A 55,413-nucleotide genomic window follows, 5' to 3' on the forward strand; every position below is an offset into this window, starting at 1 on the left:
CATCGCTTGCATCATCCGGCACCGCGCTCGCGCAGGCCAAGCAGCAACCGGCGCCGGCACAGCAGGCGGCGCCCGCACAGGCCCAGGCACAGGAATCTGCGCTGAAGCAGATCGCGCTGACCGACAAGCAACTCGACGGCGTGCTCGCCGCGCAGAAGGACATGGATGCGATCACGGAAAAATTGCCCGAGAATACCGCGCCCGACCAGAAGGTGATCGGCCAGCTCGACGCCGTCGCCAAGAAGAACGGCTTTGCCAGCTACGATGATTACAACAACGTCGTCGACAACATCAGCCTGGTGCTCGGCGGCTTCGATCCCGCGACCAAGAAATATGTCGGCACCGAAGCCGTGATCAAGGCGCAGATCGCGCAGGTCCAGGCCGACAAGAAGATGCCGGCCAAGGACAAGAAGGAAGCGCTCGACGAGCTCAACGAAGCGCTGAAGACGCCGGCGCCGCAGATCGAGAACAAGGCCAACATCGACCTCGTCGGCAAGTACTATGACAAGCTGGTCGCCGCGCTGGGTGACGATCAGAACTGAACCTCTACTCTCACCGCTGTCATGCCTCGACTTGACCGGGGCATCCAGTACGCCGCGGCGGATGCGATGAGAGCGAGCTCTATAACGAGGGCCTCTGGATACTGGATCGCCGGGTCAAGCCGGGCGACGACACCTTTGGTGACGCGAGCTTTCGCTTAGCCCCGCAAACATCGCCGCAACAAAAAGCCCCGGAGACATCTCCGGGGCTTTCGCCGACGTCACGCCTCGCTCAGGCGTCTTACGTCCGTGTCCGCATCCGCATCATGAAACTGTCGAAGCTCAGCTCGGCAATCTGCATCCAGGCCAGCGATTCTCTACTAAACCTCTACTCTCACCGCTGTCATGCCCCGGCTTGACCGGGGCATCCAATACGCCGCGGCGGATGCGATGAGAGCGAACTCTATAACGCGGGTCTCTGGATACTGGATCGCCCGGTCAAGCCGGGCGATGACACCTTTGGTGACGCGATCTTTCGCTTAACCCCGCCATCCGCGCCCCAACAAAAAGCCCCGGAGCCATCTCCGGCGCTTTCGTCGTTTCTGACCCCACGCGTCGCTCAGCGCCTCACGTCCGTGTCCGCATCCGCATCATGAAGCTGTCGAAGCTCAGCTCGGCCACCTGCATCCAGGCCAGCGATTCGCTGCGGAAAGCCGTCAGGCTCGCATACATCTTGCCGAAATGCGGATTGGTTTTGGCGAGATCGGCGTAGATCTCGTTGGCCGCGCCATAACAGCTCTCCAGCACTTCCTGCGGGAACGGCTTCAGGATCGCGCCGGCCACCAGCAGACGCTTCAGCGCCGGCGGATTGACGTAGTCGTATTTGCCGGTCACCCAGGTGAAGGTATCGCGCGACGCGGCATCGACCGCGGCCTGGTAGTGCTTCGGCAGCGTGTTCCATTTGTCCAGATTGATGATGTTGTGACCCTGGCCGGTGCCTTCCCACCAACCCGGATAGTAATAGTACTTCGCGACCTTCACGAAGCCGAGCTTCTCGTCGTCATAGGGCCCGACCCATTCGGCGGCATCGAGCGTGCCCTTCTCCAGCGCCGGATAGATGTCGCCCGCCGCGATCTGCTGCGGTACGCCGCCGACCTTGGCGATGATCGTGCCGGCAAAGCCGCCGACCCGGAATTTCAGCCCTTTGAGATCGTCGATCGACTTGATCTCCTTCCGGAACCAGCCACCCATCTGCGCGCCGGTGGATCCGGTCGGAATGCCGATGGCGTTGTATTCCTTCAGCAGGTTGTTGATCAGGTCCTGGCCGCCGCCCCACTGCAGCCATGAAATATGCTGGCGCGTGTTCAAGCCGAACGGCAGCGACGTGCCGAACGTGAAGGCGGGGTTCTTGCCCCAGTAATAATACAGCGCGGTGTTGCCCATCTCCACCGTTCCGTTGGCGACGGCGTCGAGCACCTGCAGGCCCGGCACGATCTCGCCGGCGGCGAATGGCTGGATCTGGAAACGATTGTCGGTGATCTCGGCAACGCGCTTGGCGAAATACTCGCAGCCGCCGTAGAGCGTATCCAGCGCCTTCGGCCAGCTCGCGGCGTATCGCCATTTGATCTCGGGCATCGACTGCGCGATCGCCGGCGCAGCGACGGCACTGGCGGCGAGGCCCAATCCGCCTGCCGTCAGGAATTTACGACGTTCCATGCGCTTCCCTCCGTTAAGTCGATGCTTCGACCAGGGACCGATCTTGGTGTCGTCTTGTCTTCGTCGACGCTCGACGTTGTCTGTTGAGACGTTGTGGCGTTTCCGAACGGCCCTTGCGGGCACTCGAAGATGGAATTCCGATCGTTGCGGTTCCGCGGCGAGGATGACCGGGCGCTTCGCCGGAATCAAGTCTCATGGGCGCCTCGCAGGTGCGAACGCCGGCCTGACGCAAGTCGGGCCTGCAAGCGATCTGCTATTCGGTCATTCAAAAACTAGGGAGGCTCGCGCATGACGGGCAAGAAAATCGTGGTCGCCGGAGCGAGCGGTCTCGTCGGCAATGCCGCGTTGCGACACTTCGGCGTCTCGGGCGGGTGCGATGTCATTGCCCTGTCCCGGCGGAAGCCGCGCGACCTCTACGGTGCCCGTCATGTACCGATCGACCTGACCAGCGCAGCGGATTGCGGGCGTGCCGCCTCGGAACTGAGCGGCGCAACGCATCTGATCTACGCCGCGCTCTACGAGGCGCCGCAGCTCGTCGACGGCTGGCGCGACCCGCAGCAAATCAAGACCAACGATTTGATGCTGCGCAATTTGATGGGTGCGCTCGAGCCTGTGGCGCCCGGCCTCAGGCACGTCGCCCTGCTGCAGGGCACCAAGGCCTATGGTGTCCACGTTCGCCCCTTGACCGTGCCGGCCCGCGAAGGCCGCTCCGAAATGTACGAGCAGCCCAACTTCTACTGGGCGCAGGAAAACTTCTTGCGCGACCTCCAAACCGGCAAGGCTTGGCATTGGAGCATCCTGCGGCCGGTGCTGATCGTCGGTCTCGCCATGGGCGGCGCCATGGACCTGATCCCGCCGCTCGGCGTCTATGCCGCGATGCTGCGCGAGCAGGGCAGGCCGCTCGACTACCCCGGCGGCGCTCCGCGGGTGGGGCAGGCCGTCGACGTCGATCTTCTCGCCCGCGCCATCGCCTGGTCGGGCGAGGCCGAGGCCGCGCGCAACGAGGCCTTCAATGTGACCAATGGCGACGTCTTTACCTGGGAGAACATCTGGCCTGCGGTCGCCGATGCACTGGAGATGAAGCCGGGCAGGCCGGTCCCGCTGTCGCTCGCGAGGGAATTCCCGAGCTGGGTCGCTCCCTGGGATGCGCTGCGGCGCAAGCACGACCTAGCATCGCCTGCGCTGGCCGAATTCGTCGGCCTCTCGTTCCAATACGCCGATTACAGCCTGCGCTATGGCCACACCGAATCCGGTCCGCCCTCGATCGTCTCGACCGTGAAGATCAACCGCGCCGGCTTCACCGAGATGATGGATACGGAAGACATGTTCCGGAAGTGGTTCAGGCAGGCAAAGCAAGAGCGACTGCTTCCCTGACCGAGAGCCAAAGCGGATACGTCCGGGATCGTTGCCCAGGTCAGACTGTGACCCGGAGCGGTCCGCTGGCCGAGCCGGTTCGAACGGCTTCAGATCTGGCTTATCTGAGCGTGTGTCGCAACCACCGTGAGGGACGGACATCACCTAGGACGGCGATCCTCTGTAGCGGCGAAAAGTCGACTTTCCACAGATCAAGTTCAAACAACTCGTCGCGCTGGCCGAGGTTCAGCGCGACCGACACCAGCACTCCATCGGCATCGTCGAATTCGCATTCGCCAATACATCGGCCGAAACGCCGATCTGCCGCGCCGACAAAGAGAAGGCTACCCATCCCACCGTCGTTCATTTCCTCGACGAGCCCAAAATGGTCCTGCAAGGGCGAATGCTGACCTAGAATAAAGGCAACCAGATCACGCTCTGCGGGGGTGAGTGGGCGTGGCATCTTCTTTCTCGTAGCGGCTGGCGTGCATTGGCTCTATCACGCTGCGAATCCTTATTGATCCAAGCTAGGTTGGCTCGTTCAACAATGTCAGCAGAGAACGAGCTTTGACTAAATCTGCAGTGGCAAGTCCCTCGGAGAAACGAACGTAAAGGGGCGCTAGCAGCTCCCGTGCCTCACCGATACGCGACTGCTTCTGCATCAGGGATGCCAGAGTTGTCGCCGTCCTGAGCTCCCAGGATATTGCGCCTTGGCGGCGTGACCACTCGAGAGAGTGATTGAGGTGCGCTTCGGCCGACACGAGCGCCTCCGCGCCACCTTGATTGAGCGCCAGGATACCCTTGATGCGCAGCAGTTCAGCGACGAACCAGCGGTCCTCGTTCCTTTCCGATTGAGCCAGCGCCCTTTCGATCGTTGTATTGGCTCCGCGGTGATCGCCGATATCAGACTCACCGAGTGCGAGATTGCCCAGAAGGAATAAATAGCGGCTTTGAAAGCCGGTCGGGGGGAAGCCATTCAAGCCTTCGCGAAGCAGGGCAAGGCCCGCAGCGGTGTGGCCACCCTTCATCTCCAGAATACCCGCATAACAGCGGCCCCATACTCCCATTGCTCTGAACGTCGCTTCTCGATGAAGCATAGTTGAGATGAGCGCTTCCGCAGCATCAAAATTGCCGATCTCAAGCGCTAGAGGGCAAGCGCCGAAGGCAATCGCATAGAGAAGAGAAAAATCGTGTCCAAGTGCCGTCGCATGATCGAAGGCGTGTTTGCCGACCGCGGCTGCCTGGTCCGGAAAACCCAACAACCAAAGCGTTTGGCTGTAGTACGTTCGGGCAGCCACATGTTGATCAAACTGATATCGCAGGGCGTGCATTTGCCCTGGCGGCGCGACGTAGCCTGCCAGCATTTTTTCCAGATGTCGCCGGGCGCCGGCTTGGTCCCCTAGAATGTGCCGCGTCACTCCCAAAATCCGCTCTCCGACGAAACGATCAGCGACATCGATAGCGCCATCAGGCAGGTTGACGAATTTTTCGGCGATCTGCAGTGCACCGGGGAAATCGCCTCTTAGGTATCGCCCTATCCAGAGACCCCATAAGCTCCTCAGCTGATATTCGTTGTCGTCCAGTTCTTCAGCCAATCGGGATACACGCAACCACGCATCGTCGATGATCGCAGCGTCCCCGGTCGATTCCATATGCGCAACCGCCAAAGTGAAGAAGAGGCGGAGCTCCCGGCGCGCGTCACGACCCAGCTTTTCGTCGATTTGGAAAACCGCTTGCTCTGTCCGCTCCCGACATTCGTCTATGAGCATATGATGAATCCAGACCGGTGCGGCAGCGGCCGTGAGGTCGAGCGCTAGCAGCGAATCACCAGACTTGCCATGCGCCCAGTCGAGGGCAACGCGGATCTCATCGATCGGCCGACCATTAGTGGCAACCGATGCTTCGGTCAGATTGTTGCTTCCTGCCCCTTTCAGGGACCGAACGAGCTTGGAGGCAGACGCATTTTCGCTCTTCCGGAAACCGGACAGCTCGACCCCAATCCGCTCGAATAAAGTTAAATGATAGACAGCATGACGGCGAGCAACGAGGTTTGCATCATCGCTTCTGGCCAACTTTTCCTGCACATACCCGCGGGTGGTATCCAGCAATCGGTATAGCGGGATGGCGAGACGAGCGTTCGCTGTCAGAAGTGACTTGGCGGCAAGACTGGCAACGGACTCGATCACCTGCGAATCGTCCAAATCATCTCCGGCCGCGATCGCGAAGGCAGCCTCGATCGTAAACGGCCCAACGAAAACAGATAGTCGGCGCAGGATAATCTGCTCAAGCTCCGGCAAAAGATCGTAGCTCCAGTCGAGCGTTGCAGCCAGAGTCTGGTGTCGCGGCAACGCCGTTCGCCGGCCTCGCCAGAGCTCGAACTTGTGGTCGAGGAGCCGCAAAACGTCATGGACTCCGTAAGCGCCCACACGACCAGCTGCGAGTTCGATTGCGAGGGGGATTCCGTCGAGCTTTCGGCAGATCTCGGCCACGACCGGTGCATCGACGTCGTTGAGTATGAACTGAGGCTGACTTGCTGTAACGCGTTCGACAAAAAGCTGTACTGCAGCGTATGCCATCGCCTCTCGTGCATTGGGACCCTCAGGCGGAAACTCGAGGGGAGCTATCCAATGAACGTGCTCGCCTCTGACCCGCAAGGTTTCACGGCTTGTTGCCAAGATGTAAACTTGCGGCGTTTCCTCGAAGATGGTTTCTGCCAGCGCAGAAGCCGCCTCAATCACACGCTCGCAGCTATCGAGCACCAGCAAAACTCGGATGTCTCGCAGTGCGGCCAGAAGGCCGGGGATAGGATCGCGATCGTCAACGGCAAGTCCGAGCGCCGAGCCGATCGTACCCGCCACGAGATGCGGATCAGAAAGTGAGCCCAGGTCAATAAGGTGAACCAGATCGGCAAACTCTGTAGTGAGTTGGTGGCCGACAGATATTGCCAGAGTTGTTTTTCCGATCCCGCCCGGACCGACAATGGACACGAATCGTTCGGCCATAAGATGCGAGGAGATCGCTTGCACGGCGTCGTCCCTGCCAATCATCCTGCCAAGGCGATTCGGAAATGTTGAGCGTCGACCCGATTTTGCGATTTCAGCAACAGGCTTGAGCGTTCGTGAGACAGGCGCCACGAAGCTATACCCTTGTCCTGGCACGGTCGTGACATACGTCGCTCCGGCCTCTCCATCGCCGAGCACCTTGCGCAAGCCCGCCATATGAAATCTAAGGCTACCCTCGTCGACGGTGACGCCGGCCCAAACCCGAGCTAGCAGAGTCTTCTTGCTGACAACTTCGCCAGCATGCTCGACAAGAACTGTAAGGATGTCCAAGCTACGGGCGCCCAACTGAAGTGGTACACCCGATTTTTCTAGACGTCTCCGCTCCGGGATTAATTCAAAGGGCCCAAAAGAAAAACTTTCTTTCGCGAGCCGATCTTCATTGACGACCGAGCCCACCATCATCATGCGTCCAACTGGTTGTGCCGCGCGAGCTACCTTGCCATGGTTGCCACTGAAATCAATGGACTGGTGAAGGCGGCGGAACTCAGCAGAGCATGTTCGCCCCTCTGTCGCGCACATGTGGCGGCCAGCGGACATCGCTCAGTCCGCACCAATAAATCTCGATTTTATGAGTACAGGGCCTACTCTGCGCTAATGAACGCCGCTTCCATGGCCTTCCGCGTCCTGATCGTCTCGTTGCCCGCGTCGAACTCGACATCGCTCCAGCGCACGATCTCGCCATGGGCGACGTCGTGCTTCAGCCTCACGCGATGCGCCAGCCCGATAGGCAGCGCGCCGGCCTTGAGGCTCGCGGCCGCCGGCAACAGCTTGCCCCACACCGTGTAGCCGCCTTCGCCGTCCAACATCTCGCCGGCGCGCAGATTGCGTTTTGCCACGGCGGCGACGTCGCCGCGGAAACCATGGGGCTGCCCGGTCGGCTCGCCCCGCAGCGCGGCCGACAGCACCGAGATGTTCAGCTCGAGGCCGATCAAATGGTAGGGCTTGTACATCGCCGCGTACCGTCCGCTGCCGTCGGTCTTGAGGCCGTATTGCCTGAAGCAGTCGGCGGCGTAGTCGTTCGGCGCCTCCAGCACGACGTAGACGCCCCAGCGCAGATCGCGAAACACCGGCCTTCCATCGCGCTCGAGCGAGGAGACCACCTCCACGACGCCCGATCGCTCCAGCACGCCGCCCTTGCTGCCCGGCCGCATGATATGCGGCAGGTCGTCGACGCCGCAGGGTGGAAACAGCAGGCCCTCCGCAGGCACGTCCAGTCCGCAGGCGTTCGCAATCGCGGCCATCTCGATCGCCGATTTGGTACCGTCGAGGAACGAGTTGAACATCTGCGGATTCATCCCGGCCGATTGCGCCTCGCCCGCGGTCAACCCGTAATGCTGCCAGACGCTGTCGGGCGTCACGTCGTGATAGGCCGGCAGATATTTTGTGCCTTTGCCGGCGGCAACCACATGAAAACCGGTGGCGCGCGCCCAATCCACCATTTCCGCGGTCAGCGCCGGCTGGTCGCCATAGGCGAGCGAGTAGACCACGCCGGCCTTGCGGGCTTCCTGGGCGAGCAGCGGACCGGCAAGCACGTCGGCCTCGACATTGACCATCACGATATGCTTGCCGGCCGCGATCGCCGCGCGGGCGTGTTTGATGCCGACGGCGGGATTGCCGGTCGCCTCCACCACCACGTCCATCGCGCCGCCGGCGATGGCGCGCGCGCCATCATCGGTGAAGACGGTGGCGGCGATCCGCTCGGCGCTCCAGCCCACCGTGCGGCAGGCCTCGCGCGCGCGGTCGCGATCGATGTCGACGATGATGGGTACCTCCAGCCCCGTCGTGTGCGGCACCTGCGCCAGGAACATCGAGCCGAATTTGCCGGCGCCGATCAGCGCCACACGGACGGGCTTGCCGGCGGCAGCGCGGGCCTGGAGGAGGCGGAAGAGGTTCATGTTGTTACCCGATCAAGTATGGTGGTCCGGACGCGGTGCAGCGCCATAAGCGCGTTCACGCGCGTCTTCGACGCACTATGGCGCTACTCCGCAGAGCCGGCACCCAGAAAGAAAACTATCCGTGTGGTATGGGCCCGGCTCTGCAGCGCACCGCTTCGCGCTGCGCTGCGTCCGGGGCACGAGAGTGTCCTACTCCGCCGCCTGCCGCGGCGCACGGGCGAGCCGCACCAGTGCGTCGTCCTCCACCGTCTTGATCGGCGCAAAATCGCGATGCGCGATGTACTCCGGCCGCGTCGGGGTACGGATGTAATTCGAAACCGCGTTCAGCGTCAGGTACACGATCTTGCGCGGATAGGGCGTGATGTTGCCGGCCGAGCCGTGCACGAGATTGCCGTGGAACATCAGCATGCCGCCGGGCTTTCCCGTCGGCGCAACGATGCCGCCCTGCTTGACCAGCCGCGTCACGGTCTCCTCGTCCAGCGTCCACAGCGGATAGGAGGTCGTCGCGAGGTCATGCGAGGCCTTGAGGTCGCCGGCGTTCTGGCTCTGCGGTACCAGCATCAGCGGGCCGTTGATCGGCATCACCTCGTCCAGGAAGATCGCGATGTTCATCGCGCGCGGCTCGGGCATGCCGTCGTCGCGCTTCCAGGTGCCGTAATCCTGGTGCCATTGCCAGACATCGCCGGTGAAGGCGGATTTCGCGTTGATCTTGAACTGGTGCATGTAGACCTGCTCGCCGAACAGCTGCTCGACCGGGCCGATCATGCGCGGATGAGCACCCAGAATGCCGAACGCCTCGTTGTAGAGATGCGCGGCAAAGGCGGTGCGTGGCGCGCCGCTCTTCTCGCGCCAGACTTCCGGCCGGTTCGTGTCATAGATGCCGACCGCCTCGCGCGCGAGGAGATCGACCTCCTCCGGACTGAACAGTTCGGGCAGGAACAGCCAGCCCTCGTGGTGGAAGAACTCCAATTGCTCCTGGGACAGTTTCACGGCGCGTCCTCCTGTTTTGATTTGTTGTCGCTCGTCTTGGCCGGCCATCCACGTCTTGGCAGTGGCGGTCGCTACGCCGCCGCCTCTTCCGTCGCCCTCAATCTCTCCTCAGTCATCCGTCCCGCCGTCTGCGCGTGCGCAAGCGCCGCACGTTCGGCCGCCTTCGCATCTCCTGCGAGAATATGTCCGGCAATGTCGGCATGCTCGGCCCAGGCGCTGCCGCGATAATCGAGCTCCGACAGCACCGTCGCCATCGAGCGGCGCATATGGGGCCATTGCGGCGTAATCGTCTCCTCGATCACGGGATTGCCGGCGAGCCGATAGATCGCGCGATGAAACGCGACGTCGAGCGCGATCAGCTCGGCGAGCGTGGTCTTGCCATCGATCCCGCGTCCGGCGGCGAGCGCCGCCTCCAGCCGCGCGCGTCCCGCCGCATCGCCTGCGCGCTCCGCTGCCAGCCGCGCCGCCAAGGCATCGATTGCGCCGCGCACCTCGTAGAGCTGGCGGATGCGTGCGGGATCGAGCTGGGTGACTTCAAAGCCGCGCCGGCCGCTCTCGGCGACAAGTCCCTGCCGGTGCAACAGGTGCAGCGCATGCGACACCGGCTGGCGCGATACGCCGAGCCTGTCGGCGAGCTCGTTCTGCCGGATGCGCTGGCCGGGCTGCAGCGTGCGGTCGGAGATCGCCTCCAGGATCCGCGCATAGACCTGGTCGATCAAGTTCGGAAGCGGGTCGAGAGGGATCACGCCGGCAGCTCCGAGACCATGAGAGGGAATACGGAATTCCGTATTCAAGAATACGGCGAGGGGATAAGGGCGTCAAGCGCGGCCAAGGGGGCGTCCAGCCTCATTTCGCGCCACCTAAGTCATTGATATTGCTGGGCTCAGCTACTGTGCATGGGGTTGTTTTTGAGGAAAAAAGAGTGTGAGGCCACTTACTCCGCCAAAAACGCGTCCACCGCCTCGCCGAACTCCAGGGGCGCCTGCTCGAACATCCAGTGGCCGGCATTGGGGATCACGGCTGTCTTCGCCCCGGTGATGTGCTCGGCCAGCACACGCCACATCACCGACAGGCTCCCTGTCGTCGCCCCGCCGCCGATCAGGAGTGTCGGGGTCGTGATCGCCTGCGCGTCCGCGAGCGTGTAGGGCCTGCGCTGCTCGTTGATCTGGCCGAGGAAGGTGATCGCGTTGTCGCGCAATTGCTGCTTCGCCGCCGCCGGCACGCGCCGCCACGAGCCGTCGCCTTCGATGCCTTCGTAGAAGTTCTGCAGCGCGCCCTCGATGTCGCCGGCGCGGATCATCTCGACCGAGCGCGCCGTGCGCGCCGCCAGCGGCGGGTGCGCGGGCGTGCCTGCGGGCACCGGCAGGCTCGCATCGAGATCGCCGCCGGGTTCTGCAAGCACCAGCTTTCGCAACAGATCGGGCCGCGCCTGCGCCACGCGAAAGGCGATGTGACCGCCGCGCGAATGGCCCATCAGATCGACCGGCGCGGGTTCGACCTGCTCGATGAAAGCGATCACGTCAGCGACGTGCTGGGCCATCTTGTAATCGTCGCCGACGGCATCCCAATGTTCGGGAAAGAAATGCCGCAGGCTGACCGAGATCACGCGATGCGATTTCGACAGCGGACCGAGCACGGAGTACCAGGTGCGGAAATCGCCGAGCGTGCCGTGCACGCAGACCAGCGGCGGCCCCTCGCCCACTTCGAGATAGGCCATGTCGTAACCATTGACGCGAAGTGTCTGCATGATCAGCCCGCCAGAAAATCCAGCACCAGTTCGGAGAATTTCTGCGGCGCCTGCTCGAACATCGGGTGCGTTGCGTTTGGGATGACCGCCGTCCTGGAATACGGCACATGCGCCGCGAGCGCATGCAGCACTTTCGGCAGCAGGCCCTTGGTCCGCGCGCCCAGGATGAACAGCGTCGGCATCCTGATGGACTCCGCGTCGGCCCTCGAGAACGGCGGGCGGTTGTCGCGGACCTGGCCGATCAGCGTGAAGGCGTTGTCACGCAGATTCTGCTTCACCAGGGCCGGCAGCCGCGGCCAGGTGCCGGGCCCTTCCAGCGTGTCGACGAAGACTGCAAGGCCGCCGTCGATGTCGCCGGCCGCGATCTTCTCGGCCGAGGCCGTGAACCGCGCCAGCAACGGCGAGGGGCCGCCGGCATAGTCTGGATCGAGGCTCGCGTCGAGCTCCCCGCCGGGCTCGGCCAGCACCAGCCGCCGGAGCAGGTCCGGCCGCCGCTGCGCCACGCGGAAGCAGATGTGCCCGCCGCGGGAATGGCCCATCAAATCAACCGGGCCGAGGTCGAGCTCCTCGATGAAGGCGATGACGTCGTCGACATGCTGGGCGATCGAATAGGTGTCGCCAACGCCATCCCAGCGATCGGGGAAGAAGTGCCGCAGGCTGACGGCCATCAGCCGGTGCCGCTGGGACAGCGGACCGAGCACGCAGCCCCAGACACGAAAGTCGTTGAGCGAACCATGCACGCAGACCAGCGGCGGCCGCCCTCGGTCTTCGCCCACGTCGAGATAGGGCATGTCGTATCCGTTGACGTGGAGGCTTTGCATTCTGGGCTCGCAAACAGGGAAGGCGGAACTCCTGTGCAAGATTCCCGGAAACCGGGTGGATCGCAACTATTTCCAAGTCTAGATTTGAGCTCAGTTCACATTGGGGCATGCGAGGGGAACGCAAGCCAAGGACGAAGTTATGACCGACCAGCATTTTGCCCTCTTCGACAGCAAGATCGGCCTTTGCGCCATTGCCTGGGGTCCGCGCGGCATCAACGGCACGCAACTGCCGATGGGCGGTGAGCAGAAGATCCGCACCCGCATCAGCCAGCGCCATGCCGATGCCAGCGAAGCCGCGCCGACCGCCGAAGTACAGCAGGCGATCGACCGCATCACAAAACTGCTCGCGGGCGAGCCGGATGACCTCACCGACATCCCGCTCGATCTCGATGGCGTGCCCGACTTCAACCGCGGGGTCTACGCGATCGCCCGCACCATTCCGCCGGGCAAGACCGTCACCTATGGCGACATCGCCAAGCAACTCGGCGGTGTCGAGCTGTCGCGCGACGTGGGCCAGGCGCTCGGCCGCAACCCGTGCCCGATCGTCGTGCCCTGCCATCGCGTGCTGGCGGCCGGCAACAAGCCCGGCGGCTTCTCCGCGAATGGCGGCGTGGTGACGAAGCTGAAGATGCTGGAGATCGAAGGCGCGCTGGTGAACCACACGCCGAGCTTGTTTGATTGAGGCGATGACGCCGCTGGCTAGATCTTCGCCGCCGCCATCGGCCAATATTTGTCGCGCAAATGCCGCTTCACCAGCTTCCCAGTGGGCGTGCGCGGCAGCTCGGCTTCGAAATCGATCGAGCGCGGGCATTTGATCGTCGAGAGGCGGCTCCTGCAATAGGCGATCAGGTCGGCCTCGAGCTCCTTGCCGGCGCGCTTGGGATCGTGCGGCTGCACCACCGCCTTGACCTCTTCGCCCATCTCCTCGTTCGGCACACCGAACACGGCGACGTCGGCGACCTCGGGGTGGGTGATGAGCACGTCCTCGGTCTCCTGCGGGTAAATGTTCACGCCGCCCGAGATGATCATGTAGGACTTGCGGTCGGTGAGAAAGAGAAAGCCATCCCTGTCGAGATAGCCGACGTCGCCGAGCGTCGACCAGCCTTTTGCGTTATAGGCCTTCTTCGTCTTCTCGGGATCGTTGTGATAGGCGAAAACCGGCGCATCGGCGAAATAGACCGTGCCGATCTCGCCCGTCGGCAGCTCCTCATCGTTCTCGTCCAGAATCTTGATCTTGCCGACCACGGCGCGGCCGACGCTGCCGCGGTGCTCCAGCCATTCTTTCGAGTTGCAGACGGTGACGCCGTTGCCTTCGGAGCCCGCGTAATATTCGATCAGGATCGGCCCCCACCATTCGATCATCTTGGCCTTGACCTCGACCGGGCAGGGGGCGGCGGCGTGGATCGCGCCCTTCAGTGTCGAGACTTCGTAGCGGTTACGGACCTCGTTCGGCAGCTTCAGCATGCGCACGAACATGGTCGGCACCAGCTGCGCCTGGGTCACCTTGTACTTTTCGACCAGTTTCAGGAAATCTTCGGCGTCAAAGTGCTCCATGATGATGGAGGTGCCGCCGAGCAGGACAGCCATCATGTTGAAGCGCAAGGGAGCGGCGTGATAGAGCGGTGCCGGTGAGAGATAAATAGTCTCGGCGTTCATGCCGCACATGCTGGCGCAGAGCACGCGCAGAAACGCGTTCGGCTCGTCGATCGGCTTGCCCTCGAAAGCCTTCTTGATACCCTTGGGCCGGCCCGTGGTGCCCGACGAATACAGCATGTCATAGCCGGCAACCTCGTCGGCAATCGGGGTTGTCGGCTGTGCGGCGGCTTCCTTGTCGTAGGAGCGGAAGCCGGCTTGCGGCTCGTCCATCATGTAGAAGACCGGCTCGCCGGGCGCACCCTTGATCAGCGTCTTGATCTGGTCGGCACATTTCGGTGTCGTGATCACGACCTTGGCGCCGCAATCGGCGATGATGTAGTCGATCTCGTCCTGCTTTAAATAGCGGCTGATCGCGGTGTAATAGAGCCCGCTGCGTTGCGCAGCCCAGCAGATCTCCATAAAGGCGAGGCGGTTCTCCATCAGCAGCGCGATGTGGTCGCCGGCCTTCAGCCCGAGCGAGCGGAACAGGTGCGCGCCCTGGTTCGAGAGCTCGTCGAGCTCGCGATAGGTAATCGCCTTGCCGGTCCCGGCCATTTGATAGGCGATCTTGTCGGGTGTGGCGCGGGCGTGGATGGAGGGGTGTGTCATGTCTCTGTTTACGCGGCTGGGAGTAACGTTCCCCGGATATCCGGGGTCCATTGTGAGGCATGGGTCCCGGCTCTGCGCCGCAGCGTTTCACGCTGCAGCGCGTCCGGGACACGAGAGGGCTTACAGCCGCTCCACGATCGTCACATTCGCCATGCCGCCGCCTTCGCACATGGTCTGCAGGCCATAGCGTTTGCCGCGCTGATGCAAGGCATGCACCAGCGTCGTCATCAGCTTGGTGCCGGAGCCGCCGAGCGGATGGCCGAGCGCGATGGCGCCGCCATTGACATTGAGACGTTCCGAATCGGCGCCGGTGGTCTTCAGCCACGCGGTCGGCACCGAGGCAAAGGCCTCGTTGACCTCGAACAGGTCGATGTCGTCGATCGCCATGCCGGCCTTCTCCAGCGCGCGCTTGGTGGCGTGCAGCGGTGCGTCGAGCATGATCACGGGATCGCCACCCATCATGGTCATGTGGTGGACGCGCGCCAGCGGCTTCACGCCGAGCTGCTTCAGGCCACGCTCGTTCACCACCATCACGCCGGAAGCGCCGTCGCAGATCTGGCTGGCGCTGGCCGCGGAGAGCTTGCCATTCTCGGCGATCAGCTTGACGCCCTTGATGCCGTCGAGTGTGGCGTCGAAGCGGATGCCCTCGTCGATGTGGTGGGTGTCCTTGGAGCCGTCGGCGCGGGTGATCTCAAGCGGCACGATCTCCGTCTTGAAACGGCCGGCCTGCGTCGCCGCGATCGCGCGCTGATGACTGTTGTAGGAGTACTCGTCGAGCTCATCCTTGGAGAGGCCGTACTTCTCGGCCATCATCTCGGCGCCGGTGAACTGGCTGAACACGATGTTGGGATAACGCTGCTCGATACCCGGGCTCTTGTAATTGCCAAAGCCGTTCTTGGCGGGAAGCTGCGACGACAGGCCCATCGGCACGCGCGTCATCGATTCCACGCCGGCGGCGATCACCACGTCCATCGCGCCCGACATAACGGCCTGCGCAGCAAAATGCAGCGCCTGCTGCGACGAGCCGCATTGGCGGTCGATCGAGGTGCCCGGCACGCTCTCCGGCAGTTTCGAGGCCATGATGGCGTTGCGCGCCACGTTGTTGGACTGCTCGCCGACCTGCATGACGCAGCCCATGATCACATCCTCGACCAGCGCGGGATCGACCTTGGTGCGGTCGACCAACTCGTCCAGCACCTTCGCGGCGAGATCGGCCGGATGCCATCCGGCGAGGCGGCCCCCCTTGCGCCCACCGGCGGTACGCGCAGCGGCGACGATATAAGCCTCGGCCATGTCGGTTTCTCCCTGGATTATTTTGAACGGTTGGTTGTCGGGGCGGGATTTAAGGGGCGACCGGTTGTTTAGTCAATCGATCAATTAACTCTTGTGGGGAGGCGCTGCTTGGGCTTATCTGCGGCCGCTCTTCCGCCAAAATCAGGGATCTCCGTGACTACCAGCGTACCGAACAGGCTCCCCAGCGGAAAGAATTCCACGGCAGAGAAATTGCTCGTGGCCGCGAGCGAGCTGATGATCGAACGCTCCTCGATCGAGATTTCCCTGAGCGACATCGCCCAGAAGTCCGGCGCCAACGCCGCGCTGGTCAAATATCACTTCGGCAACAAGGACGGCCTGCTGCTGGCGCTGCTCGAGCGCGACGCAGGAACGGAACTGTCCAACCTGGAATATCTGCTGGCGCAGCCGATCACGCCGACCGCGAAGCTGAAGCTGCACATCGGCGGCATCATCCGCGCCTATCACCGGTTTCCCTACATGAACCGGTTGATTCACTATCTGCTGCACGAGAGCGTCGCGGGCTCCGCGGACGAAGTCTCGAAATTCTTCGTCGCACCGCTGCTGGATTTCCATCGCCGCCTGCTCGCCGAAGGTGTCAGTCAGGGCGAATTCCGCGCCACCGATCCCGTGCTGTTCTACACCAGCCTGATCGGCGCCTGCGATCATTTGTTCTTCGGCCGGCACGCGATGTCACGCGCGACCGGCGTCGGCCCGGTCACCGACGACGTCTGCCGGCAATATATCAAGCACATGGAAACGCTGATCTGCGGCGGCATTCTCACGAATATCGAGGAAGCCGCCGCGGCCGGATGATCCGGCCAGAACGCAGAAGTCTAGAGAAGAAACGCCCAAGGAAAAGGTTCGAGGAAAGGTACAAGCGATGCAGTTGAAAGACGTAGCCGTTCTCATCACCGGCGGCGGGTCGGGCCTTGGTGCCGCGACCGCCCGCGCCATGGCCGCCAAGGGCGCCAAGATCGGCGTGATCGACCAGAGCAAGGAAAACGCCGAGAAGGTCGCCGCCGAAGTGAAGGGCATCGCGCTTCATGCCGACGTCACCAGCGAGGAGCAGATCAAGGCGGCGATCGCCAATGCGGAAGCCGCGCACGGCGTCGCGCGCGTGCTGATGAACTGCGCCGGCATCGGCGGCTCGCAGCGCATCGTCGGCCGCGATGGAGTCTACCCGCTGGAAAAGTTCGCGCGCATCATCAACGTCAATTTGATCGGCACGTTCAACTGCCTGCGTCTGTTCGCCGAGCGCTTGGTCACGATCGAGCCGGTCGGTGAAGAGCGCGGCGTCATCGTCAACACTGCTTCGGTCGCGGCTTACGAAGGCCAGATCGGCCAGATCGCCTATGCAGCGTCGAAGGGCGGCGTCGTCGGTCTCACGCTGCCGGCCGCGCGCGACCTCGCGAGCCAGAAGATCCGCGTCAACACCATCGCCCCCGGGCTATTCCTGACGCCGCTGCTGATGGGCTTGAACGAAGAGGCCCGCAAGAGCCTCGGTGCCCAGGTGCCGCATCCCGCGCGTCTCGGCGACGCCAATGAATACGGGTCGCTGGCCGTGCACATCGTCGAGAACCCAATGCTCAATGGCGAAACCATTCGCCTCGACGGCGCGATCCGCATGGCGCCGCGGTAGAGCTCTTTTTCCTTCTCCCCTTGTGGGAGAAGGTGGCGCGCTCCTGAGCGCGCCGGATGAGGGGTTCTCTCCACGATCTCACCTGTGGAGGCAGACCCCTCACCCGAGCGAATGCGCGGCGCGTGACGTACATGCCCTCTCCCACAAGGGAGAGGGCGCAGTAATCGGCACCATCGTTGCGGATGAAGGAAGTCGCGCGCATGTCCCAACCGCTGCTGATCGAGCACAATGACGGCGTCGACACCGTGACGCTCAATCGTCCTGAACACCTCAACGCGCTCGATCCTGCGTTGATCGACGCGCTCAACGTCTACTTCCAAGGCCTTCAGCGCAACCGCGACACGCGCGTCGTGGTGTTGAAGGGCGCCGGCAAGAATTTCTGTGCGGGCCTCGACCTCAAGGCGGCGATGGCGCGCCGTGCCGGCCAGCAGGAGCCGCCTGATGTCACCGAGTCGCTGGATTCGCAGCGGCGCATCGCCGACATCGTGATGCTGATGCGGCGCTGTCCGCAGCCGATCCTCGCGCTGGTACAGGGCGCGGCGGCCGGCGGCGGCTTTGCGCTGGCGCTCGCCTCCGACATCCGCATTGCGACGAGATCGGCGCGGATGAACTGCGCCTTCATCAAGCTCGGCCTTGGCGGCTGCGACATTGGCACCAGTTATTTTCTTCCACGCCTTGTCGGTGTCACCGTGGCATCGGAGCTGATCCTCACGGGACGCTTCATCGGCGCCGAGCGGGCGCTCGCGGTCGGGCTGGTCTCCGAGGTCGTCGACGAGGACAAGCTCGATGAGGCCGCCGAACCCTATGTCGACGCGATGATCACGGCCTCGCCCGTGGGCCTACGCCTGTCCAAAGAATGTCTCAACATGAGCGTCGATGCCGGATCGCTGGAAGCCGTAATCGCGATGGAGGATCGCAACCAGGTCCTGTGCAGCCGCTCCGAGGAATTTTCGGAAGGCATCAGGGCCTTCCTTGAGAAGCGAAAGCCTGTCTATATCAGGCGCTGACAATGAAGATCCGTAAAGGACGAGAAATTCCGGGAGACGCACTATGAGTGGAAGCGCGGCGGCGGTGATGACGAAACCCGCCTTTCGCAAGGTCAAGTGGCTTGGGCGCGACATCGACGTCGAGCGCCGCGACGACGGCACGGTGGTGCTGAAGTCGCGCATCCCGCTGCAGACCTACGAGAAGCATATTCCGGCTTCGCTGGCAAAATGGGCGAAGGAAGCGCCAGAGCGGATCTGGCTTGCCCAGCGCGGTGGCCCGAACCGCGAATGGCGCAAATTGTCCTATGGCGAAGCCAAGCGCATCGTGGATGCGCTGACGCAAGGCCTGCTTAACCTTGCGCTCGACGGCCGCCCGGTCACAATCCTCTCCGGCAATTCGATCGAGCACGCGCTGATGACGCAGGCCGCGATGCAGGCGCGCGTGCCGGCCGCGCCGGTCTCGCCGGCCTACTCCTTGATGAGCCATGATCACGTCAAGCTGAAATACCTGTTCGACCTGATCAAGCCCGGCGTGGTGATGGTGCAGGACGGCCCGACCTTCGAGAAGGCGCTGAAAGCGCTCGATCTCACCGGCGTCACCATCGTTCACGTCTTGCGGCCCTGCGATGGCATCGAGAGCGTCAGTTTTGCCGAGCTCGCGGCGACAGCTGTGACTGCCGATGTCGAAGCGTCGATCGCGAAGATCACGCCTGAGACCGTCGGCAAACTGCTGTTCACGTCAGGCTCGACCGGCATGCCCAAGGCCGTCATCAACACGCAAGCGATGATGTGCGCCAATGCGGCCATGATGATGCAGGTGCGGCCACGCGATCCCGGCGGTCCGATCTCGACCATGCTGGACTGGATGCCCTGGAACCACACCATGGGCGGCAATGCGGCGTTCCACCCGATCCTGGTCGATGGCGGCACGCTCTATATCGATGACGGCCGTCCGATGCCGGGGCAGTTCGAGGAGACTCTCCGGAATCTGCGCGAGATCTCGCCGACCTATTACGCCAACGTCCCCGCCGGCTATGCCGCGCTCGCCGCCGCCATGGAGAAGGACGAGGCGCTGTGCCGCTCCTTCTTCAAGAATCTCTCGATCATGGCCTATGGCGGCGCGCGGCTGCCTGATGACCTCTACGACCGCATGCAGGCTCTCGCCGTGAAGACCACCGGCGAGCGCATCGTGTTCTACACCGGCTGGGGCTCGACCGAGACCGCGCCGACATCGACCGGTACCTATTGGGACACCGAGCGCGTCGGCCTGATCGGCCTGCCGTTCCCCGGCGTCGAGTTGAAGATGGTGCCGTTCGGCTCGAAATACGAGCTGCGTCTGCGCGGCGTCAACGTCACGCCGGGCTATTTCGGCCAGCCTGACCTGACGAAGAAGATGTTCGACGAGGAAGGTTTTTATTGCATCGGCGACGCCGGAATCTTCGTCGACGACACCGATCCGGTGAAGGGCATCATCTTTGCCGGCCGGGTGGTCGAAGATTTCAAGCTGACCACCGGCACCTTCGTCCATGTCGGCTCGCTGCGCACCGATGCGATCGCCGCCGCGACGCCCGTCGTGCATGATGCCCTGGTCGCGGGGCAGGATCGCGCCTTCATCGGCTTGCTGGCCTGGCCGAACCTGCATGCCTGCCGTCAACTCGTCGGCAAGCCTGATCTCAGCTTCGAGGATGCAGTGACGCATCCCGAGGTGATCGCTTGCTTCAGGCGCGGGCTGGAAGCTCACAACCGGGAGTGCGAAGGCGCCAGCAGCCGCATCATCGCGCGCGCCATGCTGATGGCGGAACCGCCTTCGATCGACGGCAACGAGCTCACCGACAAGGGCTACATCAACCAGCGCGCCGGCCTGGAACGTCGTGCCGCGCTGGTGGGGCGGCTCTATGCTGACAAGCCTGACCAGGACGTCATCATTCTCAAGTAATCGACATCAGCAACACGGATACGCGCCATGAATTTCGATTTCTCCGACGACCAGAAGCAGCTCCGCGATCAGGCGCGCAAATTCCTCACCGAGAAGTGCCCACCCAAGGCAGTGCGCGCAGTCCTCGACGGCAAGGTGCCGTACGACAAGGAGCTGTGGAAAGGCCTCGCCGAGATGGGTTTTCTCGGCGTCGCCATTCCCGAGGATTTTGGTGGCGCCGGCGCCGGTCATCTCGAACTTTGCGTGATCGCCGAAGAGATGGGCCGGGCGAACGCACCGGTGCCGTTCTCCTCGACTGTTTACCTGGCTGCCGAAGCGCTGCTGATCGCGGGCAGTGACGCGCAGAAGAAAAAATGGTTGCCGGCCATTGCCTCGGGCGAGGCGATCGGCACGCTGGCGCTGTTCGAGGGCAAGGGCAATCCGTCACCGAAGAACGTCAAGCTCACGGCTGCGAATGGCGTGCTCAACGGGGTCAAGAAGCCGGTCGCCGATGGTACGATCGCCGACTTCGCGGTGGTGGCGGCACGCACGGGATCGAGCGGACGCGACGGCGACATCTCCTTGTTCATTGTCGATCTCAGGGCCGGCGGAGTCGAGGTGAAAAGCCTGACCAATCTCGATCCGACCCGCGGGCAGGCGGAGATCACTTTCAGGGATTGCAAGGCCGAGCCCCTGGGCGCGGCCGGCGAAGGCTGGAGCATCTTGACTCAAGTGCTCGATCGCGCTGCGGTGCTCTGCGCATTCGAGCAGGTGGGCGGCTCCGACCGCGCGCTGGAGATGGGCCGCGACTACGCGCTCGACCGCATCGCCTTCGGGCGACAGATCGGCTCGTTCCAGGCCGTCAAGCACATGCTGGCGGACATGTACGTGTCGGCAACGCTGGCGCGTTCCAACAGCTATTACGGCGCCTGGGCGCTCTCGACCAACGCCGCGGAGCTGCCGGAAGCCGCCGCCGCGGCCCGCATCAGCGCGACGCAGGCGTTCCAGCACTGCGCCAAGAACAACATCCAGGTTCACGGCGGCATGGGTTTCACCTGGGAGTTCGACTGCCACATGTACTACCGCCGCGCCAACGCGATGGCGCTCGGGCTCGGCAGCCTGTCCTATTGGGAAGACCAGTTGATCGACCGCATGCGCAAGAAGAACGCGGCGTAGGCGAAAGGCAACGTCATGAACTTCGACGACACTCTGCAAGAAGCCGAATTTCGCGCCACGGCTCGCGCCTGGATCGCGGCAAATGCGCCCAAGCAGTACGAGGAGGAGCTTCGCAAGTCCTCGCTCGGCCGCACGCAATTGAAGAACGCCAACATTCTGGAAGTGGCAAAGGCCTGGCAGAAGAAGAAGGCAGATGCCGGCTGGGCCTGCCTGCATTGGCCGAAGGAGTATGGTGGCCGCGGTTCGTCGCCGATCGAACGTGTGATCTGGCAGCAGGAAGAAGGGCCGTTCGGCCAGCTATCCCGCATGTTCATCATCGGCCACGGCATGTGCGGGCCGACCATGATGGCGTTCGCGCGCGAGGAGCATAAGCGCGCCTATTTGCCGCCACTCGCCTCCGGCGAAAAGGTCTGGTGCCAGCTGTTCTCCGAGCCCGCCGGCGGCTCCGACGTTGCGGGCCTACGCACGCGCGCCGAGAAGGATGGCGATGACTGGGTGATCAACGGCCAGAAGATCTGGACGTCGGGCGCGCACTATTCCGATTACGGCATTCTGCTCACCCGCACCGATCCGACCGTGCCCAAGCACAAGGGCCTTACCATGTTCTTCCTGGACATGAAGAGCCCTGGCGTCGAGGTGCGGCCGATCAAGCAGGCGAGCGGCGCTTCCGACTTCAACGAAGTCTATTTCACCAACGTCCGCATTCCCGATCACCAGCGCCTCGGCGAGGTCGGTGACGGCTGGAACGTCTCGCTGACCACGCTGATGAACGAGCGCAGCGCGATCGGCGCGGCCGTCTCGACCGGCTTCCCCGAGCTGTTCGAATATTGCTCCAGCCTGATGCTGGACGATGGCCCGGCAATCGAGGACCGCGCGGTGCGCGCGAAGCTGGCGAGCTGGGCGGCGAAAGCGAGCGGACTGAAATACACCAGCATGCGCGCGATCTCGGCGCTGTCGAAGGGCGAGCGTCCGGGACCGGAGAACTCCATTGGCAAGCTGGTCGCGGGCTCCATGATCCAGGATGTCGCGACCTATGCGCTGGATCTGCAAGGCGCTGCCGGTGTGATCAGCGGTGCCGAAGATTCCGAACTCGCCGGCCGCTTCCAGGCGATGCTGCTGCGCGCGCCGGGAACCCGTGTCGAAGGCGGCACTGACGAGATCATGCGCAACATCATCGCCGAGCGGGTGCTGGGCCTGCCCGGCGACATCCGTGTCGACAAGGACGTGCCGTTCAACAGGATCCTGACGAAGGGAAGAGGCTGATGATCCTCATCCTGAGGAGCCGCGGAGCGCGGCGTCTCGAAGGATGCAGGCCCAACGGGGGCCTCGTGGGTCGAGACGGCGCTGCGCGCCACTCACCATGAGGGACTAAGACAGAGCAAGAACGAAGAGGTCCGCCATGAATTTCGACGACACCCCGCAGGAAGCCGCCTTCCGCGAGACCGCGCGCAAATGGGTCGAGGCCAACGCGCCGAAGGAGTTTTTGGCTGAGCTGTCAAAATCCTCGCTCGGCCGCATCCGGCTGGCCAACCACGACATCGTCGATGTCGGCAAGGCCTGGCAGAAGAAGAAGGCCGAAGGCAATTGGGCCTGCCTGCATTGGCCCAAGGAATATGGCGGCCGCGGTGCGACGCCGATCGAGCGCGTGATCTGGCAGCAGGAGGAAGGCGTCTATGGCAAGCTGACGCAGCCGTTCCAGATCGGCGAGGGCATGTGCGGGCCAACCGTGATGGCTTTTGGCAGCGAGGAGGCCAAGCGGCGCCATTTGCCGAAGCTGGCCGCGGGCGAGGAGATCTGGTGCCAGCTGTTCTCCGAGCCATCAGCGGGCTCTGACGTCGCGGGCTTGCGCACGCGCGCGGAGAAGAAGGGCGACAATTGGGTCGTCAACGGCCAGAAGATCTGGACCTCGGGTGCGCACTATTCCGACTACGGACTTTTGATCGCGCGCACCGATCCCAATGTGCCCAAGCACAAAGGTCTCACCATGTTCTTCCTGGACATGAAGAGCCCCGGCGTCGAGGTGCGCCCGATCAAGCAGGCCAACGGCATGCAGGAGTTCAACGAGGTCTATTTCACCGACGTCGTCATTCCCGACAGCCAGCGTCTTGGCGCCATCGGCGAGGGCTGGAGCGTGTCGCTGACCACGCTGATGAACGAGCGCATGTCGATCGGCTCGCGGCTTGCGACCGGCGTCCCGGAGATGTTCGAGTTCTGCTCCAACCTGATGCTGGAGGATGGCCTCGCCATCGACGATCCCGCCGTGCGCTCAAAACTCGCGAGCTGGGCGGTGAAGTCGAGCGGGCTGAAATACACCAGCTACCGCGCGATCTCGGCGCTGTCCAAGGGCGAGCGGCCGGGACCGGAAAATTCGATCGGCAAGCTCGTCTCCGGCATGATGCTACAGGACATCGCAACCTATGCCATGGACCTCCAGGGCGCGGCCGGCGTTCTCACCGGCACGGACGAGGAGACCGTGCAGGGCCAGTTCCAGCAGATGCTGCTGTCCTCGCCTTCGATGCGCATCGCGGGCGGCACCGACGAGATCTTGCGCAACATCATCGCCGAGCGCGTGCTGGGATTGCCGGGCGACATCCGCGTGGACAAGGACGTGCCGTACAACAAGATTCCGACCAAGGGGCGTTGACATCTCGTGTCCCGGACGCGCGAAGCGCGAGCCGGGACCCAAGAGCCATAATAGACAGGCCACAATGGGCCCCGCCTCAGCGCCGCATCACTTCGTGCTGCGTCGCGTCCGGGGCACGAAAGCGAGCTTAAGCAATGGACGCTGCAGTCAATCATAACAACCGCATCGGCGTGCTCGAAGAGCTGCTCAACGAGCGCTACTCGGTGCGCGCCTTCCTGGCCAAGGAAGTCGATCGCGCGACGATCGAGCACGTGCTGACCACCGCCCAGCGCACGGCGTCCTGGTGCAACAGCCAGCCCTGGCAGGTCGTCATCGCCAGCGGCGAGGCCAAGGAGCGTTTCCGCAAGCTGATCTACAAGGAGGCTTCGGGCGGGCTCGGGGACGACTATGATTTCACGCCGCCGCGCGAATATCTCGGCGCTTATCTCGAACGCCGCCGCGAGAGCGGTTTTCAGCTCTACAACACGCTCGGCATCGCGCGCGGAGACAAGATGGCCTATGCCAAGCAGGCGCTGGAGAACTACAATTTCTTCGGCGCGCCGCATGTGGCCATCATCCATACCGACGAGCCGCTCGGCATCTACGGTGCGATCGATTGCGGCGCCTATGTCTCGAACTTCATGCTGGTCGCGCAGGCGCTCGGGCTCGGCACAATTCCGCAGGCGGCGCTCGCGCGCCACTCCGGCCTGATCCGCCGCCATTTCAATTTGCCTGATGATCGCCGCATCGTTTGCGGTATCTCGTTCGGCTATGCCGACAATGCCCACAAGGTCAACAGCTACCGGACGTCGCGTGCGAGCCTGGCCGAGACCGTGACCTTCGTGGACGAGTGATCGAGGCGATGCACGCTTCGTATTGGACGTGATCCCGTTCGCGCGAAAAGACGGCCGCGGATGCGGCCGCCTTCATCGCGGTCTCAGTTCGATTGACGCCGGCCGTCAGCCGCCGCTGCCGCCGATCACGGCGCGAATGGTCTCGTCGGGCCCGAAATCCTCGGCGCCGTCGACATAGAGCAGCGCCGCGAGCTTGGAGCGCGCACGGTTGACGCGGCTCTTGATCGTGCCGACTGCGCAGCCGCAGATCGAAGCCGCGTCCTCATAGGAGAAGCCGGAGGCGCCGACGAGGATCAGCGCTTCACGCTGGTCCTGCGGAAGCTTGTCGAGCGCCGTGCGGAATTCCTCGAACTCAAGATGGGCGTTCTGCGAGGGCTGCGTCTTCAGCGTCTTAGCATAATTGCCTTCGGCATCCTCGACTTCCCGCCGCCGCTTGCGATAGTCGGAGCGGAACAGGTTGCGCAGGATCGTGAACAGCCATGCCGGCAGATTGGAGCCGGGCTGGAACGAGTCGATGTTGGCGAGCGCCCGCAACAGCGTCTCCTGGACCAAATCGTCGGCGCGGTCCGCATTGCCGCTGAGCGAGATGGCAAACGCGCGCAGACTGGGCACGGCCGCCAGGATGTCGTTACGCAGGGAATCCGTGAGAGGCATCAATCCCTCCCATTGTTGTCGTTAGAGCCGCCACCATTTTCCACTTGGGGGGTCGCTCCCGGCGCATCAAGTTTCTTGATCAGTTCCGCGAACCGGTCCGGAACCCCCTGCCGCACCACGTCGTCGTACATGGCGCGCAGCTGGTGCCCGATCCGGGACTGGATCTCCGGAGTGAGCCCTCCCTTGCCGGGGGTCGTGCTTTTGCTGGCTTGAGACTTGAGATCTTTCATGACCTGTTCCACGTTTCCCCGAGTTAAGTAGCTGTAAAATCGAGAAGTTCTCTCAACCGGGAGCCGTTCCCTGGATAGGCTCAATGCGAGCTGCGAGAAAAAGTTCCGCCCCCATGCGGAACTTTTCTTGGTCTGAGGCGTAATCAGCCCAGCAGGGGAACCCGGGCCCCCCGCCTAACGCCTGCACGTCAAGGTCGGCCCGAAGATGATATGGAGTGGGGATGTCCCGTTCACAGCTCGTTGCTGAACACTTGCCGTTGTTGCGCCGGTACGCACGCGCCCTGACGGGCAGCCAGTCCTCCGGTGACGCCTATGTCGCAGCCATGTTGGAAGCCATGCTGGGAGATCCGTCGGTGCTCGACGAGAGCCACGGGCCGCGCGCCGGCCTGTTCCGGCTGTTCACCCAAATCTGGAATTCCGTTTCCGTCAACGACGATTCCGAGGTGACGAACCTGCCGATGCCGCCGGAGCGGCGGCTGTCCAACATCACGCCCTTGCCGCGGCAAGCCTTCCTGCTGCTCTCGCTCGAGGGATTTTCGGAAGAAGAGGTCGGCTACATTCTCGGCACCGACGTCGGTGAGACGCGCCGGCTTGCGGATGCCGCAGGGCGTGAGATGGCAGCCGAGATCGCCACTGACGTGCTGATCATCGAGGATGAGACCTTCATCGCCATGGATCTCGAGAGCCTGGTGAAGAACCTCGGCCACAATGTCGTCGGCGTCGCCCGCACCCACGCCGATGCGGTCGCGCTGGCAAAGAACAAGCGACCGGGCCTGATCCTCGCCGACATCCAGCTCGCCGACGGCTCGTCGGGCCTCGACGCCGTCAACGAGCTGCTCCGCACCTTCGAAGTGCCGGTGGTGTTCATCACCGCATACCCCGAGCGCTTCCTCACCGGCGAGCGACCGGAGCCGGCCTTCCTGATCTCGAAACCGTTCCAGCCGGCGATGGTGTCGGCGGTGGCGAGCCAGGCGCTGTTCTTCCAGCGCAACTCCCGCAACCGCGCGCCGAAGGTACCGGCGGCGTAACGAAGGCGCCAGCGCCCGGCATTTTGACGAAATCCGATCCGGCGTGCCGCAAGGTGCGCCGGATTTTTGTTGATCCGGTTGTCACGCTTGACGGCCATCGAATTCGCCGCTCATACCTCGCGCAGCGGCCGTTGCAGCCGCGGTGCCATCGGAGACGTGTTCATGGACCAGCAACTCCTCGATCGCCTCGCCATCCGCGACCTCGTCGAGAACTGGGCGGTGTGGCGCGATGCCGGCGATTGGGAGCGTTTTGCCACCGTCTGGCACGAGGAAGGCTGGATGTCCGCCACCTGGTTTCAGGGGCCGGCGCGGGATTTCATGCGGGTCAGCCAGGAGGGGTTCGCCAAGGGCGTGCGCATCCTGCATTTCCTCGGTGGCTGCAGCATCGATCTCGAGGGGGCGCGCGCCATCGCGCAGACCAAGATGACCATCTCGCAGCGCGCACCGGTGCACGACGTGCCCTGCGACGTCGTCTGCACCGGGCGCTTCTACGATTTCCTGGAGAAGCGGCAGGGAAAATGGGGCATCGTCCGCCGCCAGCCGATCTACGAGAAGGACCGGATCGACCCGGTTGATCCCTCCGCGACGCTTCAGCTCGACCAGAAAGCCCTTGCCGCGCTGCCCGAAGGCTACCGCCACCTCGCCTACATGCAGGAGCTGATCGGCTACAAGGTCAAGCGCGACATGCCAGGCCTCACCGGGCCCGAGGTTGAGAAGCTCTATGCGGAGGGGCGGGAGTGGCTTGCGGGGAAGGCGAACTGAACGCCAGACAAAAGTAAGGCGCGACTGGCATCACCACAGTCGCGCCCTACGTCGCCGGCTTATGGGGCAGGGGGGAATAGCCGGCTGTTGATACGACTCCCGTCCCTGAAAGTCGTTCCAGGGGGTTGCAAAATTTTTCGTGGGGCCATCCTTTTCGCACCCTGCCTTTTCGCACACGGTTAAGTGATCTTAACGCCTGAGAACTCTGGGTCCTCTCCTCGCGTTGTTCCCGCGATCGCCATGGGGCGAGGGACCGACAGCCATGTCACAGATTCAAAAGGTATTTTTAGGCGCCGTCGCGATCGCCGCGACGCTTGGCGCCGTCCAGGTCGGCGCCGTGCAGCTGGCCTCCGGCCATGATCCGGCCGACCGCTGGCAGGCGGTCGCTGACAAGCCGGGCCATAACGTCAATCGCTCCAGCAAAGCGGACCGGCTGGCCGACATCAAGCAGGCTGAGGTTCCGACCCGCACCGTGTCGATGCGGCTGAACGATCTGGCCGACACGTCGGTGCTGCTGCGGGTCCCCGCGGTGATCGAGACCGGCAACGCCAAGCCGCCGGTGTTGCTCCCGGACCAGAAGCAGAGCCGCAAAAAGCCGACGATCGCCTGCGAGCCGATGGTCAGCTCCCTGACCGAGGTCGCAAAGCTGCTCCAACCCGGCCGCTGTGTGACTTGATCGGCTTTGGCCACGGACAAGTCGCCCTCCGCCCGGAGGGCGATTGCTGACGTCTACTTGATCCCCTGCCCCCTCGCGTTATATCCCGGGTTTCTTCCTCTTTGGATTGACCGGGTAAACGCATGACGACGTCAGACACGGCTGTGCATACGCAGCCCTTCCAGGCCGAGGTTTCCGAGCTTCTGCACCTGATGGTGCATTCCGTCTATTCCGAGACCGATATCTTCCTGCGCGAGCTCGTCTCCAATGCCTCTGACGCCTGCGACAAGCTGCGCTATGAGGCCATCGCGAATCCGGCGCTGCTGGGCGAAGGCGACGCGCTCAAGATCCGGATCATTCCGAACAAGACGGCCGGAACGCTTGCGATCGCCGACAATGGCATTGGCATGGAGCGGCAGGAGCTGATCGACCACCTCGGCACCATCGCCCGCTCGGGCACCAAGGCCTTCGTATCGAAGCTCAAGGAGGCCAAGGATGGTCTCGGCCTGATCGGCCAGTTCGGCGTCGGCTTCTATTCCGCCTTCATGGTAGCCGACAAGATCGTCGTGGTGAGCCGCCGCGCCGGCGAGAGCGACGTCTGGACCTGGACGTCCTCGGGCGGCTCGGGCTTCGAGATCGCGCGTGCCAGCGAGGAGGATGCGGGCCGCGTGCAGCGCGGCACCGAGATCGTCCTGCATCTCAAGGACGATGCGAAGAAATATCTCGAAGCTTACGAGATCGAACGTATCGTCGGCGCTTATTCCGACAACATCCTCTTCCCCATCGAGCTCGTGCCTGAAGGGGGCGAACCGCGTCAGATAAATTCTGCGAGCGCGCTGTGGCAGCGCTCGAAATCCGAGCTCACGCCGGAAGACTACAAGAAGGCCTATCAGCAGATCGCCTCCGCCTTCGACGATCCCGCGATGACGCTGCATTATCGCGCGGAGGGACGTTACTCCTACGCCGTGCTGCTGTTCGCGCCCTCGACGAAGCCGTTCGACCTGTTCGAACCGAACCGCAAGGGGCGCGTCAAGCTCTATGTCCGCCGCGTGTTCATCACTGACGATGCCGATCTGCTGCCGGGCTATCTCCGCTTCATCCGCGGCGTCGTCGACAGCGAGGATCTCCCGCTCAACATTTCCCGCGAGATGCTTCAGAACAATCCGCAGCTCGCGCAGATCCGCAAGGCCGTGGCGACCCGCGTGCTGTCCGAGCTCGAAAGCCTGGCGGAGAAGGATCCGGAGAACTTCGCGAAGATCTGGGAGGCCTTCGGCGCGGTGCTGAAGGAAGGCATCTACGAGGATTTCGAACGCCGAGAAAAGCTGCTCGCGCTGTCGCGTTTCACCACGACCTCGGGCGAGAAGCGCTCGCTCAAGGACGTCGTCGCCGGTTTCAAGCCGAACCAGACCGAGATCTATTATCTCGTCGGCGACAGCATCGACCGGCTGAAGTCGAACCCCCGGCTCGAGGCGGCGACTGCGCGCGGCATCGAAGTTCTGCTGCTGTCCGATCCCGTCGACGCCTTCTGGACCTCGATGCCCTCGGAGTTTGACGGCAAGCCGCTGAAGTCGCTGAGCCAAGGCGATCTCAATCTCGACCTGATCCCGCGCGTCGACGAAGCCGACGAGGCGAAAAAGGACGAGCCGCCCGCCGACGAGGCCGCCACCATCGCGGTGATCAAGGCCGCGCTCGGCGAGCGCGTCAGCGACGTCAAGGCCTCGACGCGTCTTACCAGCTCCGCGTCCTGCCTCGTCGCCGACAGCCAGGGCCCGAGCCGCGAGCTCGAGCGCATCCTGTCTCAGCAGAACCGTGGCATGCGCACCAAGCCGATCCTTGAGATCAACCTGCGCCATCCGCTGGTGACGGCGATCACGAAGGCTCAGGCCGGCTCCAAGATGGTTGACGATCTCAGCCTGCTCCTGCTCGAACAGGCGCAGATCCTAGACGGCGAGCTGCCGGAGGACCCTGCGGCGTTTGCGGCAAGGTTGAACCGGCTGGTGTTGCAAGGGCTCGGCGCGTAGCGGGCGCAGTGCACCGCACTCACCTTGCCGTCATCTGCGCGCAGGAACGGTCGCCTCTGCCATGGTGTTATGCCATACGAGGTGGCCGGCATCCGGGCCGCCGACATGGCCGACATGACAGATTCGAGGATTTCTCCATGCGTTTGCCGATCCTGACCCTGACCGCAATTGCCACGCTGTTCGTGGCGGCAGATGCCAGCGCCCAGACCTACGATCCGCGTTACCCGGTGTGCATGCACGTCTATACGCCCGGTAGTTTTGGCGGGGGCGGTGGCGATTATTTCGATTGCTCCTTCACCTCGCTGCCGCAGTGCCGCGCCACGGCCTCGGGCCGCTCGGCAAGCTGCGACGTCAATCCCTACTATGCGTTCGACCAACCCCCGCCGCCGCCGCGCCGGCGCCACAAGAACGTGCACTAGCGATCCGCAACGGCCTTCAGGGGGAATTTTCATGCATCGCTTGTTCGGCCTGATCATGACCGTCGGTGCCCTGCTCACGGCCGCGCCGTCGCATGCACAGACCTTCGATCCGCGCTATCCCGTCTGCATGCACGTCTATTCCGGTGCAAACGGCGGTGGCGGGGAGTGGTACGATTGCTCCTTCACCTCAGTGCCGCAGTGCCGAGCTACGGCTTCCGGCCGCTCCGCCAGCTGCGATCTCAATCCGTATTATCCGTTCAACGCACCGCCGCAGCGCTTGCGCCATCAGCGAGGCGGCTAGGGCTCACCGCCCGTTCGGCCGTCAATCAGACGGAGTATGCAGGGCTAGCTGCCGTGGGGCGCCTCGTTGGCCGCGGTGACGATCGCGTCGGTCAACTGCCAGGTCATCTTGTCCGTGGTCCAGTCGCTTGCGTGCAGCCTGCTGTCGTCGCCCGGGTCGACCATGCGGTCGAACGAAATTCTTGCAACGTCGTGCCAGCCCTTCATCAGCGCGAAGCGGCGAAAGACGTTGACCCGCTTTGCATGCGCGATCTCGCTGATCGCTGCGACCATCGCGTTCGCCTTGTCGGCCTTGGCCGGCGTCAGCACCGCCGGCACATATTGCAGATCCATTAGGATGACGTCGATCCCTCCGTCCACAAGCAGCTGATCGACGCCGTCAGCGATGGCCCTCCTGGTTTCGTCGAAGGTCGGTGGATTCTGATCGGCCGATTGCCACACCGCATTGGTGCCGACCTGCCAGATCACGAGATCCGGCTTCTGGTCGAAGACGTCGTGCTTGAACCGCAAAAGCTCCTTGGGAGCCTCTTCGCCGCCGACGCCCCGGTTGATGACATCGATCCCGGGCTTCGGAAATATGCTCCGAAGGTCCGCCAGCAATCGTTGCGGATAGGGCGCGATGCCTCCTTCGCCCGCCGTGGTCGACGAGCCGATCGCGACCACCTTGACCTGTCCGCGCCTCAGGCCATTGGCAAAATTGGTCAGCGGCTGCTCGAACGGCGCGGCCTGGACGGGAAATTCAGACGAGCCGAGAGCCACAGGTCGTCTCCCTTTCGCAACCGGGACAATGCAGGGTCAAAAAGACTAACCCGTTTGCCCGGAGCCGCCTAGCCTCACGCCCCGACAACTGGCTTTGCTATTGCAAGAACTGCCAGGCGGCGCACCTCGATCGCCTCCGGTTTGGTAAAGGATCACTAGAGTTAATCGTGCACTAACCCGGTTTTACCTTGTCTCTTAACATCTGGGCAGGGCGTGCGAGCTAAGCTGCCGGAAACCCGCAGACACGTAAAGAATGAACGGCATGACAACCGGCGTCATCGAGCAACCGAAAGCCGCGCGCGCACCTTCGGCTTCGAAAATCTGGCTGAAGGCGATCGAGCTCACCGCACGGATCGAGACGTTGCCGGGCCGGCTGTTCGCCGATGTCGTCGACGATTGGGCGCAGCGCCAGCCAGATCGCGTTGCGCTGACCACCGATGACGCGAGCCTCGACTATGAGGGACTTTCGAAACGCATCAATCGTTATGCGCGCTGGGCGCGCTCGGCCGGTGTGGCCAAGGGCGGCACTGTCGCGCTGATCATGCCGAACGGCATCGATTATGTCGCGGCCTGGCTCGGCATCAGCCGCGTCGGCGGCGTGGTCGCGCTGATCAACACCAAGCTCGTCGGGCACTCGCTCGCGCATTGCGTCGGAGTCGCAAAGCCCGCTCACATCATTGTTGCGCATGAGCTTGCAGCGGAGCTGTCCGGCGCGTTGCCGCACTTGAAGACGGAAGCAAAGGTCTGGACCCACGGCGATGCCCGCAGCGAGCGTCCGATCGATGTCGCGCTCGACGCCCTCGATGACCGGCCGCTTTCGCCGGACGAGCGTGGTGACGTCACCATCGACGACCGGGCCCTGCTGATCTACACGTCCGGGACGACCGGCCTGCCGAAAGCCGCAAGCATCAGCCACCGCCGCATCCTCAATTGGGGCTTTTGGTTCGCCGGCCTCACCGGCGCGACGCCGCAGGACCGGCTCTACGATTGCCTGCCGCTGTTCCACTCGGTTGGCGGCATCGTGGCACCATGCAGCATGCTCGCTGCCGGGGGCTCGGTTGTGATCGCAGATAAATTCTCAGCCTCGAATTTCTGGCCCGACATCGTGCGCCACGACTGTACGCTGTTCCAGTATATCGGCGAGCTCTGCCGCTATCTGCTCAAGGCGCCGCCGTCGGAATACGAGAACCGGCATCGCCTGCGGCTCGTCTGCGGCAACGGCCTACGCGGTGACATCTGGGACGATTTTCAGGCGCGTTTCGCCATTCCGCGCATCCTCGAATTCTACGCGGCGACGGAAGGCAATTTCTCGCTGTTCAACGTCGAGGGCCAGCCCGGCGCGATCGGCCGCGTTCCGCCGTTGCTTGCGCATCGTTTCCCTGCCGGTCTCGTCAAGCTCGAGCCCGATAACGGCGCCCCGCTGCGCAATGCGGAGGGGTTTTGTATCCCCTGCGCGCGCGGCGAGGCCGGCGAAGCCATAGGCCGCATCGGCACGGCGGATGAGGGCGGCGGCCGCTTCGAGGGCTACACCGAGGCGAGCGAGACCGAGAAGAAGATCCTGCGCGATGTCTTTGCCAAGGGCGATTCCTGGTTCCGCACCGGCGACCTGATGCGGCTCGACGAGAAGGGCTTCTTCCACTTCGTCGACCGCATCGGCGACACCTTTCGCTGGAAGGGCGAGAACGTCGCGACTTCGGAGGTCAACGACGCCATGCGGGGTTTCACTGGCGTGATCGACGCCACCACCTACGGCGTCGGCATTCCCGGCACCGACGGCCGCGCCGGCATGAGTGCGATCGTGGTGAACGAAGGCTTCGCCGTCGAGGCACTGCCCGCCCATCTCGCACAGCGCCTGCCCGCCTATGCTCATCCCGTCTTCATACGCATCTCGCGCGAGCTCGATGCGACCGAGACGTTCAAGCAGAAGAAGGGCGAGCTCGCGCGCGAGGGATTTGATCCCGGCGCGGTCTCCGATCCGCTGTTCATGCTGGACCCGAAGACCGGCGCCTATGTCGCGCTGGACGCGGAGACGTATGCGCAAATCAACCAGGGTACGATCCGGCTCTAGCCGCGCGAAAATCCGCCAGATAGGTCCAATTTTATCCGAATTGTCCAAGAAGCCATTTACTTCTGTCGGGTAAACAAACGGGCAAGGGAGGCGGTCATCAAGAACCGCCGCAACACGAACGACAACAGAAGCGAGCCAGCCATGTCGGTACGGTCTAAGGTCATTGAAGCGATCCAGCAGATCGCCAAAGAGCAGCACGTCGCGCTTCCCGCACTCTCGGACGAGCTGTCCCTGCACGAGACGGGCTTCGACTCGCTCGCCTTCGCCATCCTGGTGGCGCGCCTCGAGGACGAGACCGGCGTCGACCCTTTCACCATTTCCGAGGACGCAGCGTTCCCCGCCACCGTGGGCGATTTCGTGCGGGCCTACGAAAATGTCCCCGCGTGAGATCTTTGCGCTCCGCGACCATCTCGGCGCGGAGCTGACCGGCCGCACGCTGTCGGACGCGCACGATGTCGTGTCGTTGACGGATATCCTGTCGCAGACGGTCCTGGGTGGCCGCCTGGGCGAGCTGTCCGGCCGCGCGGTGCTGCTGAAATCGTCCGACCAGCTCCGATCGGGTCTTGCCATGATCGAGCTCGACGGTATTGCCCGCCGCATGCTGCTGTGCCCGCCGGATCTCAACCCGGCGCATCTCGACGCGCTGATGGCGAATGCCGGGATCGATGCCGTTGTCACCGACGAGCCCGATCGCTGGGCCGAGACTGGCGTGCCGCTGGTCGTCACCGCACAACTGCCGCTTCAAGCCACAGCGCCGGCCAGGACCGAACGCGCCACGGAATGGCTGATGCTCACCTCGGGCACGTCGGGCGTGCCGAAAATCGTCGGCCATACGCTGGAAGCACTCACCGGCGCCATCGTCGCCGAAGGCCCGGCGCGCGGACCCGCGCCGGTATGGGCGACGTTCTACGACATCCGCCGCTATGGCGGCCTGCAGATATTCCTCCGCGCCGTCCTCTCGGGCGGCTCGATGGTGCTGTCCGATCCGCATGAGGCGCTCGCCGATCACGTCACGCGGCTGAACGCGCGGGGCGTCTCCCACATCTCCGGCACGCCCTCGCACTGGCGCAAGCTGTTGATGAGCGGCTCGGCCGCGCAGTTCGCGCCGCGCTATGTCCGCCTCTCCGGCGAGATCGCCGACCAGGCGGTGCTGGACGGCCTGAAAGCGGCGTTCCCGAATTCCTCCGTCGGCCATGCCTATGCGTCAACCGAGGCCGGCGTCGGCTTTGCCGTCAATGACGGGCTGGAAGGCTTTCCGGCGGACTACCTCGGCAACCGCAACGGCGTCGAAATGAAGGTCGTCGACGGCTCGCTACGTATCCGTTCGACGCGCACGGCGCACGCCTATATCGGCCGCGACGCGGCTGCGCTCACCGATGCAGACGGGTATGTCGATAGCGGCGATATCGTCGAATTGCGCGGCGACCGCTACTATTTCGTTGGCCGCCGCGGCGGCATCATCAATATCGGTGGGCTGAAGGTTCACCCCGAAGAGATCGAGGCGGTGATCAACCGTCATCTCGATGTGCGGATGTCGCGGGCGAAGTCACGCAAGAGCCCGATCACCGGCGGCATCGTCGTCGCCGACGTGATCCTCGCCGACGGCACCGATCCGGCGCGCGCGAAAGAGATCCGCGACCAGATTCTGGATCAGTGCCGCGCTCAGCTCGCCTCCCACAAGGTGCCGGCGGTGATCCGCTTCGTCGAGGCGCTCGACGTCACCCCGGCCGGCAAACTGGCGCGCACCGATGCATAATGTTCTCGTCACCGGCGGTAGCCGCGGTATCGGCCTTGCGATCGGCCAGCGGCTTGTTAATGGCGGCTACAACGTGATCGCGGCGGCGCGGCGCGAGAGCGACGAGCTCAAGGCGGCGATTGCCGGGTCGGAGGGGCGCCTGCATTTTCGCGCTTGCGACCTCGCCGTGATCGACGCGATCCCCGCCTACGCAAAACTCGTGCGCGATGAATTCGGCCCGATCTACGGCCTCGTCAACAATGCCGGCCTCGGCACCGAAGGCTTGCTCGCGACCATGCACAATTCCGAGATCGAGGCGCTGGTGCAGCTCAACGTGCTGTCGCCGATCATTCTCACCAAATATGTCGCGCGCCAGATGATGGCCGACGGCGCCGGCCGCATCATCAACATCTCCTCGATTATCGCGACGACCGGCTATAATGGCCTCTCGGTTTACGGTGCGACCAAGGCCGCCGCCACCGGCTTCACCCGTTCGCTCGCGCGCGAGGTCGGCAAGCTCGGCATCACCGTGAACGCGATCGCGCCCGGTTTCATCGACACCGAGCTGACGCACAACCTGTCTGACGACAGCCGCAAGCGCATCGCCGGCCGCAGCGCGCTGCGCCGCCTGCCGGAGACCGACGACGTCGCGCGGATGGTGGAGTATTTGCTGGGAGAGGGCGGTCGCAATGTGACGGGTACCGTGTTTACGGTCGACGCGGGCAACACGGCGTAGGTGGAACTCATCGCCACAATTGCATTGATCCGGCGCAATGACATCGTCCGGATTTGGTCGTAAGATCCCGCGCAATCGATTGGGTTACGTCAATCGATCTGCCCTAATCGATAGGGAGCAGTCCATGACCGCTTCGAGCCCGGACAAGGCGTCGGTAAAGCCATCTTGCGCAGAGCAAAGCGACGTTCACTGCGAGCCCGTTCACTGCGAGCCGATGTCTCACCAAAATTCCGGTGACCACGGTTACGAAATGTATCCGCAGAAATTCGTGCGTCTTGTCGGCTGCCATGACGTTCCCGCCTCCGCGCTACGCAAGCGCGTGGGCGAGAAGCTGCACTAGACATTCAGGTCCGATGCTTCGGCAGGTCAATCCGTTCGTGTGAGAACTCCGGCGGGCCCTCGGTCAGGCGGCGGATCCGGCGCTCGCGTTCGTCTTCAGACAGCGCAGGATCGAGCAGTCCCTCGAGTTCACGCACCGCAAGCTCTTCGATCCTGGTGGCATCCGAAGCGAGCGGGTGCCCTGGCGGGAGTGCCGGGGGCGCGACCTTCAGGCCGAGCTCGACCAGCTTACCGATGGCTTCCGAGCGCTACAGGTGATGGGTTTCGGCCCAGCTATCCACGGCCGCGGTCAGGCTTTCCGGCGTCTTCACCGCGCTGATCGGATCACGCCCAGTGCGCCGGCTTGCCGGAGCGATGGAGTCCTTCCTGTCGAAGTCGGACACGTCGATGTTCCCGCGCAACCATGTCAGATCATCGAGACTAGACGCCATTTACGGTCAACCGTTTAATGACCTTCTGTGGCATTGCAGTGCGCCCTCATCTTGTTGTCCGGGTCCATTTCGGCCAATGGTTGCAAGGGCGCGCGCCTGGCGAACCGAATCGATTCTTCTACGTATGTCCCTTTGGACGTGCGTCCCAACCATCCGGCATCATCCGATGACATCAGCGTTCTATAGCGGCATTCCGGTCTTTCGCGGCTTCACCAGTCTGATGGACCCCGCTTTGTATTCGCCGCTGCCCGACGACTGGAGCGTCGGCGTTGCCGACATCGTGGATTCGACCAAGGCCATCGCGGCGCAGCGCTACAAGGCGGTGAACATGGCCGGTGCCGCCGTGATCGCAGCCGTGACGAATGCATTGGAGGGACGCGAATTTCCCTTCGTGTTCGGCGGCGACGGCGCGAGTTTTGCGGTCGCGCCTAATGATCTCGAACTGGCCCGCGAGGCTTTGGCTGCGACCGCGACCTGGGTGCGGGAAGATCTCGACTTGCGGATGCGCGTCGCGCTGGTGCCGGTGAGCGCCATTCGCGCGCATGGCCTAGACGTGCGCGTCGCGCGCTTCGGACCGTCGGCCAATTTGTCCTATGCGATGTTTTCTGGCGGCGGGCTCGCCTGGGCGGACGCAGCGATGAAGCGCGGCGAGTTTGCGATCACCGAAGCGCCCGCGGGGACGCAGCCCGATCTCTCCGGCCTGTCCTGCCGCTTCGAGGTGATTCCGGCTGCGCGCGGCCTGATCCTGTCCGTGCTGGTCATGCCGGCCCAAGGCGCCGATCCCTCGGCATTCCGCAACGTGATCGAGGACATCATCGATCTCGTCGAGCGCAGCCCGGATGCCGGTCGTCCCGTGCCGCCACAAGGGCCGCCGCTGACATGGCCGCCGCAAGGGCTGGAATATGAGGCGCGCACCAAGCGCGGAGGTCCGTTGCTCGCACGCCGCGCCAGCGTGCTGGCCTACACCCTTTTCGTCTATCTGATCATGCGCTTCGATCTCAAGGTCGGCGGCTTCGTGCCGAAGCTCTATACACGGCAGGTCGTGGAGAACTCCGACTTCCGAAAATATGACGACGGCCTGCGCATGATCCTCGACTGTACGCCGGAGCTCGAACGCGCCCTCAGCGATCGCCTCGCGATTGCCGCGCGCGACGGCATCGTGCGTTACGGCCTCTATCAGCAGGACGCTGCGATGATGACCTGCTTCACCCCGTCGGCGTTGCGCAGCGATCACGTCCATTTTATCGACGGCGCGCGGGGCGGCTACGCCTCGGCGGCGACGGCGCTGAAGGCGATGACGGCGTGAAGCGCTAGCGCCCCGCCCGCGTCCAGGTTTCGCCGCCGCAGAGCGCGCCGACGCAGCCTTCGACCCGCAGCGAATCCGGATGGAATCACATTCCCGCGTTTATTTGCCTGCGTGCAATGACCTGCGCTTATTTGACCCAGCGCACGAAGGCGACCGAGGCCGCGGTCGACAGCCCGAATACCGCCATGGCGCCGCCGACCAGCGCGAACAGGGTCCAGGCCGGAGCCTGCACCATCATGAGGCCGCCGCCGCCGATCGCGACGATCAGAAGCCGTGCGGTGGAGGCGAGCACGGCACCGCCGACCCGCGCCGCGCCTTGCGAGGAGAAATACAGCGACACGCCCACGCCGAAGAACACGAAGGTTGGGCCTGCCCAGTGGAAGTAGCTGTGCGCGGCGGCGGCAACGCCGGGATCCCTGGTGAAGAGCGAAACCCACAGGGATGGATCGAGCGCGATGATGAGGCCGATCAGGCCGACGGTAAGTCCCGAGGCCCCGGCCGCGGTCCAGGCCACGCGCCGCGCGCGCTTCACCTGTCCGGCGCCCATCGCCATGCCGACCATCGGCACCGATGCGATGCCGAAGGCGAAGGTGATCGGGATCAGCAAGAATTCCAGTCGCGAGCCGATGCCGTAACCGGCGAGCATCTCGGTGCCGAAGGTCGCCAGGATCTTGGTGAAGATCAAAATGGTGAGCACGGTCTGGAGCGGCGACAGGCAGGCGACCGCGCCGACCTTGAGGATGTCGAAGAACAACGCGCGATCGAAATGGAAGGCGCCGAAATCCAGCGGCAGCCGGCTGCGGCCGGACCAGAGGTACCAGAGGAAGAAGATCGCAGCGCAGGTGAATGCGATCAACTGACCGGCGGCCACTCCGGGCATGCCGAATTGCGGCACGCCGAACAGGCCGAGCCCCAGCGTGCCGCCGAGCGCGATCTGGAGCACGCTCGTCCCGATCAGCGCCATCGAGGGCAGACGCATGTCGCCGGTGCCGCGGATCACCGACGCCAACGTGTTGACGAGCCAGATCGCGACCGCGCCGGAGAACAGCATTTGCGAATAGCCGCTGGCTTCCTCGAGCACACGCTCGCGCCCGCCCAGCAGCGCGAAGAACGAGCGGCCGAAGACGAGCATCGTCACCGTGAAGAAAAGCCCGCCGCAGAGGCCGATGATGGCGGCATGCAGCGCCAGCGTCGCCGCACGGTTCCGGTCGCCTGCGCCGAGCGCGCGGCTGATCGCAGACGAGACGCCGCCGCCCATCGCGCCTGCGCTCATCATCTGCGTCAGCATGGCGAATGGGAACACCAGCGCGATCGCGGCGAGCGGAATGGTGCCGAGCCGGCCGATATAGGAGGTCTCGGCGACCGCGACCAGCGTGCTGCCCACCATCGCGATCATGTTGGGGATCGCGAGCCGCAGCAGCGTCGGCAGGATCGGGGCCGTCAGCAAGCCGGCGATGGGGGAGGCGACCGGGGCAGGCAGCGGCACGGCGTCTATCGAGGCGTCGATCGTCATGTGTCACCGCGCGGAATATTGGATGATGATCGACATATTATATGGCGGGCAGCCCCGGCACCAGCCGCGCCTCACGCAGGGCTCACCAGGGCAGGCCGCAGAGGTCGATAGTGCCGAGTGTCGGCGCGCTGACGATGTTGCAGACATAGGGCGCCATGTGAGTGAAGCGGATCCGCCCCTCCGGCTGCTCGCAATAGACCTCGCCCTTGAAGGGGAGCCAGCTGCGGGCTTCGTAGAACGCGACATTGTGCGGCTCGCAGAACAGCAGCGCGAAGCGGACCGCCTCGTTGGCGCGCATGGTATGCACCGCGGCATCGATCGCCATGGTCGCATAGCCGCGGCCGCGCCGATCCTCCCGCGTGCAGACGCCGCCGATGCCGCCGATGTGAACCTTCTGCCCATTCCAAGTGACGGTGCGGAAGTAGATGCCGACGTGGCAGACGAGACCATCCTCGGGCGTCTCGATGAGGACGCGCAGGTCGGCATTGGCCCATTTGACGTGAGCCCAGGGCTGCTTCGCGACGATATCAGGTCCGAAGACCGCCTGGTGCAGTGGCTCCGCCATCCGCCAGGAGGCGTCGCCGTTCAAAATGTCGATCTCGATGCTCATCGCTCTCACCTTCGCATCTCCGCGCCGTCGGTGCGTTTCGTTCTGCCATAAGCACCTCAAAGGCAATGATATTTTATGGCCTGGTTGAAACGCCCTACATCCTTGCGACGATTTTATGCAATCCGGCCAAGCCGCCGCACCATGCCTTTTGGAAAATTCACGGTATTTAACAGCCGCGGAACCTTCTATAAGGGGTGACCGTTAAGTCTCGTTCCCCCATCAGTCGCGGACAACACCCATGACCTTTACGCTGCCCCCACTCCCCTACGCCTATGACGCCCTCGGACAATTCATGTCGAAGGAAACGCTCGAATTCCACCACGACAAGCATCATCAGGCCTATGTCACCAACGGCAACAACGCGCTCAAGGGCACCGAATGGGAAGGCAAGTCCCTTGAGGAGATCGTCAAGGGCTCGTTCGGCAAGAACCCCGCGGTGTTCAACAATGCCGGCCAGCACTACAACCACATCCATTTCTGGAGCTGGATGAAGCCCAATGGCGGCGGCACCAAGCTGCCGGGCAAGATCGAGAAGAAGATCAACGAGGACCTCGGCGGCTTCGAGAAGTTCAAGACGGACTTCCAGGCGGCCGGCGTCGGCCAGTTCGGCTCCGGCTGGTGCTGGCTCCAGGTCAAGAACGGCAAGCTCGAGATTTCCAAGACCCCGAACGGCGAGAATCCGCTGGTGCACGGCGCCACCCCGATCCTCGGCTGCGACGTCTGGGAGCACTCCTACTACATCGACTACCGCAACCGCCGTCCCGACTATCTGAAGGCGTTTGTCGAGAACCTCGTGAACTGGGAATACGTCGAGTCGCTGTTCGACAAGGCCTGAGTTCGACGAGGCCTGGGCTTCACGCATTCCGGGGCCGGCTTTGCCGCTCCGGAATGACGGAATTGAAAGGCGGTCGAGGCGCGGCCGCCTTTTTGTTGTGCGGAATTCGCACTTCGCCTCGCATGGCCCTGCGCGAGGTGCGCATCGCTCCCGTCATCGTACTGTTTGCATCGCATCTGCGGCGCCCTTAAGCAGGACGGGCATCGCCCTCGAGCCGAACGCGCCCGTTGTCAGATCCTTCCTCGAAAGACCCGGCATCCGCCGAGGACGCGGAATCCGAGCCGCGGCCGGGTCGCGTGCGCAAGCCGATCGGCTGGTCGACCATCATCATCGCAGCCCTTGTGGCGGTGAGCGCAGGTCTGGTCTGGCGGCGTGATGGCACCGACGGTGTTCTCGAGATACTGACCCACGATCTCTCGCTGTTCGGCGGCATCCTGCCCCGCGTGCTGGCCGGCTGCCTGCTCGGTGCGTTCATCTCCGAGATCCTGCCGCACGAAAAAGTCTCGCGCGCGCTCGGGCCGAAATCGGGCCTGAAAGGCCTTCTGATCGGCACCGCCTTCGGCGCGATCCTGCCCGGCGGTCCCTTCACCGCCTATCCCGTGGCGAGTGCGCTGCTGGCGGTCGGCGCCGATTTCGGTGCCACCATCGCCATGGTCGTGAGTTGGACCTTGATCGGCTATGGCCGGGCGGTCGCCTGGGAAATCCCGATTATGGGCACCGACTTCACGCTGTGGCGCATCGTCATCTCGCTGCCGTTGCCGGTGCTCGCAGGCGCGCTCGGCCGCTTCGTCTATGTCCGGCTTTATCCGAAGCCGGCCATGAAGGACGACGAGACATGAGCGCCGCGCTCCTGATCGACATCCTGTTGTGGGGTTCGGTGTTCGGCGTCGGCCTGATCGCCTTTCGCCGCGGCCCACCAGTGTTCAAGGCCTCGCTGCGCGAAGGCTCGATGGACTTCATCAACATCGTGCCGCGGATCGCGCTGGGGGTGATCGGCTCCGGCTACATCGCCGCTATCATCCCACAGGAGGTGATCAGCGGCTGGCTCGGCCCGGACAGCGGCTGGCTCGGGGTCGCGACTGCCGTGGTCGCCGGGGCCGCGACGCCCGGTGGCCCGGTGATCGGGTTCTCGATCGGGACGGTGGCCCTGAAATCGGGTGGTGGGGTGCCGCAGGTGGTCGCCTATGTCGTCGCTTGGGCGCTATTTGCCTTCCAACGGGTGATTTTGTGGGAAATTCCGTTCATGCCGGCCCGTTTCGTCTGGTTCCGCTGCGCGGTTTCGGTGCCGTTCCCGTTCGTCGCCGCCGCCATCGCCATGCTGATCGGCAAACCCTGAGCCCGGCATGGACAGCTGTAATGTTATAATATAACATCCAGGAATGGTTCCCGCCGCGTCCCAAGCCCATCATAGCGATCATGCTCATAGCCATTCCCATGACGACGGGCATTCGCATGGACACGATCACACCCACGCACATGTCCACGGTGCGGCCTCTCCGCATCCGGCTCAGGCGGCGCACTGGTCGATCCTGCGCATGACGATGGCCGCCCGTCTCGCGGCCGCGCTCGCGGTCTGCGCCGTGCTTTGGGGCGTGGTCTTCCTGGCGATGAGGTGACCATGGCGGCGCTGCATTTCCACAACGTTACGCTCGGCTATGACCGCCATCCGGCCGTGCACCACCTCAATGGGGAGGTCGCGCCGGGCGCGCTGCTGGCCGTGATCGGCCCGAACGGCGCCGGCAAGTCGACGCTGCTGCGGGGCATCGTCGGCATCCTCAGGCCGCTCGACGGCAGCATCCATCTCGGCGGGCTCGACAGCCGCGATATCGCCTATCTGCCGCAGAGTGCGGAGATCGACCGCAGCTTCCCGATCTCGGTGCTGGACTTCGTCGCCACCGGGCTGTGGCGTGGGACCGGCCTGTTCGGCGGCATCGGCAAGGCGGCGCGCGAAAAGATCCTCCGCGCGATCGCTTCCGTTGGCCTCAACGGTTTCGAAAACCGCCCAATCGGCACGCTCTCGGGCGGCCAGATGCAGCGCGTGCTGTTCGCGCGCGTACTGCTCCAGGACGCGCGGCTGATCGTGCTGGACGAGCCCTTCAACGCCATCGACAGCAAGACCACGGCTGATCTGCTGACGCTGGTGAAGCACTGGCATGGCGAGGGCCGCACAGTGCTCGCCGCACTGCACGACATGGAGATGGTGCGCACCCATTTCAGCGAGACGCTGGTGCTGGCGCGCGGTCCCGTGGTGTGGGGGCCGACGGCGGAGGTGCTGACGCCGGAAAACCTGCTGGTCGCAATGCGGATGTGCGAAGCCTTCGACGACAGCGCCGCCACCTGCTCGGCCGATGATGCCCGCTCACGGGCGGCTTGATATCCGATGCTCTATGACGCGTTGATCGGCCCGTTCACCGAATTCGAGTTCATGCGACGTGCGCTCGCGGCCGTTATCGCGCTGTCGCTCGCGGGTGCGCCGATCGGCGTGTTCCTGATGTTGCGGCGGATGAGCCTGGTCGGCGACGCCATGGCACATGCAATCCTCCCCGGCGCCGCTGTCGGTTTCCTGCTCTCCGGCCTCAATCTGTTCGCGATGACGGCCGGAGGCCTGATCGCAGGTTTTGCCGTCGCAATCCTCGCAGGCCTCGTCGCGCGCTCGACCGGGTTGAAGGAGGATGCCTCGCTCGCGACCTTCTATCTGGCCTCGCTGGCGCTCGGCGTCACCATCGTCTCGATCAAGGGCACCAATATCGACCTGCTGCACGTGCTGTTCGGCAATATTCTCGCGATGGACGACCAGACGCTGCTGGTCGTCGCATTCAACGCCACGGTCACGCTGCTGGTGCTCGCCGTGATCTACCGTCCGCTGGTGATCGAAAGCGTCGATCCGCTGTTTTTGCGCACCGTCAGCCGGGCCGGCGGGCCTGCGCATCTCGCTTTCCTCGCGCTGGTCGTGATCAACCTCGTCAACGGCTTTCAGGCGCTCGGCACGCTGCTCGCGGTCGGCCTGATGATCCTGCCGGCCGGCATCGCGCGGTTCTGGTCGCGCGATCTCACCGTCATGATCTGCATCGCGGTCGTCGCTGCCGCCGTGTCCGGCTATGCAGGTCTCGTGCTGTCGTTCCAGACCCGTGTGCCGTCGGGTCCTGCGATCATTCTGGTGGCAAGCGCGCTCTACACCGTCTCCGTCCTGTTCGGCCGGGTCGGCGGCGTCGTTAGGCAGCTGTTTCCCGGCCGGCATTTGGAAGCGTGATAGCGATGCGGCGCATCCTGCTTTGTGTGCTTATGCTGATCGCCTCGCCGCTGCACGCCGCTGAGCAACTGAAAGTCGTCGCGAGCTTCTCGATCCTGGCCGACTTCGTCCGTAATGTCGGCGGCGACCGGATCAATCTGACGACGTTGGTCGGGGCCGACAGCGACGTCCATGTCTACGCGCCCGCGCCAAGCGATGCGAAGCGGATCGCGGACGCAAAGCTGGTCATCGTCAACGGGCTTGGTCTCGAGGGCTGGCTGCCACGGCTCGTGCAGTCCTCGGGCAGCAAGGCGCAGGTGGTTATCGTGAGCGCCGGCATCGCGCCGCTCAAGCTCGGCTCGGCCGCAGATCCGCATGGCTGGCAGTCGGTCCCCAACGCCAAAATCTACGTCACCGACATCGCCAATGCGCTGGCCGCGGTCGACCCTGACGATGCGGAGTTCTTCCGCGCCCGGGCCAAGGCCTATTTGGAAAAGCTCGAAACGCTCGACCGCGAGGTCCGCGCAGCCGTGGCCAAGATCCCGCAGGAGCGTCGCAAGGTGATTTCGACCCATGACGCTTTCGGCTATTTCGCCGCCGAATACGGCGTCCAGTTCATCGCGCCGCTCGGCGTCTCCACGGAAACCGAGCCCAGCGCGCGGGACATCGCCACCATCATCGGCCAGATCAAGGCCCAAAAAATCCCAGCCGTGTTCCTGGAAAATATCAGCGACGACCGGCTGATCCGGCGGATCGCGGCGGAGACCGGCTCAAAAGTCGGCGGGACCCTGATTTCGGACGGTTTGACCGGCGAAAAGGGGCCTGCACCCACTTACATTGATATGGTCAGGCACAATATAAAGGCCCTGACCAGTGCGCTTGACCACTAGGGCAGGGGCCACCCCGCCTCGCGTCGCGCGAAAAGCCCGAAGTCCGGAGTTGTTATGTCTGAAGCGACCGCCCCAAAAATTCCCGTGACCGTCCTGACCGGCTATCTCGGTGCGGGCAAGACCACGCTGTTGAACCGCATCCTGTCGGAAAACCACGGCAAGAAATACGCCGTCATCGTCAACGAATTCGGCGAGATCGGCATCGACAACGACCTCATCATCGGTGCCGATGAGGAAGTGTTCGAAATGAACAACGGCTGCATCTGCTGCACCGTGCGCGGCGATCTCGTGCGCATCATGGAAGGCCTGATGAAGCGCAAGGGCAAGTTCGACGCCATCATCGTCGAGACCACCGGTCTTGCCGATCCGGCCCCCGTCGCCCAGACCTTCTTCGTCGACGAGGACGTGCAGAAGAGCGCGCGCCTCGATGCGGTGGTCACGGTTGCGGACGCCAAATGGCTATCCGACCGCCTCAAGGATGCACCTGAGGCCAAGAACCAGATCGCCTTTGCCGACGTCATCGTGCTGAACAAGATCGATCTCGTTTCCAAGGGAGAACTTGCCGAGGTCGAGGCCCGCATCCGCGCCATCAATCCCTATGCGAAACTGCATCGCACCGAGCGCTGCTCGGTGGCTTTGGCGGACGTGCTCGACCGCGGCGCTTTCGACCTCGACCGCATCCTCGACATCGAGCCGGACTTCCTGAATGCCGAGGATCATGACCACGACCATGATCATCACCATCACGACCATCATCACAATCATGATCACAGCCACGGCCTGAAGCACTATCACGACGAGGACATGCAGTCGCTGTCACTCAAGACCGACAAGCCGCTCGATCCGAACGTGTTCATGCCCTGGCTTCAGAACCTGGTGCAGGTGGAGGGCGGCAAGATCCTGCGCTCCAAGGGCATCCTTGCTTTCCACGACGATGATGACCGCTACGTCTTTCAGGGTGTCCACATGATGCTGGAGGGCAACCACCAGCGCAAATGGAAGGACGGCGAGCCGCGCGAGAGCCGCCTCGTCTTCATCGGTCGCGAATTGCCGCAAGACCTCATTCGCCAGGGTTTTGAGAGCTGCATCGTCTCGTGATGAAAGAGTTTACGCCACCCGCCGATTCCGCCTCGATCGTCTCCGTCACCGAGCGCGTCAAACCGCTCGCGCTCGGCATGGTCGTGACCTCCGTGCATTTCCTTGGCAACCGCGCCGCCTTCGTCGGCGGCGAGGAGAATGTCGCGCTCGTGGATAGCCAGGGTGAGATCAGCAAGATCGCCGTGCACAGCGGCGGCATTCTCTCGGCCGCCTCCGACGGCAAGCGCCTCGTGATGGGCGGCGACGATGGAAAAGTCGTGTCGCTCGAGGCCAAAGGCGAAGTGACGCTGCTTGCGACCGACCCGAAACGGCGCTGGATCGATGCGGTGGCGCTGCATCCGGACGGTGCCTACGCCTGGTCGGCTGGCAAGACTGCTTTCTTCAAGAGCGGCAAGAGCGAGGAGAAGTCGCTCGAGGTGCCCTCGACCGTCGGCGGCCTCGCGTTTGCGCCGAAGGGCCAGCGTCTCGCGATCGCCCATTACAACGGCGCGACGCTGTGGTTTCCCAACATGGCGGGGTCGGCCGAATTCCTGCCTTGGGCCGGCTCGCATCTCGGCGTCACCTTCAGCCCGGACAACAAATTCCTGGTCACCACGATGCACGAATCGGCGCTGCACGGCTGGCGGCTTGCCGACAACAGGCACATGCGCATGACCGGCTATCCCAGCCGCGTCCGCTCGATGTCGTGGAGCGCGGGCGGCAAGGCGCTGGCGACCTCGGGCGCCGACACGGTGATCCTGTGGCCGTTCGCTAGCAAGGATGGCCCGATGGGCAAGGAGCCAGCGATGCTCGCGCCGCTGCAGGCGCGCGTGTCGGTCGTCGCCTGCCACCCCAGGAACGACATCTTCGCCGCCGGCTACAGCGACGGCACCGTGCTGATGGTCCGTCTGGAGGACGGCGCCGAGATCCTCGTCCGCCGCAACGGCACGCCCGCAGTCGCCGCGCTCGCCTGGAACGCGAAGGGGACGCTGTTGGCGTTCGCCGACGAAAATGGTGATGGCGGCCTGCTCGAGCTTTAATCTGTCATCGTTCCGACCGTGGATGGGGCCATGTGGCGCGCAGCCGTCGAGTTCCGGCCGCCACGGGCGGGAACCGCAGAGCGGCAATTTCGTTGATCCCGCAGACAAAGGCGGTGATCGACATGCCCGGCCAATATGACAAGCGCAGACTGAAGCTCGACTTGATGGTCGCCTGCTCGCTGTTCGCGGCAGGCGTCGTGGTGTCAGGCATGTCGCTGGCGCAAATCCGCGCCGAGACCCGGATGCAGACAGCCCAAGCGACGCAACCCCTTCAGGGCACGCCGTCCGACGATCAGAATAAGCCCGCGGAAGCCAAGCCCGGCGGCGACCGGCCGACCACGCCCGCCCCAGAGCCCGCGCGGCCCGAACCGCAGACGCAGGGCGCTGCCGGCGCGGCGAAACCAGCATTGCCGCCAGCCCCAGCCGAGAAGATCGCGCCGCCGATCGAGAGGAAGTAGGTTCTGCATCTACGCGGGTGCTGTCATCGTCCGCGAAGGCGGACGATCCAGTATTCCAGAGGCTGTGCGTGGATACGGAGATGCTGCGGCGTACTGGATGCCCCGCCTGCCGCTTACGCTAAAGCTTCGGCGCGCCTGGACCTCAACCTCGGCTAAGCCTTGGCGTAGCCGGGTCGCGGGGCATGACAGCAGTGGCCGTGGCGCGACGCCGCCTCACCGCACCAGAACATTCCGGAACTGCCAGGGATCGCTCGTGTCGATGTCCTCCGGGAACAGTCCCGGACGATCCGTCAGCGGCGTCCAGTCGGTATAAAAACCCTTCACCGGGCCGAGATACGGCAGCTGAATTTCCAGCAGACGATCGAAATCCATCTCGTCGGCTTCGACGATGCCCTCGTTCGGGTTTTCTAGCGCCCACACCATGCCGCCGAGCACGGCGGAGGTCACTTGCAGACCGGTGGCGTTCTGATAGGGCGCGAGCTTGCGGGTCTCTTCGATCGAGAGCTGCGAGCCGTACCAGTAGGCATTGTTGTCATGGCCGAACAGCAGCACGCCGAGTTCGTCGATGCCGTCGACGATTTCGTTCTCGTCGAGGATGTGGTGCTTTTCCTGCATCTTCGCGGCGCGGCCGAACATTTCATGCAGCGACAGCACGGCATCGTCAGCCGGATGATAGGCGTAGTGGCAGGTCGGCCGATAGACCGCCGTGCCCGATGCGTCGCGCACGGTGAAATAGTCGGCAATCGAGATCGACTCGTTGTGGGTGACGAGGAAGCCATATTGCGCGCCGCGGGTCGGGCACCAGGTGCGCACGCGCGTGTTGGCGCCGGGCTGCATCAGATAGATGGCAGCGCCGCAGCCGGCTTCGTGAGTCCGCGCATTCTCGGGCATCCATTTTTCGTGGGTGCCCCAGCCGAGCTCGGAGGGCTGCACGCCTTCCGACAGGAAACCTTCCACCGACCAGGTGTTGACGAAGACATCGGGCTCTTTCGGCTTCTTGGAGCGCTGGGTGTCGCGTTCGGCGATATGGATGCCCTTGATACCGGCCTGTCGCATCAAGTCCGCCCATTCGGCTTTGGTCTTCGGCTTGGGGGCATTGAGCTTCAGATCGGCGGCGACGTTGAGCAACGCCTGCTTGACGAAAAACGAGACCATGCCGGGATTGGCGCCACAGCAGGAGACGGCCGTCGTCGACCCCGCGGGGCGCGCCTTCTTGGCGGCCAGCGTCGCTTCGCGAAGGGCGTAGTTGGAGCGCGCCTCCGGGCCCTTCGACGAATCGAAATAGAAGCCGAGCCAGGGCTCGTTGACGGTGTCGATATAGAGAGCGCCGAGCTCGTTGCAGAGCTCCATGATGTCGGTGGAGCCGGTGTCGACCGAGAGATTGACGCAAAAGCCCTGGCCGCCGCCTTCGGTGAGCAGCGGGGTCAGCAACTCGCGGTAATTGTCCTTGGTCACACCCTTCTGGATGAAGCGCACATTGTGCTTCTCGCAATGCGCCTTGCGACCCTCGTCCTTGGGATCGATCACGGTGATGCGCGATTTGTCGTAATCGAGATGCCGCTCGATCAGCGGCAGCGTGCCTTTGCCGATGGAGCCGAAGCCGACCATGACGATGGGGCCAGTGATCTTCGCGTAGATCTGCGAGGCGGGGCTCATAGGATGGTTTCTCCGGAACGTGCTGGCGAGCAAATGGTGAGGGATGGCTCAGGTGCTGCGGCGCTTGGCAGTGGCTTCGATCTCGACTTTCATCTCGGGCTTGTAGAGCGCCGAGACGACGAGAAGCGTGGCGGCCGGGCGGATCTCGCCGAGGACTTCGCCGCAGACCGCGAAATGCGCGTCTGCGTTCTTGGCGTCGGTGAGGTAATAGGTGACGCGGACAATGTCGGCCATCTCGAAGCCGCCCTCCTTCAGGGCAGCTTCGATGGTCTTGAAGCAGTTGCGTGACTGGCTCGTGACATCGGCCGGCATCGTCATGGTGGTGTAGTCGTAGCCGGTGGTACCCGCGACGAAGGCGAACTCGCCGTCGATCACGGCGCGGCTGTAGCCGGCGGTCTTCTCGAACGGGGAGCCGGTGGAAATCAGGCGGCGGGACATGGTCGTAGGCCTCGACTGAAGAGGAATTTCGTGGGGTTTACGCAATTTGCCGGCCTGCGCAACCCCAAAGGAATGGAGCTTAACGCAGGCACAGCCGGGCGTTGCCGCTTAACGCGGCTAGGTCGTCGCCATCATGGCGATCCCTTAAGCCGCGCGCGCCTGGAGGGCGCGAACTACCCTCCGTTTGGGCAGGGCCGCACCAGTCGGGACGATCATCCCGGCGGCGCCGTCCAGCGCGCCTGTCGTGAATTCGATCGCCAGCAGGCGGTCGCGCTCGAACGGACCGGGCAGCGACAGCTCGCCGGTGTTGGCGGCCGAGAAGCCGAAGCGGGCGTAATAGGGGGCATCGCCGAGCAGGATCACGGCGGCATGCCCGCGCGCCCGGGCGGCAGCCAGCGCTTGTTGCATCAGCGCGGCGCCGATCCCGAGCTCGCGGCAGGCAGGGTCCACCGCCAGCGGTCCGAGGACCAGAGCGGGCCTGCCTCCGGCGCTGACGTGCCACAGCCGCACGGTTCCCACGAGCTTCCCCTCGCGCATCGCGGCCAGCGCAAGGCCGGCAGCGGGGGCGCGTCCGTCACGCAGGCGCTGACAGGTACGGCCATGGCGGTTCTCGCCAAAGGACGCATCGAGCAGCGCTTCACGCATCGCAACGTCGACAGCACGCTCCGCACGGATCGCGAACGGAGCGGCTTTCGAAGTGGGGTCAATTTGTGTCTTCCGAAGAGCAGTCATGGCGCGTCAGTCCCCGCTTGAAACTGACGTGCGCAAAGCACGCCGGTTCAAGGCGTCGTCAGAAATCGAAATGTCAGGGAGGGAGCCGGCAAGCCGGTTCCCGGGTTCGTCAGGCCTCAGACGCGAGGCGGATCAGATGTGGTAGGTTTTCAGCGGCGGGATGCCGTTGAAAGCCACCGCCGAGTAGGTCGACGTATAGGCCCCGGTGCCTTCGATCAGCAGCTTGTCGCCGATCTCGAGCGTCACCGGAAGCGGATACGGGTTCTTCTCGTACAGCACGTCGGCGCTGTCACAGGTCGGGCCCGCGAGCACGCACGGCGTCATGTCCGCGCCGTCATGCGGGGTGCGGATGGCGTAACGGATCGACTCGTCCATGGTCTCGGCGAGACCGCCGAACTTGCCGATGTCCAGATAGACCCAGCGCACCTCGTCCTCGTCGCTCTTCTTCGAGATGAGCACGACTTCGGACTCGATGATGCCGGCGTTGCCCACCATGCCGCGGCCCGGCTCGATGATGGTCTCCGGAATCTGGTTGCCGAAGTGCTTGCGCAGCGCGCGGAAGATCGAGCGCCCGTAGGTCACCACCGGCGGTACGTCCTTCAGGTACTTGGTCGGGAAACCGCCGCCCATGTTGACCATGGTCAGGTTGATGCCGCGCTCGGCGCAGTCGCGGAACACCTGCGAGGCCATTGCCAGCGCACGGTCCCACGCCTTCACCTTGCGCTGCTGCGAGCCGACATGGAAGGAGATGCCGCACGGCTCCAGGCCCAGACGCTTGGCAACGTCGAGCACGTCGACGGCCATCTCCGGGTCGCAGCCGAACTTGCGCGACAGCGGCCATTCGGCGCCGGCGCAGTCATAGAGGATGCGGCAGAACACCTTTGCGCCGGGCGCGGCACGGGCGACCTTCTCGACTTCGGCGGCGCAATCGACCGCGAACAGCCGAATGCCGAGCGCGAAGGCGCGCGCGATGTCGCGCTCCTTCTTGATCGTGTTGCCGAAGGAGATGCGGTCGGGCGTCGCACCGGCGGCCAGCGCCATCTCGATCTCGGCGACCGTCGCGGTGTCGAAGCAGGAGCCCATGGAGGCGAGCAAAGCCAGCACTTCCGGCGCCGGGTTCGCCTTGACGGCATAGAACACGCGGCTGTCGGGCAGCGCCTTGGCAAAGGTCTGGTAATTGTCGCGCACGACTTCGAGGTCGACGACGAGGCACGGCTCGGTGTCGAGGCCCTCGCTGCGGCGGTTGCGCAGGAATTCCTGGATACGGTCGGTCATAGCACTCTCCCAAACGGCCCAGCGACGGGGATCCGTTCAAAAAATGACGTCGGATAAGAGCGCTCCGGCCAGATCGCGCGATGGAGGCGCGACGAGCCAAAGACTCACATCAGACTGTGCTGCCGTGGATTGGTTGGGAATGTTCCCGCCCGCACACCTGGCAATGAAGGACAAGCCTTTTCAGTAGCCCGCGCCGGCGTTGGACTGCCGGTAGAGACCAAAAAAGCCCGATCCGTCGTTGCTTTAAGTCGCGTCCCCCGTTGAGAGCGGGGTGCGCCGGTTCGCCTCCGGCTGCCAGTCACGGTTGCAAAGAGCAAAGTCACCTTCGACAAGGCATCTCTTTGAGAGAGATGCTGGACGCTCCGGGTTTGCTTTCGTCTTCCGGCGATGAGCCTTCCGACTTCCACACTTCCGAAGAGCCCCTCGGCTTCTTCACCCCTTGGCGGCTGTCCGGCCTCTTGTCCGGATACCTACCGACTGACACACGACCACAGGCACGTGCGAAATTGGGCAATCCGCACATAAGTGTTTTGACTCTGCTTCGCAAGAGATTTTTTAGGCTGCGAACAGAATTGCCTAACATCTGCTTGCGCAGTGTTGCGCGCGCGACGCGAAAGATGAACGCGCGTTAAGTTTTCTGCGCGGCGCGCGTCACTCGCGAGCGTCCGCGCTTCAGCCGCGCTTCGTGAACGGCTCGACGCGTTGAGCGGCGCGGATGAAGGCCGTCATCACGAGCACGCCGAGCGCAAACAGCGTGGCCTGAAGGATGTGCGTGCCTTGCTCGCCCAGCCCGAACAGGATCGCGAGCGCCCAGCCGCCGGCAAACGCCGCGCCGAACACCTCGGCGCCGATCAGGATGGCGGCGCTGACGACGGTGATGACGCTCGGCCAGACGATCCGACGGGAAGACGAGGAGGTCGCGTTCATGAGCTCAGGGGTCCTAGGCTTGGAGGGCCGCAATCTCACCGAAAAGGCAGCCGGGAGCAAGGGCAAACGGCCCAAAAAAGCCCTATCGCGTGCTATAGCTGGCCGCAACAATCGAGCCACAAATCGGGACTTGTAATGTCAGAACCCCGCCAAACTACGGACTCCGAGACCAACCCGCTGCTGAAGGCGTGGGTGACGCCGTTTGCGACCCCGCCCTTCGACGAAATCAAGCCGGAGCACTTCCTCCCGGCCTTCGAGCAGGCCTTCGCCGACCACTCCGCCGAGATCGCAGCGATCACCAACGACCCGACCGCGCCCGACTTCGCCAACACCATCACGGCGCTGGAGCGCTCGGGCAAGCTGCTCAGCAAGGTCGCGTCGGTCTTCTACGACCTCGTCTCGGCGCATTCCAACCCGGCCATTCTGGAGATCGACAAGGAGGTTTCCTTGCGGATGGCGCGGCACTGGAATCCGATCATGATGAACGCCGTGCTGTTTGGCCGCATTGCCCAGCTACACGAGAACCGCGCCAATCTCGGTCTGACACCGGAACAGCTCCGCCTGCTCGAGCGCACCTACACCCGCTTCCACCGCTCCGGCGCCGGCCTCTCCGAAGAGGCCAAGACGCGGATGGCGGAGATCAACGAGAGACTCGCCCAGCTCGGCACCAGCTTCAGTCATCATCTGCTCGGCGACGAGCAGGAATGGTTCATGGAGCTCGGCGAAGCCGACCGCCAGGGCCTGCCGGAGAGTTTTGTCGCCAGCGCCAAGGCTGCGGCGGAAGAACGCGGCATGGCCGGCAAGGCCATCGTCACCCTGTCGCGCTCCTCGGTCGAACAGTTCCTGAAGAGCTCGGCCCGGCGTGACCTGCGCGAGAAGGTCTACAAGGCCTTCACCGCGCGGGGCGACAACGGCAATGCCAACGACAACAACGCGACCATCGTCGAGGTCCTGAAGCTGCGCGAGGAGAGCGCCAATCTCCTGGGTTATCCGACCTTCGCGGCCTACCGGCTCGAGGATTCCATGGCCAAGACGCCGGAAGCGGTGCGCGGCCTTCTGGAGCGGGTCTGGAAGCCGGCCCGGGCGCGGGCGCTCGCCGACCGCGACGACATGCAGGCGCTGATCACGGAGGAGGGCGGCAATTTCAAGCTCGCCCCCTGGGACTGGCGCTTCTATGCCGAAAAGCTGCGCCTTCAGCGCGCCAATTTCGACGACGCCGCGATCAAGCCGTATCTCGCGCTCGATCACATGATCGCCGCCGCCTTCGACTGTGCCACGCGCCTGTTCGGCGTCACTTTCGAGGAGCGCAAGAACGTGCCGGTCTGGCATCCGGACGTCCGGGTCTGGGAGATGAAGGGGCGGGACGGCAAGCACAAGGCGCTGTTCTATGGCGATTACTTCGCCCGGCCGTCGAAGCGCTCCGGCGCCTGGATGACCTCGCTGCGCGACCAGCAGAAGCTCGACGGCGAGGTCGCGCCGCTGATCCTCAACATCTGCAACTTCTCCAAGGGCGCGGACGGGGAACCCTCGCTGCTGTCGCCCGACGATGCCCGCACCCTGTTCCACGAGTTCGGCCATGGCCTGCACGGCATGCTCTCCAACGTGACCTATCCGTCGCTGTCGGGCACCTCCGTGTTCACCGACTTCGTCGAATTGCCCTCCCAGCTGTACGAGCATTGGCAGGAGCGGCCCGAGGTGCTGCAAAAGTTTGCCCGCCACTACCAGACCGGCGAGCCGCTGCCGGACGATCTGCTGCAACGGTTCCTGGCCGCGCGAAAATTCAACCAGGGTTTCGCCACGGTCGAGTTCGTCTCCTCGGCGCTGATCGATCTCGAATTCCACACCCAGCCGGCCTCCGCCGCGCAGGACGTCCGCGCCTTCGAGAGACGCGAGCTGGAGAAGATCGGCATGCCCGAGGAGATCTCGCTGCGTCACCGTCCGACGCAATTCGGTCACATCTTCACCGGCGATCATTATGCCGCCGGCTATTACAGCTACATGTGGTCGGAGGTGATGGACGCCGACGCCTTCGGCGCATTCGAGGAAGCCGGCGACATCTTCGATCCCGCCGTCGCAAAACGCCTGCACGACGACATCTACTCGAGCGGCGGATCGGTCGATCCGGAAGCCGCCTATGAGGCCTTCCGCGGCCGCCCGCCGGAGCCCGATGCGCTGCTGCGTCGCCGAGGTCTGCTTGACGCCCCGAAGGCGGCCTGATGGGCGTGCGCGCCCTGCTCGGGCTGCTGCTCGCCGCTGGCCTCACCTTTGTGGCCGGGGCGGCGCAGGCGCACCCGCATGTCTGGATCACCGCGACCAGCGAGTTGCTCTATGCCGCGGACGGCACCATCACCGGCGTGCGCCACGCCTGGACGTTTGACGACATGTTCTCGGCCTATGCCGTGCAGGGGCTCGAGAGCAAGACCAAGGGCGTCTATACCCGCGAGGAGCTCGGACCGCTGGCGCAGACCAATGTCGAGTCGCTGAAGGAATATGCCTA

General features: G+C 63.9%; 55 protein-coding genes and 2 pseudogenes (2 of these 57 cut by a window edge). 35 read left to right on the forward strand and 22 right to left on the reverse strand.

Annotated elements, in window-relative coordinates; translation table 11 throughout:
* A protein-coding gene (locus tag IVA93_RS03910) for a hypothetical protein (protein ID WP_018453274.1) crosses the window boundary here: on the forward strand, nt 1-542 show its 3' portion. 61 nt of this gene lie to the left of the window's left edge; the window shows 542 of its 603 coding nt (coding positions 62-603); its start codon lies beyond the left edge, outside the window; its stop codon occupies nt 540-542.
* A gap of 564 nt (nt 543-1,106) precedes the next feature.
* Here the strand turns inward: IVA93_RS03910 and IVA93_RS03915 are convergent.
* Nucleotides 1,107-2,195, reverse strand: a complete 1,089-nt coding sequence (locus IVA93_RS03915) for a TRAP transporter substrate-binding protein (protein WP_018453275.1) — start codon at nt 2,193-2,195, stop codon at nt 1,107-1,109.
* Nucleotides 2,196-2,483: 288 nt separating this feature from the next.
* Here IVA93_RS03915 and IVA93_RS03920 point away from each other — a divergent pair, with 288 nt between their 5' ends.
* Entirely contained in the window at nt 2,484-3,569 is a 1,086-nt protein-coding gene (locus IVA93_RS03920; RefSeq protein WP_018453276.1) for an NAD-dependent epimerase/dehydratase family protein, read from the forward strand.
* A 100-nt stretch (nt 3,570-3,669) separates the two neighbouring features.
* On the opposite strand, the gene IVA93_RS03925 is transcribed toward IVA93_RS03920, so the two are convergent.
* The 7 genes from IVA93_RS03925 to IVA93_RS03955 all read right to left on the reverse strand — a co-directional run bounded on the left by IVA93_RS03925 (nt 3,670) and on the right by IVA93_RS03955 (nt 12,063).
* On the reverse strand, nt 3,670-4,011 hold the full coding sequence (locus IVA93_RS03925; RefSeq protein WP_026232500.1) for a DUF6984 family protein: 342 nt from the start codon (nt 4,009-4,011) through the stop codon (nt 3,670-3,672).
* A 64-nt stretch (nt 4,012-4,075) separates the two neighbouring features.
* Nucleotides 4,076-7,147: an ATP-binding protein gene (locus tag IVA93_RS03930; RefSeq protein WP_083926317.1), complete on the reverse strand. Its 3,072-nt coding sequence runs from the start codon at nt 7,145-7,147 to the stop codon at nt 4,076-4,078.
* Nucleotides 7,148-7,191: 44 nt separating this feature from the next.
* Nucleotides 7,192-8,505, reverse strand: a complete 1,314-nt coding sequence (locus IVA93_RS03935) for an NAD(P)H-dependent oxidoreductase (protein WP_018453279.1) — start codon at nt 8,503-8,505, stop codon at nt 7,192-7,194.
* A gap of 189 nt (nt 8,506-8,694) precedes the next feature.
* On the reverse strand, nt 8,695-9,495 hold the full coding sequence (locus IVA93_RS03940; protein WP_018453280.1) for a phytanoyl-CoA dioxygenase family protein: 801 nt from the start codon (nt 9,493-9,495) through the stop codon (nt 8,695-8,697).
* A gap of 71 nt (nt 9,496-9,566) precedes the next feature.
* Complete coding sequence (locus IVA93_RS03945) at nt 9,567-10,241, reverse strand: GntR family transcriptional regulator (RefSeq protein ID WP_018453281.1); 675 nt, start codon at nt 10,239-10,241, stop codon at nt 9,567-9,569.
* A 188-nt stretch (nt 10,242-10,429) separates the two neighbouring features.
* The gene (locus tag IVA93_RS03950; protein WP_247299307.1) at nt 10,430-11,242 is read right to left on the reverse strand and encodes an alpha/beta fold hydrolase; all 813 of its coding nucleotides are present in this window, start codon (nt 11,240-11,242) and stop codon (nt 10,430-10,432) included.
* Nucleotides 11,243-11,244: 2 nt separating this feature from the next.
* The gene (locus tag IVA93_RS03955) at nt 11,245-12,063 is read right to left on the reverse strand and encodes an alpha/beta fold hydrolase (protein ID WP_026232502.1); all 819 of its coding nucleotides are present in this window, start codon (nt 12,061-12,063) and stop codon (nt 11,245-11,247) included.
* 139 nt (nt 12,064-12,202) lie between these two features.
* Between IVA93_RS03955 and IVA93_RS03960 the strand changes: the two genes are divergently transcribed.
* Nucleotides 12,203-12,745 (forward strand): methylated-DNA--[protein]-cysteine S-methyltransferase, encoded by a 543-nt coding sequence (locus IVA93_RS03960; RefSeq protein ID WP_018453282.1) that lies wholly within the window; start codon nt 12,203-12,205, stop codon nt 12,743-12,745.
* 17 nt (nt 12,746-12,762) lie between these two features.
* Here IVA93_RS03960 and IVA93_RS03965 read toward each other — a convergent pair whose 3' ends face one another.
* Both IVA93_RS03965 and IVA93_RS03970 read right to left on the reverse strand, forming a co-directional pair.
* Nucleotides 12,763-14,307 carry an acyl-CoA synthetase gene (locus tag IVA93_RS03965; protein WP_026232503.1) on the reverse strand — a complete coding sequence of 515 codons (1,545 nt, stop codon included), beginning with the start codon at nt 14,305-14,307 and terminating at the stop codon, nt 12,763-12,765.
* A gap of 120 nt (nt 14,308-14,427) precedes the next feature.
* Nucleotides 14,428-15,600 (reverse strand): acetyl-CoA C-acetyltransferase, encoded by a 1,173-nt coding sequence (locus IVA93_RS03970; RefSeq protein ID WP_018453284.1) that lies wholly within the window; start codon nt 15,598-15,600, stop codon nt 14,428-14,430.
* Nucleotides 15,601-15,810: 210 nt separating this feature from the next.
* Here IVA93_RS03970 and IVA93_RS03975 point away from each other — a divergent pair, with 210 nt between their 5' ends.
* The 8 genes from IVA93_RS03975 to IVA93_RS04010 all read left to right on the forward strand — a co-directional run bounded on the left by IVA93_RS03975 (nt 15,811) and on the right by IVA93_RS04010 (nt 24,793).
* A complete protein-coding gene (locus tag IVA93_RS03975) occupies nt 15,811-16,413 on the forward strand; it encodes a TetR family transcriptional regulator (RefSeq protein ID WP_018453285.1) in 603 nt (200 codons plus the stop codon).
* Between the two features lie 67 nt (nt 16,414-16,480).
* Nucleotides 16,481-17,239: an SDR family NAD(P)-dependent oxidoreductase gene (locus IVA93_RS03980; RefSeq protein WP_018453286.1), complete on the forward strand. Its 759-nt coding sequence runs from the start codon at nt 16,481-16,483 to the stop codon at nt 17,237-17,239.
* Between the two features lie 200 nt (nt 17,240-17,439).
* Entirely contained in the window at nt 17,440-18,246 is an 807-nt protein-coding gene (locus IVA93_RS03985; protein WP_026232504.1) for an enoyl-CoA hydratase/isomerase family protein, read from the forward strand.
* A 43-nt stretch (nt 18,247-18,289) separates the two neighbouring features.
* Nucleotides 18,290-20,161 (forward strand): AMP-binding protein, encoded by a 1,872-nt coding sequence (locus IVA93_RS03990; protein WP_018453288.1) that lies wholly within the window; start codon nt 18,290-18,292, stop codon nt 20,159-20,161.
* A gap of 27 nt (nt 20,162-20,188) precedes the next feature.
* Nucleotides 20,189-21,316: an acyl-CoA dehydrogenase family protein gene (locus IVA93_RS03995; protein ID WP_018453289.1), complete on the forward strand. Its 1,128-nt coding sequence runs from the start codon at nt 20,189-20,191 to the stop codon at nt 21,314-21,316.
* Between the two features lie 15 nt (nt 21,317-21,331).
* The gene (locus IVA93_RS04000; protein WP_018453290.1) at nt 21,332-22,579 is read left to right on the forward strand and encodes an acyl-CoA dehydrogenase; all 1,248 of its coding nucleotides are present in this window, start codon (nt 21,332-21,334) and stop codon (nt 22,577-22,579) included.
* Between the two features lie 136 nt (nt 22,580-22,715).
* A complete protein-coding gene (locus IVA93_RS04005; RefSeq protein ID WP_018453291.1) occupies nt 22,716-23,960 on the forward strand; it encodes an acyl-CoA dehydrogenase in 1,245 nt (414 codons plus the stop codon).
* A gap of 134 nt (nt 23,961-24,094) precedes the next feature.
* Nucleotides 24,095-24,793 carry a nitroreductase gene (locus tag IVA93_RS04010; protein WP_018453292.1) on the forward strand — a complete coding sequence of 233 codons (699 nt, stop codon included), beginning with the start codon at nt 24,095-24,097 and terminating at the stop codon, nt 24,791-24,793.
* Between the two features lie 105 nt (nt 24,794-24,898).
* Here IVA93_RS04010 and IVA93_RS04015 read toward each other — a convergent pair whose 3' ends face one another.
* Both IVA93_RS04015 and IVA93_RS04020 read right to left on the reverse strand, forming a co-directional pair.
* Nucleotides 24,899-25,447 carry a sigma-70 family RNA polymerase sigma factor gene (locus IVA93_RS04015; protein WP_007597240.1) on the reverse strand — a complete coding sequence of 183 codons (549 nt, stop codon included), beginning with the start codon at nt 25,445-25,447 and terminating at the stop codon, nt 24,899-24,901.
* Nucleotides 25,447-25,677 carry a NepR family anti-sigma factor gene (locus IVA93_RS04020; RefSeq protein WP_026232505.1) on the reverse strand — a complete coding sequence of 77 codons (231 nt, stop codon included), beginning with the start codon at nt 25,675-25,677 and terminating at the stop codon, nt 25,447-25,449. The genes IVA93_RS04015 and IVA93_RS04020 overlap by 1 nt, the downstream gene beginning before the upstream one ends.
* A 221-nt stretch (nt 25,678-25,898) precedes the next feature.
* Here IVA93_RS04020 and IVA93_RS04025 point away from each other — a divergent pair, with 221 nt between their 5' ends.
* The 6 genes from IVA93_RS04025 to IVA93_RS04050 all read left to right on the forward strand — a co-directional run bounded on the left by IVA93_RS04025 (nt 25,899) and on the right by IVA93_RS04050 (nt 30,863).
* A complete protein-coding gene (locus IVA93_RS04025; RefSeq protein ID WP_007597237.1) occupies nt 25,899-26,705 on the forward strand; it encodes a response regulator in 807 nt (268 codons plus the stop codon).
* A 162-nt stretch (nt 26,706-26,867) separates the two neighbouring features.
* A complete protein-coding gene (locus tag IVA93_RS04030; RefSeq protein ID WP_026232506.1) occupies nt 26,868-27,467 on the forward strand; it encodes a nuclear transport factor 2 family protein in 600 nt (199 codons plus the stop codon).
* Nucleotides 27,468-27,729: 262 nt separating this feature from the next.
* Nucleotides 27,730-28,143, forward strand: a complete 414-nt coding sequence (locus IVA93_RS04035) for a hypothetical protein (protein WP_018453296.1) — start codon at nt 27,730-27,732, stop codon at nt 28,141-28,143.
* Nucleotides 28,144-28,265: 122 nt separating this feature from the next.
* Nucleotides 28,266-30,143 carry a molecular chaperone HtpG gene (htpG, locus tag IVA93_RS04040; RefSeq protein ID WP_247299309.1) on the forward strand — a complete coding sequence of 626 codons (1,878 nt, stop codon included), beginning with the start codon at nt 28,266-28,268 and terminating at the stop codon, nt 30,141-30,143.
* Between the two features lie 137 nt (nt 30,144-30,280).
* Nucleotides 30,281-30,562, forward strand: coding sequence for a DUF3551 domain-containing protein (locus tag IVA93_RS04045; RefSeq protein WP_018453298.1), 282 nt, complete (start codon nt 30,281-30,283; stop codon nt 30,560-30,562).
* A 31-nt stretch (nt 30,563-30,593) separates the two neighbouring features.
* On the forward strand, nt 30,594-30,863 hold the full coding sequence (locus IVA93_RS04050) for a DUF3551 domain-containing protein (protein ID WP_007597230.1): 270 nt from the start codon (nt 30,594-30,596) through the stop codon (nt 30,861-30,863).
* Between the two features lie 44 nt (nt 30,864-30,907).
* Here the strand turns inward: IVA93_RS04050 and IVA93_RS04055 are convergent, their stop codons facing one another.
* Complete coding sequence (locus tag IVA93_RS04055) at nt 30,908-31,621, reverse strand: SGNH/GDSL hydrolase family protein (protein WP_018453299.1); 714 nt, start codon at nt 31,619-31,621, stop codon at nt 30,908-30,910.
* Between the two features lie 253 nt (nt 31,622-31,874).
* Between IVA93_RS04055 and IVA93_RS04060 the strand changes: the two genes are divergently transcribed.
* The 5 genes from IVA93_RS04060 (at nt 31,875) to IVA93_RS04080 (ending at nt 36,500) form a co-directional block, all read left to right on the forward strand.
* The gene (locus IVA93_RS04060) at nt 31,875-33,689 is read left to right on the forward strand and encodes a long-chain-acyl-CoA synthetase (protein ID WP_018453300.1); all 1,815 of its coding nucleotides are present in this window, start codon (nt 31,875-31,877) and stop codon (nt 33,687-33,689) included.
* A gap of 141 nt (nt 33,690-33,830) precedes the next feature.
* Nucleotides 33,831-34,076 (forward strand): acyl carrier protein, encoded by a 246-nt coding sequence (locus IVA93_RS04065; protein ID WP_018453301.1) that lies wholly within the window; start codon nt 33,831-33,833, stop codon nt 34,074-34,076.
* A complete protein-coding gene (locus IVA93_RS04070) occupies nt 34,063-35,445 on the forward strand; it encodes a class I adenylate-forming enzyme family protein (RefSeq protein ID WP_247789704.1) in 1,383 nt (460 codons plus the stop codon). The genes IVA93_RS04065 and IVA93_RS04070 overlap by 14 nt, the downstream gene beginning before the upstream one ends.
* Nucleotides 35,438-36,160: an SDR family NAD(P)-dependent oxidoreductase gene (locus tag IVA93_RS04075; RefSeq protein WP_247299310.1), complete on the forward strand. Its 723-nt coding sequence runs from the start codon at nt 35,438-35,440 to the stop codon at nt 36,158-36,160. The genes IVA93_RS04070 and IVA93_RS04075 overlap by 8 nt, the downstream gene beginning before the upstream one ends.
* Nucleotides 36,161-36,284: 124 nt before the next feature.
* Nucleotides 36,285-36,500 (forward strand): hypothetical protein, encoded by a 216-nt coding sequence (locus IVA93_RS04080; RefSeq protein ID WP_026232507.1) that lies wholly within the window; start codon nt 36,285-36,287, stop codon nt 36,498-36,500.
* 4 nt (nt 36,501-36,504) lie between these two features.
* On the opposite strand, the pseudogene IVA93_RS04085 reads toward IVA93_RS04080, so the two are convergent.
* Nucleotides 36,505-36,930, reverse strand: a pseudogene (locus IVA93_RS04085) (hypothetical protein).
* A 166-nt stretch (nt 36,931-37,096) separates the two neighbouring features.
* Between IVA93_RS04085 and IVA93_RS04090 the strand changes: the two are divergent.
* The gene (locus tag IVA93_RS04090) at nt 37,097-38,236 is read left to right on the forward strand and encodes a DUF3095 domain-containing protein (protein ID WP_247541497.1); all 1,140 of its coding nucleotides are present in this window, start codon (nt 37,097-37,099) and stop codon (nt 38,234-38,236) included.
* A 4-nt stretch (nt 38,237-38,240) separates the two neighbouring features.
* Here the strand turns inward: IVA93_RS04090 and IVA93_RS04095 are convergent.
* The 3 genes and pseudogenes from IVA93_RS04095 to IVA93_RS04105 all read right to left on the reverse strand — a co-directional run.
* Nucleotides 38,241-38,312 (reverse strand): annotated as a pseudogene (locus IVA93_RS04095) (DUF2147 domain-containing protein); the annotation flags it as partial.
* Nucleotides 38,313-38,363: 51 nt separating this feature from the next.
* Entirely contained in the window at nt 38,364-39,749 is a 1,386-nt protein-coding gene (locus IVA93_RS04100; RefSeq protein ID WP_018453308.1) for an MATE family efflux transporter, read from the reverse strand.
* An 82-nt stretch (nt 39,750-39,831) separates the two neighbouring features.
* Nucleotides 39,832-40,359 carry a GNAT family N-acetyltransferase gene (locus tag IVA93_RS04105; RefSeq protein ID WP_018453309.1) on the reverse strand — a complete coding sequence of 176 codons (528 nt, stop codon included), beginning with the start codon at nt 40,357-40,359 and terminating at the stop codon, nt 39,832-39,834.
* Nucleotides 40,360-40,597: 238 nt separating this feature from the next.
* Here IVA93_RS04105 and IVA93_RS04110 point away from each other — a divergent pair, with 238 nt between their 5' ends.
* The 10 genes from IVA93_RS04110 (at nt 40,598) to IVA93_RS04155 (ending at nt 47,888) form a co-directional block, all read left to right on the forward strand.
* A complete protein-coding gene (locus IVA93_RS04110) occupies nt 40,598-41,194 on the forward strand; it encodes a superoxide dismutase (RefSeq protein WP_007597204.1) in 597 nt (198 codons plus the stop codon).
* Nucleotides 41,195-41,421: 227 nt separating this feature from the next.
* The gene (locus IVA93_RS04115; protein ID WP_018453310.1) at nt 41,422-42,033 is read left to right on the forward strand and encodes a permease; all 612 of its coding nucleotides are present in this window, start codon (nt 41,422-41,424) and stop codon (nt 42,031-42,033) included.
* On the forward strand, nt 42,030-42,530 hold the full coding sequence (locus tag IVA93_RS04120) for a hypothetical protein (RefSeq protein WP_018453311.1): 501 nt from the start codon (nt 42,030-42,032) through the stop codon (nt 42,528-42,530). The genes IVA93_RS04115 and IVA93_RS04120 overlap by 4 nt, the downstream gene beginning before the upstream one ends.
* A gap of 43 nt (nt 42,531-42,573) precedes the next feature.
* On the forward strand, nt 42,574-42,810 hold the full coding sequence (locus tag IVA93_RS04125; RefSeq protein WP_039798633.1) for a hypothetical protein: 237 nt from the start codon (nt 42,574-42,576) through the stop codon (nt 42,808-42,810).
* A 2-nt stretch (nt 42,811-42,812) separates the two neighbouring features.
* The gene (locus IVA93_RS04130) at nt 42,813-43,568 is read left to right on the forward strand and encodes a metal ABC transporter ATP-binding protein (protein WP_018453313.1); all 756 of its coding nucleotides are present in this window, start codon (nt 42,813-42,815) and stop codon (nt 43,566-43,568) included.
* Nucleotides 43,569-43,574: 6 nt separating this feature from the next.
* The gene (locus IVA93_RS04135) at nt 43,575-44,444 is read left to right on the forward strand and encodes a metal ABC transporter permease (RefSeq protein ID WP_007597190.1); all 870 of its coding nucleotides are present in this window, start codon (nt 43,575-43,577) and stop codon (nt 44,442-44,444) included.
* Nucleotides 44,445-44,449: 5 nt separating this feature from the next.
* A complete protein-coding gene (locus IVA93_RS04140) occupies nt 44,450-45,313 on the forward strand; it encodes a metal ABC transporter substrate-binding protein (protein ID WP_018453314.1) in 864 nt (287 codons plus the stop codon).
* A 54-nt stretch (nt 45,314-45,367) separates the two neighbouring features.
* Nucleotides 45,368-46,411, forward strand: coding sequence for a CobW family GTP-binding protein (locus IVA93_RS04145; protein ID WP_026232508.1), 1,044 nt, complete (start codon nt 45,368-45,370; stop codon nt 46,409-46,411).
* Nucleotides 46,411-47,430 (forward strand): WD40 repeat domain-containing protein, encoded by a 1,020-nt coding sequence (locus IVA93_RS04150; RefSeq protein WP_018453316.1) that lies wholly within the window; start codon nt 46,411-46,413, stop codon nt 47,428-47,430. The genes IVA93_RS04145 and IVA93_RS04150 overlap by 1 nt, the downstream gene beginning before the upstream one ends.
* Before the next feature lie 122 nt (nt 47,431-47,552).
* Entirely contained in the window at nt 47,553-47,888 is a 336-nt protein-coding gene (locus tag IVA93_RS04155) for a hypothetical protein (RefSeq protein ID WP_026232509.1), read from the forward strand.
* Between the two features lie 213 nt (nt 47,889-48,101).
* Here IVA93_RS04155 and IVA93_RS04160 read toward each other — a convergent pair whose 3' ends face one another.
* The 5 genes from IVA93_RS04160 to IVA93_RS04180 form a co-directional block, all read right to left on the reverse strand.
* Nucleotides 48,102-49,544 carry a homospermidine synthase gene (locus IVA93_RS04160; RefSeq protein WP_018453318.1) on the reverse strand — a complete coding sequence of 481 codons (1,443 nt, stop codon included), beginning with the start codon at nt 49,542-49,544 and terminating at the stop codon, nt 48,102-48,104.
* Between the two features lie 48 nt (nt 49,545-49,592).
* Entirely contained in the window at nt 49,593-49,982 is a 390-nt protein-coding gene (locus tag IVA93_RS04165) for a RidA family protein (protein WP_018453319.1), read from the reverse strand.
* Between the two features lie 144 nt (nt 49,983-50,126).
* Nucleotides 50,127-50,714, reverse strand: coding sequence for a GNAT family N-acetyltransferase (locus IVA93_RS04170; RefSeq protein WP_026232510.1), 588 nt, complete (start codon nt 50,712-50,714; stop codon nt 50,127-50,129).
* A gap of 132 nt (nt 50,715-50,846) precedes the next feature.
* The gene (locus IVA93_RS04175) at nt 50,847-51,989 is read right to left on the reverse strand and encodes a type III PLP-dependent enzyme (protein ID WP_018453321.1); all 1,143 of its coding nucleotides are present in this window, start codon (nt 51,987-51,989) and stop codon (nt 50,847-50,849) included.
* Nucleotides 51,990-52,661: 672 nt separating this feature from the next.
* Nucleotides 52,662-52,916: a hypothetical protein gene (locus IVA93_RS04180; RefSeq protein WP_018453322.1), complete on the reverse strand. Its 255-nt coding sequence runs from the start codon at nt 52,914-52,916 to the stop codon at nt 52,662-52,664.
* 135 nt (nt 52,917-53,051) lie between these two features.
* On the opposite strand from IVA93_RS04180, the gene IVA93_RS04185 reads away from it, so the two are divergent.
* Both IVA93_RS04185 and IVA93_RS04190 read left to right on the forward strand, forming a co-directional pair.
* Nucleotides 53,052-55,133 (forward strand): M3 family metallopeptidase, encoded by a 2,082-nt coding sequence (locus tag IVA93_RS04185; RefSeq protein ID WP_018453323.1) that lies wholly within the window; start codon nt 53,052-53,054, stop codon nt 55,131-55,133.
* Nucleotides 55,133-55,413 carry the 5' portion of a DUF1007 family protein gene (locus IVA93_RS04190; protein WP_247299312.1) on the forward strand. It continues 358 nt past the right edge of the window, so the window shows 281 of its 639 coding nt (coding positions 1-281); it begins with the start codon at nt 55,133-55,135; the stop codon falls past the right edge of the window. The genes IVA93_RS04185 and IVA93_RS04190 overlap by 1 nt, the downstream gene beginning before the upstream one ends.

Origin of the sequence: Bradyrhizobium sp. 155, from assembly GCF_023101105.1 — a bacterium.
Taxonomy (GTDB): Bacteria; Pseudomonadota; Alphaproteobacteria; order Rhizobiales; family Xanthobacteraceae; genus Bradyrhizobium; species Bradyrhizobium canariense_D.

What these genes read in the sequence shown, in the direction of transcription:
- IVA93_RS03915 (WP_018453275.1), bottom strand. Translation starts at nt 2,195, where the DNA reads ATGGAACGTCGTAAATTCCTGACGGCAGGCGGATTGGGCCTCGCCGCC.
- IVA93_RS03920 (WP_018453276.1), top strand. Translation starts at nt 2,484, where the DNA reads ATGACGGGCAAGAAAATCGTGGTCGCCGGAGCGAGCGGTCTCGTCGGC.
- IVA93_RS03925 (WP_026232500.1), bottom strand. Translation starts at nt 4,011, where the DNA reads ATGCCACGCCCACTCACCCCCGCAGAGCGTGATCTGGTTGCCTTTATT.
- IVA93_RS03930 (WP_083926317.1), bottom strand. Translation starts at nt 7,147, where the DNA reads ATGTCCGCTGGCCGCCACATGTGCGCGACAGAGGGGCGAACATGCTCT.
- IVA93_RS03935 (WP_018453279.1), bottom strand. Translation starts at nt 8,505, where the DNA reads ATGAACCTCTTCCGCCTCCTCCAGGCCCGCGCTGCCGCCGGCAAGCCC.
- IVA93_RS03950 (WP_247299307.1), bottom strand. Translation starts at nt 11,242, where the DNA reads ATGCAGACACTTCGCGTCAATGGTTACGACATGGCCTATCTCGAAGTG.
- IVA93_RS03955 (WP_026232502.1), bottom strand. Translation starts at nt 12,063, where the DNA reads ATGCAAAGCCTCCACGTCAACGGATACGACATGCCCTATCTCGACGTG.
- IVA93_RS03960 (WP_018453282.1), top strand. Translation starts at nt 12,203, where the DNA reads ATGACCGACCAGCATTTTGCCCTCTTCGACAGCAAGATCGGCCTTTGC.
- IVA93_RS03965 (WP_026232503.1), bottom strand. Translation starts at nt 14,307, where the DNA reads ATGACACACCCCTCCATCCACGCCCGCGCCACACCCGACAAGATCGCC.
- IVA93_RS03970 (WP_018453284.1), bottom strand. Translation starts at nt 15,600, where the DNA reads ATGGCCGAGGCTTATATCGTCGCCGCTGCGCGTACCGCCGGTGGGCGC.
- IVA93_RS03980 (WP_018453286.1), top strand. Translation starts at nt 16,481, where the DNA reads ATGCAGTTGAAAGACGTAGCCGTTCTCATCACCGGCGGCGGGTCGGGC.
- IVA93_RS03985 (WP_026232504.1), top strand. Translation starts at nt 17,440, where the DNA reads ATGTCCCAACCGCTGCTGATCGAGCACAATGACGGCGTCGACACCGTG.
- IVA93_RS03990 (WP_018453288.1), top strand. Translation starts at nt 18,290, where the DNA reads ATGAGTGGAAGCGCGGCGGCGGTGATGACGAAACCCGCCTTTCGCAAG.
- IVA93_RS03995 (WP_018453289.1), top strand. Translation starts at nt 20,189, where the DNA reads ATGAATTTCGATTTCTCCGACGACCAGAAGCAGCTCCGCGATCAGGCG.
- IVA93_RS04000 (WP_018453290.1), top strand. Translation starts at nt 21,332, where the DNA reads ATGAACTTCGACGACACTCTGCAAGAAGCCGAATTTCGCGCCACGGCT.
- IVA93_RS04005 (WP_018453291.1), top strand. Translation starts at nt 22,716, where the DNA reads ATGAATTTCGACGACACCCCGCAGGAAGCCGCCTTCCGCGAGACCGCG.
- IVA93_RS04010 (WP_018453292.1), top strand. Translation starts at nt 24,095, where the DNA reads ATGGACGCTGCAGTCAATCATAACAACCGCATCGGCGTGCTCGAAGAG.
- IVA93_RS04015 (WP_007597240.1), bottom strand. Translation starts at nt 25,447, where the DNA reads ATGCCTCTCACGGATTCCCTGCGTAACGACATCCTGGCGGCCGTGCCC.
- IVA93_RS04020 (WP_026232505.1), bottom strand. Translation starts at nt 25,677, where the DNA reads ATGAAAGATCTCAAGTCTCAAGCCAGCAAAAGCACGACCCCCGGCAAG.
- IVA93_RS04025 (WP_007597237.1), top strand. Translation starts at nt 25,899, where the DNA reads ATGTCCCGTTCACAGCTCGTTGCTGAACACTTGCCGTTGTTGCGCCGG.
- IVA93_RS04030 (WP_026232506.1), top strand. Translation starts at nt 26,868, where the DNA reads ATGGACCAGCAACTCCTCGATCGCCTCGCCATCCGCGACCTCGTCGAG.
- IVA93_RS04035 (WP_018453296.1), top strand. Translation starts at nt 27,730, where the DNA reads ATGTCACAGATTCAAAAGGTATTTTTAGGCGCCGTCGCGATCGCCGCG.
- htpG (WP_247299309.1), top strand. Translation starts at nt 28,266, where the DNA reads ATGACGACGTCAGACACGGCTGTGCATACGCAGCCCTTCCAGGCCGAG.
- IVA93_RS04045 (WP_018453298.1), top strand. Translation starts at nt 30,281, where the DNA reads ATGCGTTTGCCGATCCTGACCCTGACCGCAATTGCCACGCTGTTCGTG.
- IVA93_RS04050 (WP_007597230.1), top strand. Translation starts at nt 30,594, where the DNA reads ATGCATCGCTTGTTCGGCCTGATCATGACCGTCGGTGCCCTGCTCACG.
- IVA93_RS04060 (WP_018453300.1), top strand. Translation starts at nt 31,875, where the DNA reads ATGAACGGCATGACAACCGGCGTCATCGAGCAACCGAAAGCCGCGCGC.
- IVA93_RS04065 (WP_018453301.1), top strand. Translation starts at nt 33,831, where the DNA reads ATGTCGGTACGGTCTAAGGTCATTGAAGCGATCCAGCAGATCGCCAAA.
- IVA93_RS04070 (WP_247789704.1), top strand. Translation starts at nt 34,063, where the DNA reads ATGTCCCCGCGTGAGATCTTTGCGCTCCGCGACCATCTCGGCGCGGAG.
- IVA93_RS04075 (WP_247299310.1), top strand. Translation starts at nt 35,438, where the DNA reads ATGCATAATGTTCTCGTCACCGGCGGTAGCCGCGGTATCGGCCTTGCG.
- IVA93_RS04080 (WP_026232507.1), top strand. Translation starts at nt 36,285, where the DNA reads ATGACCGCTTCGAGCCCGGACAAGGCGTCGGTAAAGCCATCTTGCGCA.
- IVA93_RS04090 (WP_247541497.1), top strand. Translation starts at nt 37,097, where the DNA reads ATGACATCAGCGTTCTATAGCGGCATTCCGGTCTTTCGCGGCTTCACC.
- IVA93_RS04100 (WP_018453308.1), bottom strand. Translation starts at nt 39,749, where the DNA reads ATGACGATCGACGCCTCGATAGACGCCGTGCCGCTGCCTGCCCCGGTC.
- IVA93_RS04105 (WP_018453309.1), bottom strand. Translation starts at nt 40,359, where the DNA reads ATGAGCATCGAGATCGACATTTTGAACGGCGACGCCTCCTGGCGGATG.
- IVA93_RS04110 (WP_007597204.1), top strand. Translation starts at nt 40,598, where the DNA reads ATGACCTTTACGCTGCCCCCACTCCCCTACGCCTATGACGCCCTCGGA.
- IVA93_RS04120 (WP_018453311.1), top strand. Translation starts at nt 42,030, where the DNA reads ATGAGCGCCGCGCTCCTGATCGACATCCTGTTGTGGGGTTCGGTGTTC.
- IVA93_RS04125 (WP_039798633.1), top strand. Translation starts at nt 42,574, where the DNA reads ATGGTTCCCGCCGCGTCCCAAGCCCATCATAGCGATCATGCTCATAGC.
- IVA93_RS04130 (WP_018453313.1), top strand. Translation starts at nt 42,813, where the DNA reads ATGGCGGCGCTGCATTTCCACAACGTTACGCTCGGCTATGACCGCCAT.
- IVA93_RS04135 (WP_007597190.1), top strand. Translation starts at nt 43,575, where the DNA reads ATGCTCTATGACGCGTTGATCGGCCCGTTCACCGAATTCGAGTTCATG.
- IVA93_RS04140 (WP_018453314.1), top strand. Translation starts at nt 44,450, where the DNA reads ATGCGGCGCATCCTGCTTTGTGTGCTTATGCTGATCGCCTCGCCGCTG.
- IVA93_RS04145 (WP_026232508.1), top strand. Translation starts at nt 45,368, where the DNA reads ATGTCTGAAGCGACCGCCCCAAAAATTCCCGTGACCGTCCTGACCGGC.
- IVA93_RS04150 (WP_018453316.1), top strand. Translation starts at nt 46,411, where the DNA reads ATGAAAGAGTTTACGCCACCCGCCGATTCCGCCTCGATCGTCTCCGTC.
- IVA93_RS04155 (WP_026232509.1), top strand. Translation starts at nt 47,553, where the DNA reads ATGCCCGGCCAATATGACAAGCGCAGACTGAAGCTCGACTTGATGGTC.
- IVA93_RS04160 (WP_018453318.1), bottom strand. Translation starts at nt 49,544, where the DNA reads ATGAGCCCCGCCTCGCAGATCTACGCGAAGATCACTGGCCCCATCGTC.
- IVA93_RS04165 (WP_018453319.1), bottom strand. Translation starts at nt 49,982, where the DNA reads ATGTCCCGCCGCCTGATTTCCACCGGCTCCCCGTTCGAGAAGACCGCC.
- IVA93_RS04170 (WP_026232510.1), bottom strand. Translation starts at nt 50,714, where the DNA reads ATGACTGCTCTTCGGAAGACACAAATTGACCCCACTTCGAAAGCCGCT.
- IVA93_RS04175 (WP_018453321.1), bottom strand. Translation starts at nt 51,989, where the DNA reads ATGACCGACCGTATCCAGGAATTCCTGCGCAACCGCCGCAGCGAGGGC.
- IVA93_RS04180 (WP_018453322.1), bottom strand. Translation starts at nt 52,916, where the DNA reads ATGAACGCGACCTCCTCGTCTTCCCGTCGGATCGTCTGGCCGAGCGTC.
- IVA93_RS04185 (WP_018453323.1), top strand. Translation starts at nt 53,052, where the DNA reads ATGTCAGAACCCCGCCAAACTACGGACTCCGAGACCAACCCGCTGCTG.